Raw genomic sequence first — 57231 nt, forward strand, 5'->3', positions numbered from 1 at the left:
GCGGATGAGACCAGCGGCGGTACGCCCTACCCGACCGACGTCTTCGCCCGGCTGCTGGCGCTGCTCGGCGAGTCGCCGCTGCGCGCCAGCCAGATCGCCGCCGCCCTCGGCGACTGGACGGACAGCGACGGCCAGCCGCGGCTGAACGGCGCGGAAGACGAGGTCTATATGGCGCAAACCCCGGGCTATCTCGCCGCCAACCAGCCGATGCAGGATGTCAGCGAGCTGCGCCTGCTGGCCGGAATGGACGCCGCGCTCTATCAGCGCCTGCTCCCCTTCGTCTGCGTCCAGCCGGATGATGCGCTGCAGGTCAATGTCAACACCCTGCGCCCCTCCCAGGCCGCCCTGCTGGCGGCCCTCTTTCCCGGCGATCTGACGCTGCAGGAGGCGCAACAGCTGCTGCACAACCGCCCGCGAACCGGGTGGAGCAGCGTCGCCGCCTTTCTCGCGCAGCCGACGCTGCAGAAAACCGATACCACGCTCGCCCGTCCCTGGCTGACGGTGCACAGCACACGCTTTATCGCCGCCTTCACCGTGGTGACCGGCAACCTTCGCTTTCAGCTGCACAGCGTCCTGCAACAGGAGGGGCGCGCCTTTACCGTCGTCCAGCGGCGATACGGACTTTCTATGGTGGTTGATGAATAAGTTTAACGCTTCCCCCCAGGCCATGCTGATCGTGCGCTTCGCCCCCGGGCAGGCGCCGCTGCACTGGCAGCTCTTCGCCCCCGGCGAGCCGCATCACGAAGCCAGCGGCCGGTGGCCGGCTGACGACGCCAGCCCTTTCCCGACGCTGGCGGCGCATTACCCGGCCTGGGTGCTGATCCCGGCCAGCGACTGCGCGTTTCACACCCTCACCCTGCCGGCGGGCCTGCGTAAACCGCCGCTGCAGGTGGCCCCCTTCCTGCTGGAAGAGCAGCTGGCCGACGAGGTGGAAGCCACCCATTTTGCCCTGCTCCACCGCCAGCAGGCCCAGTGCGAGATCGTCGCCGTGCAGCGGCAAAAAATGCGCGACTGGCTGGCGCGCTGCGAGTCGCTCTCGCTACGGCCCCTGGCGTTGACGCCCGATGTGCTGGCCCTGCCCTGGCAACCGCCGGCGTGGAGCGCGGTGCAGGCGGACGACCAGTGGCTGATCCGCCACCAGCCATGGGCCGGCATGGCGGCGGAACGCCCCTGGCTGGCGGAGCTGCTGCAGGGCGAGGCGGAAGAGCACGTCATCGACAGCTATTCGCCGCCGCCCGCGGCGCCGGGAGAGTGGCGCGCGCAGCCTGCGCAGACGTTGCTCTCCCTCGCCGCAAGTCATCCGGCGGCGCAGAAGCTCAGTCTGCTGCAGGGGGAGTTCGCCGTCCGCCGTCGGCGGCCTGATCAGACGAGCTGGCGTCCGGCGCGGTATGCCGCGCTGGCCCTGGCGCTGCTGGCGGCGGTGAACAGCGTGCTGGATCATCGCGATCTGGCGCGTCAGGCCGAGGCCGCCCGGCAGGCCAGCCGGGCCTACTATCATCGCTGGTTTCCAACGGAGAAAAAGGTGATTAACCCGCGACTGCAGATGCAGCAGCATCTGCAAACCCTTGCCCGTCAGGCGCAGCATGCCCCCCTCGTCGACCGCCTCAGCGCGTTGCAAAACATCATCAGCGAAACGCCGGGGATCCGCCTGCGGGCGCTGAGCTGGGATGCCGCAGGCAACCGTCTGCAGCTGGATATCGCCGCGGCCTCTTCCCGGGCGCTGGAGCAGTTTACCCAGCGAGCGCAGCCGCGGTTTCGCGTCCGGCCAGGCGACATGACCACCAGGCCGGATGGCATTGAAGGACAGCTGACGCTGGAGGAAAACGATGGCTAATCTGCTCATCTGGTGGCGACAGCGCACGCTGTCGGAGCAGCGCCTGCTGCTCGGCCTGGCGGGATTGCTGACAGCCTGCGCCCTCTGGTACGGGCTGTGGCAGCCCTGGCGGGCCCGCGAGGCGCAGTGGCGGCAAACCCTGGTGAAAGAGCAGGCCAGCCTGCGCTGGATGACGCAGCAGGGTCCGCGCCTGCAGCAGCTCAGCCAGCAGCCCGCGCCGGCGGCAAAAGAGGCGCTCACCGCGCTGGTGATGCGCGAGGCGGCGAGCCACGGGCTGGAAGTCGTTCGTCTGCAGCCGCAGGGGAAACGTCTGCAGGTCACCCTTCAGCCCTGCGCCTTCCAGGCGCTAATGGACTGGCTGGACGCCCCGGCGATGCGCGGCGTCAACGCGGTCTCGCTGTCCGTAACCGGGCAGCCGTCGCGGCCGGGCTGGGTCACGGTCAACCATCTGCTGCTGGAGCGCGACGATGAAAGCTAACGGGCTCACGGGTGGGCTACTGCTGGCGCTCTATCTGCTGTGGTTGACCGCCACCGCCCCGGCGCGTCTGTTAGTCCCGATGCTGCCGCCCGAGGTACAGGTGGCCAACCTCAGCGGCAGCATCTGGCGCGGCGCGGCGCAGTCGGTCTCCTGGCGCGGCGTGCGGCTTGAGCGGCTGACGTGGTCGCTCACCCTGGCCGGCTGGCAGATCGCGCTCAGCGATCCCCGCGGCGTGGAGGGTCAGGCCCGGCTGTGGGGCATCCGCGATCTGCGTCTGCAGGAGGGGCGGCTCACCGCCCCCGCCAGCCTGCTTGGTCGCTGGCTAACGCCGACTATGCCCGTCAGCGCCGAGGGAGAGGTCACGTTCAGCCTGGCCGAAGCGCACTTCAGCGAGGGGCGCTGCCGGCAAATCACCGCCGGACGCGCGCAGTGGCGTCAGGCCCGGCTGCACTCTCCGGTCGGTAGCCTGGAGCTGGCCCAGGTCAGTGGCGCCTTAAGCTGTACGGCGAACGGCGCCGTGGCGCTGGCCATCCGCCAGGATTCTCATCAGTTGAGCCTCAGCGGCCAGGGAACCCTGTCGCCCGATGGCCGCTATCTGTTTCGCGGTACGCTACAGCCCCGTCAGGGGATGCCGCCCCTGCTGGCGCTGCTGGTCGCCCGCCCGATGGCGAAAAACGCCCCGGGCCCGACGCCGTGGCAGCTGCAGGGAAAATGGTGATTAAAGGAGCAAAAATGACGACATTAGCCGCATTATCGCTGCATTTTCCCCTTGTCTGGTATGGTTTCCTGCTGCTGTTCGGCCTGGCGCTGGGCAGCTTTTACAACGTGGTGATCTACCGTCTGCCGCGCATGCTGACCCAAACCGCGGACGACGAGCCGATAACCCTCAGCACGCCGGGCTCATCCTGCCCGCAGTGTCGCCAGCCGATAGCCTGGCGGGACAATATCCCGCTGCTCAGCTTCCTCTGGCTAGGCCGTCGCGCCCGCTGCTGTCAGGCGCGCATCTCGTGGAGCTATCCGCTGACCGAGCTGGCCACCGGCCTGCTGTTTATCCTCTCCGGGGCGCTGCTCGCGCCGGGCCTGGCGCTGGCGGGCGGCCTGGTGCTGCTCTCCTTCCTGCTGATACTGGCGCGGATTGACGCCCGGACCCAGCTGCTGCCCGATCGCCTGACCCTGCCCCTGCTGTGGGCCGGACTGCTGTTTAATCTTAACGAGGTGTACATTGCGCTGCCGGACGCGGTCGCCGGGGCGATGGCCGGTTATCTGGCGCTGTGGTCGGTCTACTGGCTGTTCCGCCTGCTGACCGGCAAAGAGGCCCTGGGCTATGGCGATTTTAAGCTGCTGGCGGCGCTGGGCGCCTGGTGCGGCTGGCAGGCTCTGCCGCAGGTGCTGTTGCTCGCCTCGGCCAGCGGGCTGGCGTGGACCCTGCTGCAACGCCTGTGGACCCGGCAGTCGCTGCAGCAGCCGCTGGCCTTCGGCCCCTGGCTGGCGCTGGCGGGAGGGGGCGTTTTTCTCTGGCAGCAGATGGTCTAGCGTGAGTGGTTCGCCTGGCCGGGCAGAATGCCGCCCGGCGCCTGGGGCTACGAATATTTTTTGCTGCGCCGGGTCGGGGCGGCGTTGGCCGGATCGTCCGGCCAGACGTGTTTCGGATAACGTCCCTTCATCTCTTTTTGCACCTCGCGGTAGCTTCCCTGCCAGAAGGCGCTGAGATCGCGAGTGATCTGCAGAGGACGCTGGGCGGGCGACAGCAGCTCCAGCACCAGCGGCACCCGCCCCTCGGCGATAACCGGCGTCGTGGCCTCGCCGAACATCTCCTGCATACGCACCGCCAGCGCCGGCGGGTTCTCCGCATGGTATCGAATCGCCAGACGGCTGCCGGTCGGCACGGTATAGTGCGTCGGCAGCTCGCGATCCAGCTTCTGGCGCAGCGGCCACGGCAGCCAGTCCTGTAGCGCCTGACGCAGATCCAACGCCTTCAGCGCCCGCAGCGAGTGAACGCCGTTCATCTGCGGCAGCAGCCATGCCTCCAGCGAGGCCAGCAGCGAAGCGTCATCCACCGCGGGCCATGCCTCTTCCGGCAGCCACTGCGCCGCACACTGCAGCCGCAGTCGCAGCTGCTCGGCCTCTGGCGTCCAGTTGAGCACCGCAAGGCCTTTCTCACGAATACCGTTGAGCATCGCCTGATGCAGCTCCGCCTCAGATGGCTTCGCCAGCGGCTGGGTCTTGATCACCAATTGGCCCGTCACGGTCCGCCGCCAGGCTTTCAGCGTCCCCTGCGCTTCATCCCACTCCACCGTGTCGGAACGCTGCGCCAGCTCGGGACGGGCGGCGATCAGCTCGCCGATATCCACCGGCAGAGCCAGCAGCATGCGGGCATCCGGCGAGGCGCTGCCCTGCAGCAGCAGCGGGGCGATCAGCCACTCATGACGGCCCAGCGCGTCGTCGGCGTCAAGCATCGCGCCCATGCCGTTCGCCAGCTGATAGCGCCCCTCCTGACCGCGGCGACGGGCGATGCGGTCGGCGAAGGCCGACGCCAGTAGCGCGGCCATTCGTCCGGCGTCGGGCTGGCCGCTGCGGCAGGCCAGACGCTTCATCAGCTGCTGCGCCCGCTGTTGCCAGTTGGCCTGCTGACGGGAAAAGACGGCGGCCAAATCCACCAGCCCGCCGCGCGGCGGCTCCTCGAGGATCGCCGCCAGCCTGGCCGCCGTCGCCACCTCGTCATCGGTCTGCGCAGCGGCCAGCATCGCCGCCAGCCGGGGCTCGTTGCCGAGGGTCGCCATTTTGCGGCCAAACGCCGACAGCCGCTCGCCGTCCAGCGCCGAGAGCGCCTCCAGCAGGCGGCGCGCGGCGGCCAGGTTCACCGCCGGCGGCTGATCCAGCCAGGCCAGCGCGGCCGGATCGTGGCACCCCCACTGCAGCAGCTCCAGCAACAGCGCCGACAGATCGCTGTGCAGGATCTCTGGTTCGCTCTGCGCCGCCGCTCGTTCGGCCTGTTCTTTGCCAAGCAAATGCAGGCAGATCCCCGGGGAGAGACGACCGGCGCGTCCGGCGCGCTGCGTCATCGATGCCTGGCTGATGCGCTGCGTCACCAGCCGGGTCAGGCCGGTGCGCGGGTCAAAGCGGGCAACCCGCTCCTGGGCGCTGTCGACCACCAGGCGGATGCCCTCGATGGTCAAACTGGTCTCGGCAATGTTGGTGGCCAGCACCACTTTGCGCTTCCCGGCCGGCGCCGGGAGGATCGCTTTGCGCTGCTCGCTCAGGGGCAGCGCGCCATACAGCGGACAGAGGATGACATCCTCCGCCACGCGCTCCGTCAGCTGGTCGAGAACGCGCTGGATCTCGCCGACGCCGGGCAGAAACAGCAGCATCGACCCCTGTTCATGCCGCAGGAGCTCCGCCGCCGCTACCGCCACCGCCTCATCAAAACGCTGGTGCGCGGAGAGCGGGCTGAAGCGACGCTCCACCGGATAAGCGCGCCCCTCCGAGACCACCACCGGCGCCTCCGGCAGCAGACGCTGCAGGCGCTCGTTATCGAGGGTCGCCGACATAATCAGCAGTTTGAGATCGTCACGTAACCCCTGCTGGACATCAAGCAGCAGGGCCAGCGCCAGATCCGCCTGCAGGCTGCGCTCGTGAAACTCATCGAGGATCACCAGCCCCACGCCCGTCAGCTCGGGATCGCGCTGGATCATGCGCGTCAAGATCCCCTCCGTGACCACCTCCAGGCGGGTCTGCGGTCCGACGCAGGTTTCGGCGCGCATGCGGTAACCCACGGTCTCCCCCGGCTTTTCGCCGAGCAGTTCAGCCAGCCGCTGCGCGACATTGCGCGCCGCCAGACGCCTCGGCTCCAGCAGGATAATTCGTCCCGTGATGTTGCCCTCGGCAAGGATCTGCAGCGGCAGCCAGGTCGACTTCCCGGCGCCGGTCGGCGCGTTGAGCAAAACCTGCGGCGCATGCTGCAGGGCGGATAACAATTCTGGGAGGACGGCGGCAACCGGCAATGAGGACACAAAAGGCTCCGGGGGTTAACATTCAGGGGCTCGCATTGTAGCATCCCCCTAATTCATTACCGAGTCTCTATCATGTCTGAGCCGAAAAGGCTGTTTTTTGCGATTGAACTGCCGCCTGCCATCCGCAAACAGATTGTCCAGTGGCGGGCAACGCACTTCCCGGAGGATGCCGGCAGGCCCGTCGCGGCGGATAACCTTCACCTCACGCTGGCGTTTCTCGGCGAGGTGAGCGCGGAAAAACAGCGGGCGCTGACCGCCCTCGCCGGCCGCCTCCAGCCGCCGGGCTTTACCCTGACGCTGGACGATGCCGGACAGTGGCTGCGCTCGCGGGTGGTCTGGCTCGGGACCCGTCAGCCGCCGCGCGGCCTGCTGCAGCTCGCCAGCATGCTGCGCGCTCAGGCGGCGCGCAGCGGCTGCTATCAGAGTCCGCAGCCGTTTCATCCGCATATTACCCTGTGGCGCGACGCCCGCCAGGCGGTGCCGATCCCGCCGCCCGGCTTTCGCTGGACGTTTCCGGTGAACGAGTTCGTGCTCTATGAATCCAGCTTTAGCCGGGGGCGCACGCGCTACACGGCGCTGGAACATTATCCGTTTGATAAGGAAAGTTGATGCAGTTTGATCCGCCGTTGCAGCCCGCCATTTTGCTTAAACGTTACAAACGATTTCTTGCCGACGTGGTGACCCCCGATGGCCGCGAGCTGACGCTCCACTGCCCGAATACCGGGGCGATGACCGGCTGCGCCGCCCCGGGCGACACCGTCTGGTATTCCACCTCTGACAATGTGAAGCGCAAATATGCCCACACCTGGGAATTAACTGAAACGCAGCAGGGCGCCGTTATTTGCGTCAATACGCTGCGCGCGAATACGCTGGCGAAAGAGGCGATTTCCGCCGGAATAATCCCTGAACTTTCAGGCTATAACCAGCTGAAAAGCGAAGTGAAATACGGCGCAGAGAATAGCCGTATCGATATTATGTTACAGGCAGATGATCGCCAAAACTGCTATATTGAAGTGAAATCGGTTACGTTGGCGGAGAAAGAATACGGTTATTTTCCCGATGCGGTGACCACGCGCGGTCAGAAGCACCTGCGGGAGCTGATGGCCGTCGCGGCAAATGGCGACCGCGCGGTGATTTTATTTGCCGTCCTGCATTCGGCAATTGACCGTTTCTCTCCCGCGCATCATATTGATGCCAGATACGCACAGCTGTTAACAGAAGCCCGCGACAAGGGGGTGGAAATTCTCGCCTGGAAAGCGGAACTTTCTACGACGAGGATGACTCTGAATAAGCCGATCGCCGTGGTGTTAAACCCCGGTAAATAAGTGGCTAAATAGTGTTCGGGTCGCAAGCGCGAATACGCTTTTCTTCACAGGGTTGTCAAGTGTAACGTTTAGATAATTGCTATCCGGAAAAGCATCTGCTATTTATAGCGGCCTGATTTTCCCCCACATGGGGATCGATAGTGCGTGTTAAGGAGAAGCAACATGCAAGAAGGGCAAAACCGTAAAACATCGTCCCTGAGTATTCTCGCCATCGCTGGGGTGGAGCCGTACCAAGAGAAACCGGGCGAAGAGTATATGAACGAAGCCCAGCTGGCGCACTTCAAGCGTATTCTTGAAGCATGGCGTAATCAACTCAGGGATGAAGTGGATCGCACCGTATCGCACATGCAGGATGAAGCTGCTAACTTCCCGGACCCGGTAGACCGTGCCGCCCAGGAAGAAGAGTTCAGCCTGGAGCTGCGTAACCGCGACCGCGAACGTAAACTGATCAAAAAGATCGAGAAAACGCTGAAAAAAGTTGAAGACGAAGACTTCGGCTACTGCGAATCCTGCGGCGTGGAGATCGGCATTCGCCGTCTGGAAGCGCGTCCGACAGCGGATCTGTGCATTGACTGCAAAACCCTGGCGGAAATTCGCGAAAAACAGATGGCGGGCTAATCCCCTGCTGCCTCACTCTCTGGCGGGAGTCTCTCCCGCCTGGTTCTGTTGTCCGTATCATGACTGACTCACGCTATATAGGGCGCTTTGCTCCCTCCCCCTCCGGCGAACTCCACTTCGGCTCTCTGATCGCCGCGCTCGGCAGCTACCTGCAAGCCCGCGCGAACCAGGGTATCTGGCGCGTTCGTATTGAAGATATCGACCCGCCGCGCGAAGTCCCCGGGGCCGCCGACACCATCCTGCGCCAGCTCGACCACTACGGTCTGCACTGGGACGGCGAGGTGCTCTGGCAGTCGCAACGGCACGAAGCCTACCGCGAGGCGCTGTCCTGGCTGGGTGAGCAAGGGCTGAGCTATTACTGCACCTGCACCCGCGCGCGGATCCACGCCGTAGGCGGGATCTACGATGGTCACTGCCGCGACCTTGGCCTGGGGGCGGAAAACGCCGCGCTGCGTCTGCGCCAGACCCGTCCGGTTCTGCAGTTCACCGACCGCCTGCGCGGCACGCTGGTCGCCAACGAGCCGCTGGCGCGTGAAGATTTTATTATCCACCGTCGCGACGGGCTGTTTGCCTACAACCTGGCGGTGGTGGTGGATGATCACTTTCAGGGGATCACCGAGATCGTCCGCGGCGCCGATTTGATTGAGCCGACGGTGCGGCAGATTTCGCTGTATCAGCATTTTGGCTGGCAGGCGCCGGACTACCTCCATCTGCCGCTGGCCCTCAATGCCGACGGCAATAAGCTCTCTAAACAAAACCACGCGCCGGCGCTGCCGGAAGGCGATCCGCGCCCCGAAATCGTCCGCGCGCTCCGCTTTCTGAATCAGGAGATCGCCGGGGAGTGGCAGGCCCTGAGCGTCGATGATTTACTCGCCCAGGCCGTCGCCAACTGGCAGCCCGCGAAAATCGAGCATTCTCAAATGGCTCCCGCTGAGCTATGATTAGCCGCTATTTTTACACTGTACAGTTGATCTGAAGTCCGTCTGACACTACGAGGTGCACCATTTTTACCCGAGTCGCTAATTTTTGCCGTAAGGTGCTAAGCCGTGAGGAGCGCGAGGCAGAAGCCGCCGTCGAACCAACGCCTATGACGGTGATCCCGCGTGAGCAGCATGCTATTTCCCGCAAAGATATCAGTGAAAACGCCCTCAAGGTCATGTACCGCCTCAACAAGGCGGGCTACGAGTCCTGGCTGGTCGGCGGCGGCGTCCGCGACCTGCTGCTTGGCAAAAAGCCAAAAGATTTTGACGTCACGACCAACGCCACGCCGGATCAGGTGCGTAAGCTGTTCCGCAACTGCCGTCTGGTCGGGCGCCGTTTCCGCCTCGCGCACGTGATGTTCGGGCCGGAAATCATTGAGGTCGCTACCTTCCGTGGCCATCACGAAGGACACACTACCGATCGCGTCACCTCCCAGCGGGGCCAGAACGGCATGCTGCTGCGCGATAACATCTTCGGCTCGATCGAAGAGGACGCCCAGCGTCGCGACTTCACCATTAACAGCCTCTATTACAGCGTGGCGGACTTTACCGTGCGCGACTACGTCGGCGGCATGAAGGATCTGCAGGACGGCGTGATCCGCCTGATCGGCAATCCGGAAACCCGCTATCGCGAGGATCCGGTACGCATGCTGCGCGCGGTGCGCTTCGCCGCCAAGCTGGATATGACCATCAGCCCGGAAACGGCCGAACCGCTGCCGCGGCTGGCCGCCCTGCTCCACGACGTGCCGCCGGCGCGCCTGTTCGAAGAAGTGCTCAAGCTGCTGCAGGCCGGGCATGGCTATCAGACCTACCTGCTGCTGCGGGAATACAACCTGTTCCAGCCGCTGTTCCCGACCATCACCCGCTACTTTACCGAGCGCGGCGATAGCCCGATGGAGCGGATCATCAACCAGGTGCTGAAGAACACCGACACCCGCATTCATAACGACATGCGCGTCAATCCGGCCTTCCTCTTCTCGGTGATGTTCTGGTATCCGCTGCTGGAAACGGCGCAAAAAATCGCTCAGGAGAGCGGTCTGGCGTACTATGACGCCTTCGCGCTGGCGATGAACGACGTACTGGACGAAGCCTGCCGTACGCTGGCGATCCCTAAGCGCATCACCACCCTGATCCGCGATATCTGGCAGCTGCAGCTGCGCATGTCCCGTCGCCAGGGCAAACGCGCCTGGAAGCTGATGGAGCATCCGAAATTCCGCGCCGCCTACGATCTGCTGGAGCTACGCGCCGGCGCTGAAAACAACGGCGAACTGCAGCGTCTGACCAAATGGTGGGGCGAATTCCAGGTCGCCGCGCCGCCGGCGCAAAAAGATATGCTCAACGACCTCGGGGACGATCCGGCGCCGCGCCGTCGCCACCGCCGTCCGCGCAAGCGCGCGCCGCGCCAGGGTAACGCATGACCCTGGTCTATATCGCCCTCGGCAGTAACCTCGCTTCGCCACTGGCGCAGGTGCAGGCGGCCATCCGCGCCCTGGGCGAAATACCTTACAGCCGCGTGGTGAACGTCTCTTCGTTCTACCGCACGCCGCCGCTGGGCCCGCAGGATCAGCCGGACTATCTCAACGCCGCCGTCGCGCTGGAAACCACGCTGGCCCCCGAGGCGCTGCTCGATCACACCCAGCGCATTGAGCTGCAGCAGGGTCGGGTGCGCAAAGCCGAACGCTGGGGGCCGCGCACCCTCGATCTCGATATTATGCTGTTTGGCGATGCGGTCATTAACAGCGAGCGTCTGACCGTTCCGCACTACGATATGAAAAATCGCGGCTTTATGCTCTGGCCGCTGTTCGAGATCGCCCCGGACCTCCGCTTTCCTGACGGCCCTGCGCTGCGTACCGTACTGGATGATCTCGGCGCGGCAAAGCCCGCTATCTGGTAATTCCCTCTCCTTTTTTAGCATTTACGGCGATCGTCGTAATCGGTTGCCCAAAATCATTGCCCCTCTAAATGCTGCTGTTAGAATGCCGGTTAATATGACTTTCATCATCAGGAAATGTTATGAAACCGACCACCATTGCCCTGCTGCAAAAATGCAAACAGGAAAAGAAGCGCTTTGCCACCATTACCGCCTACGACCATAGCTTCGCGAAGCTGTTCGCCGATGAAGGCATTAATGTGCTGCTGGTGGGCGACTCGCTGGGAATGACGGTGCAGGGTCACGACTCCACCCTGCCGGTCACCGTGGAAGATATCGCCTATCACACCCGCGCCGTCCGCCGCGGCGCGCCGAACAGCCTGCTGCTCGCCGACCTGCCGTTTATGGCCTACGCCACGCCGGAGCAGACCTTCGAAAATGCCGCCATCGTGATGCGCGCCGGCGCCAATATGGTCAAACTCGAAGGCGGCGCCTGGCTGGCCGAGACCGTGAGGATGCTGGCGGAACGCGCGGTACCGGTTTGCGGCCACCTCGGCCTGACGCCGCAGTCGGTGAACGTATTCGGGGGCTATAAAGTGCAGGGCCGCGGCGATGCGGCGCAGACCCTGTTTGAAGACGCGTTAGCGCTGGAAGCGGCAGGCGCGCAGCTGCTGGTGCTGGAGTGCGTCCCGGTCGCCCTGGCGAAACGCATCACCGAAGCCCTGACCATTCCGGTGATCGGCATCGGCGCGGGCAACGTCACCGATGGGCAGATCCTGGTGATGCATGACGCTTTCGGCATTACCGGCGGCCACATTCCGAAATTTGCCAAGAATTTCCTTGCCGAGGCGGGCGACATCCGCGCCGCGGTGCGGCAGTATATTGCCGAAGTCGAATCCGGGGTCTATCCGGGCGAAGAACACAGTTTCCATTAAGGAGTCTTGTTGTGCTGATTATAGAATCCGTGCTGCTGCTGCGTCAGCATATCCGCCGTCTGCGTCAGGAAGGCAAGCGTATCGCGCTGGTCCCGACGATGGGCAACCTGCATGATGGTCATATGAAGCTGGTTGATGAAGCCAAAGCCAGCGCGGACGTGGTGGTGGTCAGTATTTTCGTCAATCCGATGCAGTTTGACCGCGCCGATGACCTGGCGCGCTACCCGCGCACCCTGCAGGATGATTGCGAAAAGCTGAACAAGCGTCATGTCGACTTTGTCTTCGCGCCGACGCCGGCGGAAGTCTACCCGCAGGGCACCGAAGGCCAGACCTACGTCGACGTCCCCGGCCTGTCCACTATGCTGGAAGGCGCCAGCCGTCCGGGCCATTTTCGCGGCGTGTCGACCATCGTCAGTAAGCTGTTCAACCTGGTTCAGCCAGACGTCGCCTGCTTTGGCGAGAAAGACTTCCAGCAGCTGGCGCTGATCCGCAAGATGGTTGCCGACATGGGCTACGATATCGATATTATCGGCGTGCCGATCGTCCGCGCGAAGGATGGCCTGGCGTTGAGCTCGCGTAACGGCTATCTGACCGCCGACCAGCGCAAAATCGCCCCCGGTCTGTATAAAGTGCTGAGCGCGGTGGCGGAAAAACTGGCCGCCGGCGACCGTCAGCTCGACGAGATCATCGCTATCGCCGAGCAGGAGCTGAACGAGAAAGGTTTCCGTGCCGACGACATTCAGATCCGCGATGCCGACACCCTGCTTGAGCTGACCGAAGCCAGCCAGCGCGCGGTGATCCTGATGGCCGCCTGGCTCGGTCAGGCCCGCCTGATCGACAACCAGATCGTCACGCTCGGTCAGTAGACAGCGGGTAAAAATCGGGCAATACTTGCCCGGGCTTTTCTCAGGGCGGACGTCGTGTCCGCTCTGCTACATTAAGGTTGAAGGGTAGAAGTTATGATGCGTAATATGCTGCAGGGCAAGCTCCACCGCGTAAAAGTGACGCAGGCTGACCTGCACTATGAAGGTTCCTGCGCCATTGACCAGGATTTCCTGGATGCGGCCGGTATTCTGGAGAATGAAACCATTCACCTCTGGAACGTCACCAACGGTAACCGTTTCTCCACCTACGCCATTGCCGCCGAGCGGGGTTCCAGAATCATCTCCGTTAACGGCGCCGCCGCGCACTGCGCCAGCGTCGGCGATATCCTGATCATCGCCAGCTTCGTCACCATGTCTGACGAAGAGGCGCGCCGCTGGCAGCCCAACATCGCCTACTTCGAAGGCGACAACGAAATGAAGCGCCAGGCGAAAGCGATTCCGGTGCAGGTCGCCTGATGACCACGACGCTGCGCTCAGGCGCAGCGCCGAAGTTTACCCCTGCGGCTGGTTACTGATCAGCCGCGACATCGTCTCCAGCGAATCCGTGCGTAAGATATATAACCGCTTTAGCAGAAACGGATTGTCCCCCGGCTTCACCTTCCCACGCACTGTCGTCACCGCCATATGAAACCCGGCGTCATTCGCCGCCTGCACCGCCGTGGCGTTATAGCCGCCGAAGGGATAGGAAAGGTAGAGCACATGTGGATTAAACTGGCTCAGCGCCCGACGCGAACGGGCAAAATCAAACAGAATATTATGGTAATTGCGGCTGAATAAGATCGGCCGCCGGCCGGCGTCCACCCGGTGCAGGAAGTGGGTATGCGACTGAATGTCAAAGACGTCCTGGATCTGCCGGAGCTCAGAAATGCTCATGAACTGCAGCGATTTCGGATCCCATTGCTGCGGATGACGCTTGATGCGCGAAGAGATAATAAAAGCGGTGGCGTGGAAGCCATACTGTTTCAACACCGGATAGGCGTAGCGGTTTACCGATTTCAAACCGTCATCGAAGGTAATGGCGACTGCCCGCGCCGGAAGGTTAATTTTATTGCGCACGTAGCCTTCCAGCTGATACAGGGTCAGCGTGGTATACCCCTGATCCCGCAGCCAGGTCATCTGGTTATTGAAGGCGCGTACCGAGGTGGTGGTCGAGGTATGGCGGAAACGGGTGTTCTCTTCGTCACGCAGAATATGGTGATAGGTCAGCACGGGGATCCCGTTATCCTCCTGCGCATCCAGACTGCTGACCCACGCCAGCCGATCGCCAATGCGGATCTGAAACCAGGTCTGATTGAGGCGGTCTTTCAGCTTGCTGAGGATCGGATAGCGCAGATTATTGGCCAGCGTGCCGAACGGCGCGCTGCTCACTGAGGGAGCGTCATAGAGCGGTGTATCTTTCCAGGTGAGTAAATTCTGGTTACTCAGCGGCTTATTGAGATCCCCCAGACGGTCCTCCACCCGCTGCTTACCCTGCACTGGCTCCAGATGGCCCTTGTCAATAAACCCGGTGCCGAAGCCGAAGCGAAACTCATAGTAATCAGCCGCCGTCGGGACAACCGCGAGGATCTGCCCGGCACGCACATTGCCCACGCTGACCACATGGTTCCCTACCTGCGCCCAGATCACCGCGTCTTCGGTGGTTTGCATATAGCGCACAGGTTTGCCCTGCTGACTAAGCAGACTGGCGGAGGCGCTGAGTGAGGTCAGTAAAAGAAGCAGAGTAAAAAATCGGACAAGCATGCGCATCGAACCGGTAAACCATCAACGGCGGTTATTGTAACAAAAGCGGCATCTGTCCCGCTGCTTAATTTCCAAAGGTATCATGACGCAACCGGAACGGGGGATTCTTCTGCTGCTGATGCCACAGGCTGCTCACCATCGGTCCGCCCGCGCTGACGATAGCCTGGCGAAACGCCTCGCTGCTTAACGTGTCCCGCAGCAGATACATTCGCTCAAGTAATGAATAGCTGACGCCGGAGATCACTTCGCAGTGGGTATGTTTGTGACTCATCAGCGCCGCGGCCCGATAAGGCGCCGCGCCGGTTCTGTCGGTTAGGAAAATGACCCCGTCCCCGGAGTCGGTGGCATGCAGCGCATCGCACATCATCCGGCTCAACATATTGCTGCTGAGATTGCGCCAGTAATTGACCGCCCGGCACTGGGCCAGCGGACCAAATTTTTGTTCAAGACGATCCAGCATCTCCTGCGCCAGCTCATCGTGGCAGGTAATGACCCAACCAAGCATGCTTCCCTCCTTAGCCAGCCAACAATGTAGCAAGGGGAAGATGGCGTATCGGTGATGGGGGTCAAAGATAAGCGGTTAGCGCTTCGCGTATTGGCGTCCGGAAGCGCTAACCGTGATGAGTATCAGCTACGCAGGCCGCGACCGCGCTGGATTAACGACCAGCAGAGGAGATAGAAGGCGACGATGAAGACCACCAGCACCGCAAAGGTGGTCACCAGCGGCACATCGTTGATACCGAGGAAGCCGAAGCGGAAGCCGCTGATCATGTAGACGATGGGGTTCAGATGCGACAGCCCCTGCCAGAACGGCGGCAGCAGGGTCAGCGAGTAGAACACCCCGCCGAGATAGGTCAGCGGCGTCAACACAAAGGTCGGGATCAGGCTGATGTCATCGAAGGTCTTGGCAAACACCGCGTTCAGCAGTCCGGCCAGCGAGAACAGCACCGCGGTGAGGAGCAGCGTCAGGGCGACAAACAGCCAGGAGTGAACCTGGAACGGCACAAAGAACAGCGACACCGCGGTCACCAGGATACCCACGCACAGCCCGCGCGCCACCCCGCCGCCCACGTAGCCGGCGATAATCACGTGCGTCGGCACCGGCGCCACCAGCAGCTCCTCAATGTTGCGCTGAAACTTGGCGCTGAAGAACGACGAGGCGACGTTGGCGTAAGCGTTGGTGATCACCGCCATCATGATCAGGCCCGGCACGATAAACTGCATGTAGGTAAAGCCATGCATCTCGCCGATGCGCGACCCGATCAGGTTGCCGAAAATCACGAAGTACAGGGTCATGGTGATCACCGGCGGCACCAGCGTCTGCACCCAGATGCGCATAAAACGGTGGATCTCTTTGGTCCAGATGCTTTTCAGCGCGACCCAATAAAGCTGCATCATGCTGACTCTCCTTTTCGCTCATGCACCAGGGTGACAAACAGCTCTTCCAGACGGTTGGCTTTGTTACGCATACTCAGTACTTGCACCCCCTGGGCGCTCAGCTGCGCGAAAACGCTGTTAATCCCCTGCTCGCGCAGGACCTCCACTTCCAGCGTCGAGGTATCGACCAGCTGATACTGGTAGCCCTCGAGCTTCGGCACCGGGCTTTTTGGCGCGAGGTCGAGAATAAAGGTCTCTGATTTCAGCTTCGACAGCAGCGCTTTCATCGAGGTGTTTTCCACCAGCGTACCGTGCTGGATGATGCCGATGTTGCGGCACAGCATTTCGGCCTCTTCCAGATAGTGGGTGGTCAGAATAATGGTGGTTCCACGATCGTTGAGATCCTTGAGGAAACCCCACATCGAGCGGCGTAGTTCGATATCGACGCCGGCGGTCGGCTCGTCGAGGATCAGCAGCTTCGGCTCATGCATCAACGCGCGAGCGATCATCAGGCGGCGCTTCATCCCCCCGGAGAGCATCCGCGCGCGTTCGCTGCGTTTTTCCCACAGATCGAGCTGTTTTAAGTACTTTTCGCTGCGGGCGATGGCTTCTTTACGCTCAACGCCGTAGTAGCCCGCCTGGTTAACGACGATCTGCTGCACGGTCTCGAACGGGTTAAAGTTAAACTCCTGCGGCACCAGGCCAAGCTGGCGCTTGGCGTTGACGACGTCTTTCTCCAGATCGTAGCCAAAGACATTGACCTGACCGGAGGTTTTGTTCACCAGCGAGCTGATGATGCCGATCGTCGTGGATTTTCCCGCCCCGTTCGGGCCCAGCAGGGCATAGAAATCCCCCGCTTCAACCTGCAGGTCAATTCCCCGCAGCGCCTGAACCCCGCCGGGGTAGGTTTTTTTGAGCTGTTTTATTTCCAGAGCAATGGTCATTAAATATCTCTTCTCGTGTCATGACACGTCATTAACCCGCCTGACTGACGTTTGCGCTGTAGTGGCGCGGCCAGCGCATCTGCAGCCGGAAGTATCACGGGTTAAGATGGTTTTAAAAAAGGTGAGCTTACCCTATATTAGCGCAACGCACTTACTTGGTTACAGGCCGATAATGTCCATGAATGATATAGATACACTCATCAGCAATAATGCACTATGGTCAAAAATGCTGGTGGAAGAGGACCCCGGCTTTTTTGAGAAACTGTCGCAAACGCAGAAACCGCGCTTCCTGTGGATTGGCTGTTCTGACAGCCGCGTACCCGCTGAGCGACTCACCGGCCTGGAGCCAGGCGAACTGTTTGTGCATCGTAACGTGGCGAATCTGGTGATCCACACCGACCTCAACTGCCTGTCGGTGGTGCAGTATGCCGTCGATGTTCTCGAAGTCGAGCACATTATTATCTGCGGCCATTACGGCTGCGGCGGCGTACAGGCGGCGGTGGAGAACCCGGAGCTGGGGCTCATCGACAACTGGCTGCTGCATATCCGCGATATCTGGTTTAAACACAGCTCGCTGCTGGGGGAAATGCCGGAGGAGCGCCGTCTGGATACCCTTTGTGAACTGAACGTAATGGAGCAGGTGTACAATCTGGGACATTCGACGATTATGCAATCGGCGTGGAAGCGCGGACAGAAGGTGACCATCCACGGCTGGGCATATGGCATTCACGACGGACTGCTGCGCGATCTGGATGTGACCGCCGTGAGCCGGGAAACCCTTGAACAGCGCTATCGCCACGGGATCTCCAACCTCAAGATCAAGCACATCAACCACAAATAGCCTTCAGACTTAGCCACTCTGGCGCGCGCGCCAGAGTGGGATATCCCCTTACTCGTCCAGCAGGGTGACTTTGCCGATATACGGCAGATGGCGGTAGCGCTGAGCGTAGTCGATACCGTAGCCCACCACGAACTCGTCCGGAATGGCGAAACCGACGAACTCAACCGGGACATTCACTTCACGGCGGCTTGGTTTATCCAGCAGCGTACAAATGGCCAGCGACTTAGGCTCGCGCAAGCTGAGGATCTCACGCACTTTAGACAGGGTATTGCCGGAGTCGATGATATCTTCCACGATCAGAACGTCTTTACCACGGATGTCTTCGTCCAGATCTTTGAGGATTTTCACATCACGGGTAGTGGACATGCCGCTGCCGTAGCTCGAGGCGGTCATAAAATCGACTTCATGCGGCACCTGCACTTCACGGCACAGGTCGGCCATGAACATAAACGAGCCGCGCAGCAGCCCCACCAGCACCATTTCGCTGCCGCTGTCCTGATAATGTTCGTTGATTTGACGACCCAGTTCCGCGATGCGCGCTTTGATCTCGGATTCCGGGATCATCACTTCTACAGTATGTTTCATAAGACTAACCATTTGATTCTAAATATAAATCATCAAAGCCGCTGCTTTCGCCCCGACGATGACCGGCAAGCCATCCAGTATACCAGCAAAAAGAAATCTGCGGTGCAGGGATTAATAAAGCCATATTTGTGATTCCGATCACACTTGTTAAATCCTATAATTAATTGCAGTTAAAAAATTAACAAACACATGAGTAACTTTCTATGGCTGAAACAAAGTCTCAACAATCAAGGCTCCTGGTGACGCTGACTGCGCTATTTGCAGCGTTCTGCGGCCTCTATCTTTTAATCGGCGGAGCATGGCTGGTCGTGCTTGGCGGCTCCTGGTACTACCCCGTCGCCGGTCTGGTGATGCTGGGCGTGACCGTGATGCTGTTCCGCGGCAAGCGCGCTGCGCTGTGGCTGTACGCCGCGCTGCTGCTGGCGACCATGATCTGGGGCGTCTGGGAAGTCGGCTTCGACTTCTGGGCGCTGACGCCGCGTAGCGATATCCTCGTCTTCTTTGGTATCTGGCTGATCCTGCCCTTTGTCTGGCGTCGTCTGCCGGTGCCTTCCGCTGGCGCCGTAGGCGCGCTGGTCGTCGCCTTGCTGATCAGCGGCGGCATGCTGACCTGGGCCGGTTTTAACGACCCGCAGGAGATCAACGGCACTCTGAGCGCCGACGCCACCCCGGCGGCGCCGATCTCCAACGTTGCCGACGGCGACTGGCCGGCCTATGGCCGCAACCAGGAAGGCCAGCGCTTCTCCCCGCTGAAGCAGATTAACGCCGACAACGTGAAGAACCTGAAGGAAGCCTGGGTGTTCCGCACCGGCGACCTGAAACAGCCGAACGATCCGGGTGAAATCACTAACGAAGTGACGCCGATTAAAGTCGGCGACACGCTCTTCCTGTGTACCGCCCACCAGCGTCTGTTCGCGCTTGACGCCGCCTCCGGTAAAGAGAAGTGGCATTTTGACCCGCAGCTGAACGCCGACCCGTCGTTCCAGCACGTCACCTGCCGCGGTGTCTCGTATCACGAAGCGAAAGCGGATAACGCCCCTGCCGACGTCGTCGCCGACTGTCCGCGCCGCATTATCCTGCCGGTGAACGATGGTCGCCTGTTCGCAGTGAACGCCGACAACGGTAAGCTGTGCGAAACCTTTGCCAACAAAGGTATTCTCAACCTGCAGACCAACATGCCGGTGACCACGCCGGGCATGTATGAACCCACTTCCCCGCCGATTATCACCGATAAGACCATCGTGATTGCCGGCGCAGTTACCGATAACTTCTCTACCCGCGAGCCGTCAGGCGTGATCCGCGGCTTTGATGTGAATACTGGTAAACTGCTGTGGGCCTTCGATCCGGGCGCGAAAGATCCGAACGCCATCCCAAGCGATGAGCATCACTTCACGCTCAACTCACCCAACTCCTGGGCGCCTGCCGCCTACGACGCCAAACTGGATCTGGTCTATCTGCCGATGGGCGTGACCACTCCGGATATCTGGGGCGGTAACCGCACGCCGGAGCAAGAGCGCTATGCCAGCTCGATTGTCGCGCTGAACGCCACCACCGGTAAGCTGGCCTGGAGCTACCAGACCGTCCACCACGATCTGTGGGATATGGACATGCCTTCCCAGCCGACGCTGGCTGACATTGAAGTCAACGGCAAAACCGTGCCGGTCGTCTATGCTCCGGCGAAAACCGGCAACATCTTCGTGCTGGATCGCCGTAACGGCGAGCTGGTGGTCCCGGCCCCGGAAAAACCGGTTCCGCAGGGCGCCGCCAAAGGCGATTACGTCGCCAAAACCCAGCCGTTCTCCGATCTGAGCTTCCGTCCGAAGAAAGATCTGACCGGGGCGGACATGTGGGGCGCCACCATGTTCGACCAGCTGGTGTGCCGCGTGATTTTCCATCAGATGCGCTATGAGGGTATCTTCACCCCGCCATCTGAGCAGGGCACCCTCGTCTTCCCGGGTAACCTGGGGATGTTTGAATGGGGCGGTATCTCCGTCGATCCGAACCGTCAGGTGGCTATCGCCAACCCGATGGCGCTGCCGTTCGTCTCTAAACTGATCCCACGCGGCCCGGGCAACCCAATGGAGCCGCCGAAAGATGCGAAAGGCTCAGGCACCGAGTCCGGCGTGCAGCCGCAGTACGGCGTCCCGTACGGCGTCACCCTGAACCCGTTCCTGTCGCCGTTCGGTCTGCCGTGCAAACAGCCGGCCTGGGGCTATATCTCCGCGCTGGATCTGAAAACTAACGAAGTGGTATGGAAAAAACGTATCGGTACCCCGCAGGACAGCCTGCCGTTCCCGATGCCAGTTAAACTCCCATTCACCATGGGTATGCCGATGCTGGGCGGTCCGATCTCCACGGCGGGCAACGTTCTGTTCATCGGCGCGACCGCGGATAACTACCTGCGCGCGTACAATATGAGCAACGGCGAGAAGCTGTGGGAAGCCCGTCTGCCAGCCGGCGGTCAGGCCACCCCGATGACCTACGAAGTGAATGGCAAACAGTATGTTGTCATCTCTGCCGGCGGTCACGGCTCGTTCGGTACCAAAATGGGCGATTATATCGTCGCCTATGCGCTCCCGGATGAGGCGAAATAAAACGCAAAACGGCAACGAAAGTTGCCGTTTTTTTTGTCTTTATCCCCTCTCCCACGCGCCTGGGCTATACCGCCCTAAACCGTGAACCCCAACATCATCCCGGTGTCTTCATGTTCCAGCAGGTGGCAGTGGGCCATATAGGCAAACTCCTTCGGCGCCGGATGATCAAACTTCACTAATACTTCACTCACGTCCCCTTCCACACGCACGGTGTCTTTCCAGCCGCGACGATGCGCCGCTGGCGGCTTGCCGTTTTCGCTCAGGATGCGGAACTGGGTGCCGTGGATATGGAACGGATGCAGCATCATGTCGCCCTTACCCGAAATCACCCAGCGCTCATACTGGCCTCTGGCGGCGGCGAACATCGGCACATTCATGTCGAAGGCTTTGCCGTTGATGCGGTTGGCGTTATGGAAATCAAATCCCTTGCCCGACGACATGCCATGATCCATGCCGGACCCGTGGTTCATGTTGCTCATGTCGCCGTGGTGCATATTCCCCATGTCGCCCATCCCGCCGTGCCCCATCATGCCGTGATCCATTCCTGCCATCGCCTGATCGCCATATTTCTCCATCAGCGCCTGCATGCCCATCCTGTCGAGCATCGGATCCATCGACAGCTGGAGCTGACGCTGCGTCAGCCCCGTCAGAGAAGGTAGCGCCGGCATAGCGGCCAGGGTATCCAGCAGCTTGCCGGAGGCAGGAATGACCAGCGGCTGGACGCGCAGTACCGGCTGTGGTTTATCAAAAGGCGCAATGGCCATGCCCATCTGACCCACCGGCAGGGTCACCAGATCAAAAGGTTTGCCGTCGCTGGTGTCCACCAGCACCTCAAAACGCTCCCCCATCAAGACCGGCAACTCATTGACCTTCACCGGCTCTGCCAGCAGACCGCCGTCGCTGGCCACCACGTACAGCGGGCGCTTATCGCTGGTCGCAAAATTGAGGGAACGGGCATTACAGCCGTTCAGCAAGCGCAGACGTAGCCAGCCGCGCGGGGCGGCATGTTCAGGATAGAGAGCGCCATTGGTCAGCAGCGTATCGCCAAACCAGCCGACGGCAGCGCTCATCACATCCAGCTGATAATCAATTTCGCCAGCGGCGGTAAACTTCTTGTCCTGCACAATCACCGGTACATCATCGATTCCCCACTGCTTCGGCAACAGCAGGCGTCCGCTCTCTTCATCCTCGATCAGCACCAGCCCCGCCAGCCCCATCGCCACCTGCCGACCGGTGGTCCCGTGCTGATGCGGGTGAAACCAGCAGGTGGCCGCCCGCTGCGTTGGGGTGAAGCTCACCGTCCGAGTGGCGCCCGGGGCGATGACCCCCTGTGGTCCTCCGTCGACCTCGCCCGGTACCTCCAGACCATGCCAGTGCAGCGTCGTCTCCTCTGCCAGCTGGTTGGTAATGTCCACCGTGATAGCCTTCCCCTGCGTCAGCTGCAGCGCGGGACCCAGTAGCGAGCCGTTATACCCCCAGGTGGTGGCGTTCAAAGCGCCAAACTGCGTTTTGCCCGCCTGGATGGTCAGCGCGATACGGTTGCGCGCATCAGCCGTCAACAGCGGCGGTACCGGCAGGGCCGGGCGACTGGCCGCAAAGACCGCACGGCTCCAAAGCGGTAACGCGCTGGCCATGCTGACCGCGGCGGTCAGTTTGAGGAAGTCTCGACGTTGCATATTCACATCCTTTTATTCTGCGGGCGAATATTTGAGCTTAAACCCTACCGTAACGGGAAGGTCAAGCAGAAGAGTAAGAATAAAGATCGGCGCTGTGTAAAGAAGTATGCTAATTTGAAGCGTCGGTGATCTAACGGTAGAAAAAATGAAGACGCTTTTCAGAACAATGGTACTCGGCAGCCTGCTTACTCTCTCCGCCAACAGCTACGCGCTCAGCGAATCAGAAGCGGAAGACATGGCTGATTTAACCGCGGTTTTTGTGTTTCTGAAAAACGACTGTGGCTACCAGAACCTGCCCAACACGCAGATCCGTCGCGCCCTGGTGTTCTTTGCCCAGCAGAACCAATGGGACCTGAGCAACTACGACAGCTACAACATGAAAGCGCTTGGCGAAGACAGCTATCGCGATCTCAGCGGCATTAACCTTCCGACGGCGAAAAAATGTAAAGCGCTGGCCCGCGATTCACTTAGCCTGCTGGCTTACGTCAAATAATTTCCCGCGCGGGCGGCAACGCGCCGCGCTTTTCCCCGACTCACCCGCCTTTAATATTTACCATTATTATTTTATACAAAATAAACTTTATCTACCTCGCAATACATCAAGCCAATAAATAAATTAAACCCGTACTAACAGCCCTGGCAGATAAAAACAATAAAATATCCCTAACGATATATTGCAAAATAAAAAGCAGCCTTTTAGAATCCGTTGAAAATATATCTACTTCATGGACTGAAATTGTGAATATCTCGCTGACTCTTCGTATTATTCCACTTGCCGCTATGTTATTAGCCGGCTGTAGCAATACCGCCCCTCGCCAGCAGGTAAAACCGCTCACCACCCCGCTAACGTCGCAGCAGCAGGCAGAGCAGGAGCGAGCGGCCAGCGAACAAGCGCGCATTGAATCCTGCCGACAGGCGCTGGACTCGCTAAAAGAGGTTAACCCACAGCAGGCAACCAAACTCAGCAATGACTTCAATGCCTTAGTGCGTGCGGCGTCACAATACAACAGCGTGCGCGAGAAAGTGGCGGATCCCACCCGGCTTGGCATTGACTCCATGTATCAGTTTAAATCCATCAAATTGTGCGCCGATATTCAGAAAACGCTAATCGATAGCCTGGTACAGCGGGGTGAAAGCAAGCAGCCATGAACAGAGCCGCCACGCTGACCCTCAACGCGCCCCTGCTGATGCTCGTCGCGGCGCTGGCGCTTTCAACACCTTTCTTCGCCGGCGCCGCGCCGGCGTTTCTTGACTACGCCCAGCAGCAAACCCAGGCGCATGTAAAAAGCGATGCTGCAACCGCAAAGCAAACGTCAGGCGATCGTCAACCTGCGGATAATAAAAAAAAGACACCCAATACCGCACAATTGCAAAAAAGAATCGTCAGCCAGCAGGCGACGATTGAGCAAAAAAATAAAACTATTCAGCAATTAAAAAAACAGCTTGCTAACACTCCGGCCACAGAAACCTCCATCGCGAATGAGCAAGCGGCCTTAAATAACAAAATAAAAGAATTACAGATCGCCTTAACCGCCGCCACCGCGAAAAATGAGGCGTTAATTAAAAAAGAAGGCGCAGTCCAGAATACGACTCTGCAGCAAAGTCAGGCCGCCGCGCTGAAGCAGATCCAACAATTAACGTCACAGCTTCAGCAAGCCGCAGCTGAAAATAAACGGCTCAGCGCCAGCCTCACCGCTCTGAAGACAGATAAGCAGACGCTGGCTAACCGGCTCGCCGCGGCAGAGAAGGCGCAGCAGACCACCCTCGACCAGGTCAAAACCCTTAACGCCGACAAACAGCCGCTGGTCAACCGGCTGGCGGCGACGGAAAAAGAGAAGCAGACCGCCCTCGACCAGGTCAAAACCCTTAACGCCGATAAGCAGTCTCTGGCTAACCGGCTGGCGGCGACGGAAAAAGAGAAACAGACCGCCCTCGACCAGATCAAAGCCCTTAACGCCGACAAACAGCCGTTGGTCAACCGGCTGGCGGCGGCGGAAAAAGAGAAGCAGACCGCCCTCGACCAGATCAAAGCCCTTAACACCGACAAACAGCCGTTGGTCAACCGGCTGGCGGCGGCGGAAAAAGAGAAGCAGACCGCCCTCGACCAGATCAAAGCCCTTAACGCCGATAAGCAGTCGCTGGCTAACCGGCTCGCAGCGGCGGAGAAAGCGCCATCGAGCCGTGCCGATGCCGCCGTGGCGGCAAAAGATGAGCCCCCCGAGATGGCGGCCATAGTGGCGGCCTATCGCCTGCAGGCGGACAAAGATAACGCCCAGCTGCGGATGAAAGAGGATGAAATCCAGCTGCTGCGGACGCAGCTGACGGTCCCGCCGAGAAATACCACCGGCAAAACCGCCGCCAAACTCAGCGCGCCAGGTGAACAGCAGGCTTACGCCATCGGCGCCTCGATGGGTACAGAGGCGCTTAATGTCCTCACGACTCGTCGCACTCAGGGAGTTAACGTCGACGCTGGCCTGGTGCTGCAGGGCATCGAAGATGCTTTCAGCGGCCAGCTTCGCCTCGGCGAACAGGAGCGTAACAAAGCGCTGTTTGACATTTCACAGCAGGTTTTCCAGAACCTGAATAAAATCGAGCAGAAAAACATCAGCGCCGGTCAGAAATACCAGCAGGCGTTTGCGCGCAAAAAAGGTGTGGTCTTCAAAGAGGGCGTCTACAGCCGTATCGATTACCCGGGTAAAGGAAAAATTAGCGGCAACGATCTGGTGACCGTGGTGATCAAAGAGATGCTGACGGACGGAACGGTGATCAATGATATGGAGACGAAAGATCAGGCGCTTACCCAGAAACTGGATGCCTATCCCCCGGTATTTCGCGGGCCGCTGAAGCGCCTGCAGAACCACGGCTCCGTGACGCTGGTCGTCCCGCCCGACAAAGCCTATGGCAGTAAAGGGTTGCCACCGAAGATCCCCCCAGGCGCCACCATGGTCTATTCCGTGCGGATAGTGGATAGCCAACCCGCGCCGGTAAAATAGCCCTGTCTCCCCACCGCCCTCTCCGGGCGGTGCTGTTATTCCTACCGCATTGCTGCAATAACCGCCGTGCATCCTCATCTATAGTTGTCTATGATGTTGCACTCGTTTTACGGGTGTAACAGATGTTAACGAAGGAGGAGCCTCACCGTGGCCGATAATCCACTGTGGCATGAAACGCTGCATGACCATTTTGGTCAGTACTTTAGCGTTGATAACGTGCTGTACCACGAAAAAACCGATCATCAGGATCTGATCATCTTTGACAACCGCGCCTTTGGCCGGGTGATGGCGCTGGATGGCGTCGTGCAAACCACCGAACGCGATGAGTTTATCTATCACGAAATGATGACCCACGTGCCGCTGCTGGCTCACGGCAACGCCAAGCATGTCCTGATCATCGGCGGCGGCGATGGCGCGATGCTGCGCGAAGTCTCTCGTCATCGCAGCATCGAAAGCATCACCATGGTGGAAATCGACGCCGGGGTGGTCTCATTCTGCCGCCAGTACCTGCCCAACCATAGCGCCGGCGCCTATGACGATCCGCGCTTTACGCTGGTGATTGATGATGGCGTCAATTTTGTTAACCAGACGACGCAAACGTTTGATGTGATCATTTCGGACTGTACCGACCCTATTGGCCCGGGGGAAAGCCTCTTCACCTCGGCTTTTTATGAAGGCTGCAAACGCTGCCTGAATCCGGGAGGGATTTTCGTTGCGCAGAACGGCGTCTGCTTCCTGCAGCAGGATGAAGCGGTCGGTAGCCATCGCAAACTGAGCCACTATTTTCGCGACGTCAGCTTCTACCAGGCGGCGATTCCGACCTATTACGGCGGGATAATGACCTTTGCCTGGGCGAGCGACAACGAGGCGCTGCGCCATCTTTCCAGCGAAATCATTCAGGCGCGCTTTCACAAAGCCAACCTGACCTGCCGTTACTACAATCCGGCAATCCATACGGCGGCCTTCGCCTTACCACAATATCTGCATGATGCTCTGTCCGCACCGTGAAGCGAAATAAGGGGGTGAACTAAATTGAAAAAATTGAAGCTGCACGGCTTTAACAACCTGACCAAAAGCCTGAGTTTTTGTATCTACGATATCTGTTACGCCAAAACGGCAGAAGAGCGCGACGGCTACATCGCCTATATCGACGAACTTTATAATGCCAATCGCCTGACAGAGATCCTGAGCGAAACCTGCTCTATTATTGGCGCTAATATCCTGAATATCGCCCGCCAGGATTATGAACCCCAGGGCGCCAGCGTGACCATTCTGGTAAGCGAAGAGCCCGTCGACCCGCGGCTTATCGACCAGACCGAACACCCCGGCCCGCTGCCTGAAACCGTGGTCGCCCATCTCGATAAAAGCCATATCTGCGTGCATACCTATCCGGAGAGTCACCCGGAAGGCGGCCTGTGCACCTTCCGCGCCGATATCGAAGTCTCTACCTGCGGGGTTATTTCACCGCTCAAAGCGCTGAACTATCTGATTCACCAGCTGGAATCGGACATTGTGACCATTGACTACCGCGTGCGTGGCTTTACCCGCGACATCAATGGGATGAAGCATTTTATCGATCATGAAATCAACTCAATTCAGAACTTTATGTCTGACGATATGAAGTCGCTGTATGACATGGTCGACGTCAACGTTTATCAGGAAAATATCTTCCATACCAAAATGTTGCTTAAGGAGTTCGACCTTAAGCATTACATGTTCCATACCCGACCGGAAGAGTTGACCGCTGAAGAGCGCAAGGTCATTACCGACCTGCTGTGGAAAGAGATGCGCGAGATTTACTACGGCCGCAATATTCCTGCCGTGTAATGCCTCAAATGCCCGGCGGCGATTTTGCGCGCCGGGCCTGGGTTCTGCGCCGGCGGGAAGCGGGGAAAGGTACTCGTCGCGACCGGAGATGTGCCCTGCGCACGCGACGCTTAGCCGGGCTACGGTTTTCCTCAGCCCGGCGCACAACGAGTCATCAACGCTGCTGCATAAACTCACGATAGGCGGCAACCACCTGCAGGAAATCCTCAACACCACACAGAGAGAGGCTTTCTTCGTCGTAGTAGCTCATCCCCTCCTCGATTTCGTCGCCGGAAAATTCCAGCTGATTGGCGCGGATCATCACCTCTTCGCCATCCAGCCACAGCGTATATTCATGTCCGGCACGCTGCCAGGAACGTTCACTGCCTTTCACGGTGCGCGCAGCCTGCTCCACTTCGTCAAGCAGAGCAAGATTGTCTTTCACCTCCTCGTTGAACCAGTGGCCAATCGCCTCGTGATCCATCGACATTCGCACCTTTACCACTCCGGTAATATCGCGCAGAAATTCGTAGTCCATCGTCTTTTCCTCTGCAAGGGCAATGCGTCACCGCTGCACTGTACCCATGGAGTAATTATCGCAGCAGACCGAAAGAAAAAAAGCGTAACAGGCAGGAGGTTTGGAAATAAAAATGCCCGGTGATGCAATGTTCACCGGGCATTGGGGAGTTTGTAGCCAAACGGTCAGCCAGGCTGACCGGATGGTTTTACACCGCGGTCTGGAAGATCACGCCGTCAGCTTTTTCAGTGTACTGATCCAGCTGGTTGAAGTTCAGATAGCGATAGGTATCTTCCGCTGTCTTATCCACCTGCGCCACGAAGGTCTGGTACTCTTCCGGCGTCGGCAGTTTACCGAGCAGAGAAGCCACCGCTGCCAGCTCGGCAGAGGCCAGATAGACGTTAGCGCCGGTACCTAAACGGTTCGGGAAGTTACGGGTAGAGGTGGAAACCACCGTCGCACCGTCGGCGACGCGCGCCTGGTTACCCATACACAGGGAACAGCCAGGGATTTCGATACGCGCCCCGCTCTTACCAAATACGCTGTAGTAACCTTCTTCGGTCAGCTGCGCGGCGTCCATACGGGTTGGCGGCGCCACCCACAGGCGAGTCGGCAACTGGCCTTTGTGGCTGTCCAGCAGCTTACCGGCGGCACGGAAGTGGCCGATGTTGGTCATGCAGGAGCCGATGAACACTTCGTCGATTTTCTCGCCCTGTACGTCAGACAGCAGGCGGGCATCGTCCGGATCGTTCGGCGCGCACAGAATCGGCTCTTTGATATCCGCCAGATCGATGTCGATCACTGCCGCGTATTCCGCGTCAGCATCGGCTTCCAGCAGCTGCGGATCCGCCAGCCATTTCTCCATGCCCTGGATACGACGCTCCAGGGTACGGCGGTCGCCGTAGCCTTCGGCGATCATCCACTTCAGCAGGACGATGTTGGAGTTCAGATACTCAACGATCGGCTCTTTGTTCAGCTTGATGGTGCAACCTGCAGCAGAACGTTCAGCGGAGGCATCGGTCAGCTCGAACGCCTGCTCCACTTTCAGATCCGGCAGACCTTCAATCTCAAGGATGCGGCCAGAGAAGATGTTTTTCTTACCTTTCTTCTCAACGGTCAGCAGGCCCTGCTTGATGGCGTACAGCGGGATCGCGTGGACCAGGTCGCGCAGCGTAATGCCCGGCTGCATTTTACCTTTGAAACGCACCAGCACCGATTCCGGCATATCCAGCGGCATCACGCCGGTCGCGGCGGCGAAGGCCACCAGACCAGAGCCCGCCGGGAAGGAGATACCGATGGGGAAACGGGTGTGGGAGTCGCCGCCGGTGCCCACGGTATCCGGCAGCAGCATGCGGTTTAGCCAGGAGTGGATCACGCCATCGCCCGGACGCAGCGAGACGCCGCCGCGGTTCATAATGAAGTCCGGCAGAGTATGATGCGTGGTGACGTCAACCGGCTTCGGATAGGCCGCTGTGTGGCAGAAGGACTGCATCACCAGGTCAGCGGAGAAGCCCAGGCACGCCAGGTCTTTCAGTTCATCACGGGTCATTGGACCGGTGGTGTCCTGAGAACCGACGGAGGTCATTTTCGGCTCGCAGTAGGCGCCCGGGCGGATACCGGCAACGCCGCAGGCGCGGCCAACCATTTTCTGCGCCAGAGAGAAGCCGCGGGTGCTTTCCGCCACGTCTTTCGCCTGACGGAAGACATCGCTGTGCGGCAGACCCAGCGCTTCACGTGCTTTGGTGGTCAGGCCGCGACCGATGATCAGCGGGATACGGCCGCCGGCACGGACTTCGTCGATCAGCACATCGGTTTTCAGCTCGAAGCTGGCCAGCAGTTCATTGGTCTCGTGATTACGCACTTCGCCTTTGAACGGGTAAACGTCGATGACGTCGCCCATGTTCAGGTTTGACACATCCACTTCGATAGGCAGCGCGCCCGCATCTTCCATGGTGTTGAAGAAGATTGGCGCGATTTTGCCGCCCAGGCACAGGCCGCCGCCGCGCTTGTTCGGCACGTTCGGGATATCGTCGCCCATAAACCACAGCACCGAGTTGGTGGCCGATTTACGTGAAGAGCCGGTCCCGACCACATCGCCGACGTAGGCCAGCGGGTAGCCTTTCTGCTGCAGGGCTTCGATCTGTTTGATCGGGCCAACCACGCCCGGTTGATCCGGTTCAATGCCTTCGCGGGCGTTTTTCAGCATCGCCAGGGCGTGCAGCGGGATATCCGGACGCGACCAGGCATCCGGCGCCGGAGACAGGTCATCGGTGTTCGTTTCGCCAGTGACCTTGAAAACGGTAACGGTGATTTTCTCTGCCAGCTGCGGGCGGTTCAGGAACCACTCAGCCTCGGCCCAGGATTGCATAACCTGTTTAGCGTGCTCGTTACCCGCTTTCGCTTTCTCTTCCACGTCGTAGAAGTTATCGAACATCAGCAGAGTATGGGACAGCGCTTTCGCGGCAATCGGCGCTAGTTTCGCGTCGTCCAGGGCATCGATCAGCGGGTGGATATTGTAACCGCCCTGCATGGTGCCCAGCAGTTCAACGGCTTTTTCAGGGGTAACCAGGGGGGAGGTCGTTTCGCCTTTGGCGATCGCGGCAAGGAATCCAGCTTTAACATAGGCGGCTTCGTCGACGCCCGGCGGTACACGGTTAATCAGCAGGTCTAACAGGAATTCTTCTTCGCCCGCAGGCGGGTTTTTCAGCAGTTCTACCAGCGCGGCCATTTGGGTTGCATCTAAGGGTTTGGCAACAATCCCCATGGCGGCACGCTCAGCTACGTGCTTACGGTATTCTTCTAGCACGACGGTTCTCCTCGCTTCTCATTGTCATAATGCGGCCTACACCTCTTCAATCAATCTGCTTCGGTATTGGCAGTTTGCCGCCTTGACGCATCTTGAAGGATTTAGTGGCTGGGCGATTTTCTTCACGCTCCTGTGAGACAGCAGTTTGTAGGGTAAATGCCCGATACCGCGTCGGCAGCATAGCAGGATTTTTGAAAGGTGTTAATCTGTTTACAAAAAAGCAACATTAAAATTTAGCTGAATCGTTAAGGGCAGGATATTGCAGGCTTTCTGTTCAAATCCCGCGACAAAAATTCCTTTCCACGTACAACGCCATGGGCCGATCCCAACAATCATCAATAAAAATCCATACCGCTTACTTATACTCAGCAAACGCGCCGTTTTCGCAGATACTTTAGCGAGATGGGTTACTTTTTGGGTCAGGAGTTTCCATGTCACTGCCGTTCAAACCCCATATTATCGCCCTGCTCTGTAGCGCTGGCTTACTCGCGGCGGCAGGAACACTCTATGTGCAAAGCCGAACCCCAGCGACGATCGCTGAACCGCCTGCGCTGCAAGCGCCAGCGCCCGCAGCGTCGACGACACAGCCGGTGGCCGCCACTTACACCCAGGCGCAAATTGATCAGTGGGTCGCCCCTATCGCGCTCTACCCGGACAGTCTGCTGTCGCAGGTGTTGATGGCCTCCACTTATCCCGACAACGTCCTGCAGGCGGTCCAGTGGTCCCAGGATAACCCCGCGATGAAAGGGGATGCGGCCGTGCAGGCGGTTGCCAGCCAGCCATGGGATCCCAGCGTCAAATCGCTTGTCGCTTTCCCTGCCCTGCTGGCGATGATGGGCGAGAATCCGCCCTGGGTGGAAAATCTGGGTAATGCGTTTTTGGCCCAGCCGCATGATGTGATGGACGCGGTGCAGCGCCTGCGTGCCATCGCCCAGGAGACCGGGACGCTGAAATCCACGCCGCAGCAAAAAGTGATTGTCGCCGCAGCGGCGCCTGTGCCGGCCACCACTTCGAAAAGCAGCACCGTATCAACGTCAAGCACTACCGCGGCGGCGCCTGCGCCGACCCAGGTCATAAAAATAGAACCGACCGACCCGCAGGTGGTCTATGTTCCCAACTACAACCCCTCCACCGTCTATGGTACCTGGCCGAATAGCGCCTATCCTCCGGTCTATCTGCCGCCCCCTCCCGGGGAGCAGTTTACCGATAGCTTCGTGAAAGGATTCGGTTACAGCCTGGGCGTGGCGACCACCTGGGCGCTGTTCAGCAGCATCGACTGGGATGATGATGATGACTACCACCATCACGATGACGACTACCACCGCGGGGATTACTCGCATAATGGCGATAACATCAATATCAATGTGAATAATTTTAACCGCATTACCGGACAAAACCTGCCGGGCGATCACGTAAACTGGCAGCACAATCCCGCCTATCGCGGTCACGTGCCATACCCCGATAATACCGTCGCCCAGCGCTTTCATCAGACCAACGTATCCGGCGGACTGAGCGCGACCCAGCATGCGCCGGTCGATCGTGAGGCGCAGCGCCAGGCGGCAATGACCCAGCTTCAGCAGCGCAGCGCGTCGACCGCCACGGCAGGCAACCTGGCGGCAAACACCCCCTCGCGCGATGCCCAGCGTCAGGCGGCCTCGGCGCAGTTGAAACAAGCCACCCAGCGCAGCAACTACCGCGGTTACGACAGCGCGCCGACATCAACCCAGCAGCGTCGAGACGCGGCGAAAGCACAGTTGAAAAACCCGACGCCGCAGCAACAGCAGCGTAGGGAAACCATTAAGAACCACGAGCAGAATGCTACACCGCAGCGGCAACAGCGCCGGCAGCAGCTCCATTCCGCCACGCCCGCCCAGCGCCAGCAGACGGTCAATCATCTGCGCGCCAGCGCCCTTAGCGGCAACGAAAGCCGCGCCCCCTCCTGGCAAGCGCAGCAGGAACGGGGACGACAGAGTCGTCAGTTTTCCAGCGTAAACCGCGAGCAGCGCGACGGCGCCAAAGAGCGTCTTTCTGAACACCATGAACTACGCCGCCGCGGAGGATGAGCAGAATGAGAAACCCATTACCTATTGCCCTGTTCACGTTAATGCTGTCACCGCTTGCCGCCTTCGCCCAGCAGCAATATGCCACTCCCGAGCAGGCCGCAAGCGCGCTGGCCGAGGCGATCGGCCAGCAAAATGACGCGGCGCTGAGCGAGGTGCTTGGCGATAACTGGCAGCATTTTTTACCCCCCGACGGGATCGACCCCACGGCCGTCGACCGCTTCCAGCGCGACTGGCAGGTGAAACATGTGATTGTGCAGCAAGGTGATAACGCCTGGCTCGACGTTGGTAGCGAAGCATGGCGTCTGCCCGTCCCCATCGTTAAATCATCCCAGGGCTGGCGCTTTGATATGGCCGCTGGCGAAGAGGAGATCCTTACCCGCGCTATTGGCCGTAATGAACTGTCGGCGATAGCCGCCATGCACGCCTACGTTGACGCCCAGCAGGATTACTATCAACTGAACCACCGCTGGGCGCAGAAAATCATCAGTAGCGAAGGCAAAAAAGATGGTCTGTACTGGCCCACCTCGCCGGGCGAAGCGCCAAGCCCGCTAGGGCCCGCCTTTAGCCCGACGGTACCCGGCAGCGGCTACCATGGCTACCGCTTCCGCATTATCACCGGTAGAGATGAGCAGAGCGTCGCCTTGCTGGCATGGCCGGTGGCGTGGGGGGAAACCGGCGTGATGAGCTTTATGATCGATCAGCACGATACGGTTTATCAGGCCAATCTCGGTGAAGAGAGCGCGGCAAAGGCCCAGGCGATAACGCGCTTTGCCCCCGACGCTGACGCCGGCTGGCAGGTGGTCAAGCCATAAAAAAACGCCCGGTTACGTATACGCAACCGGGCGTTTTCATTCACTTAGCCCTGGTGGGGCATCAGAGACGGATCGCCGGCAAAGGCTGGTTTCGTACTGGACAATGCCGCTTCGTCAGCGCTGATGCTGCCGGAATTCGCCGCCCATACCCCTTCACTGGTCTTCGTCACCTGCTGATGCTGGGCATTCAGATCCTGGCCCATCGCCGCGATATGGGTCGTTTCCGTGCCGCCGCTGTTATCCGCCCACGGAATCGTGGCGTCAGCCGCGCAGGCTACACCGGATAAGCACGTTGCTGCGACCAGCGCACTGGTTAAAAAGCGTTTCATCACACACCTCATCGATATCGTTAACTACCTATAAGTTTACTGAGTGACTATTTACAAAGTATGTATGAGGTGTAGCGGTTTATGAATAGCGACATAGTTCTAAACATCAGGCATAAAAAAAGCGGCTCCGGGAGCCGCTTATGCTTTTTGCCTGAAAGAAAAAGTTACTTTTTCTTCGCTTTGGCGTTCGGCAGGTCGGTGATGCTGCCTTCGAAGACTTCTGCCGCCAGGCCAACAGACTCGTGCAGAGTCGGGTGAGCGTGGATAGTCAGCGCGATGTCTTCAGCGTCGCAGCCCATTTCGATAGCCAGGCCGATCTCACCCAGCAGCTCGCCGCCGTTGGTGCCGACAATCGCGCCGCCGATAACCCGGTGGGTCTCTTTGTCGAAGATCAGTTTGGTCATACCGTCTGCGCAGTCGGAAGCGATAGCGCGGCCGGAAGCCGCCCACGGGAAGGTGGCGGTTTCGTAGCTGATGCCTTTCTCTTTCGCTTCTTTCTCAGTCAGGCCGACCCATGCCACTTCTGGCTCGGTGTAGGCGATGGACGGGATCACTTTCGGATCGAAGTAGTGTTTCAGGCCGGAGATAACTTCAGCGGCAACGTGACCTTCGTGGACGCCTTTGTGCGCCAGCATCGGCTGACCGACGATATCGCCGATAGCAAAGATGTGCGGCACGTTGGTGCGCATTTGTTTGTCAACGCGGATGAAGCCACGATCGTCCACTTCCACGCCCGCTTTGCCTGCGTCGAGGTTTTTGCCGTTCGGTACGCGGCCGATAGCCACCAGTACGGCGTCGTAACGCTGTGCTTCCGCTGGCGCTTTTTTGCCTTCCATGGAAACGTAAATACCGTCTTCTTTCGCTTCAACGGCAGTCACTTTGGTTTCCAGCATCAGGTTGAATTTCTTGCTGATGCGTTTAGTGAAGACTTTCACCACGTCTTTATCGGCCGCCGGGATAACCTGGTCGAACATTTCAACCACGTCAATCTCTGAACCCAGCGCATGGTATACGGTACCCATTTCCAGACCGATGATACCGCCGCCCATGACCAGCATGCGTTTCGGTACGGATTTCAGCTCCAGGGCGTCGGTGGAGTCCCATACGCGCGGATCTTCATGCGGGATAAATGGCAGTTGAATCGGACGGGAACCCGCCGCGATGATGGCGTTGTCGAAGTTGATCACGGTTTTGCCGTTTTCACCTTCCACTTCCAGGGTGTTAGCGCCGGTGAATTTACCCAGACCGTTAACCACCTTCACTTTACGCCCTTTGGCCATGCCAGCCAGACCACCGGTCAGCTGAGTGATGACTTTTTCTTTCCAGGTGCGGATCTTGTCAATATCAGTTTTCGGTTCGCCGAAAACGATGCCGTGTTCGGCCAGCGCTTTCGCTTCTTCGATAACTTTTGCCACGTGCAGCAGCGCTTTAGAAGGGATACAACCCACGTTCAGGCACACCCCACCGAGGGTGCTGTAACGTTCTACGATGACGGTTTCCAGACCTAAATCAGCGCAACGGAAAGCTGCAGAGTAGCCTGCAGGACCTGCCCCAAGTACCACGACCTGAGTTTTGATTTCAGTACTCATCATGACCTCTGTAATTTATATCCGGCGGGTCTGACGCTATTATTCTTACGCCCAAGTCCACCGGGACGTTCTATCCGCGTGTATTTTACAAAATTGTTAACAATTTTTAAACAACAAACGGCAAACGATTTTGTCCTTTGTTGCTGATAATCCCAAACAGCCTGAGGTTATCAGAAAAAAGCCGGCCGTCAGGCCGGCTTTTTCGATTACATCACCAGGCGGCGAATGTCGCTCAGGGTGTTGTTGATGATGGTAATGAAGCGGGCACCATCAGCACCGTCGATCACGCGGTGGTCGAAGGACAGAGAGATCGGCAGCATCAGACGCGGCACGAACTCTTTACCATTCCATACCGGCTCCATCGCGGACTTAGACACGCCGAGGATGGCCACTTCCGGCGCGTTAACAATCGGCGCGAAGTGGGTCGTACCCAGGCCGCCGATGCTGGAGATGGTGAAGCAACCGCCCTGCATTTCTCCCGCCGTCAGTTTGCCATCGCGCGCTTTCTTCGAGATGGTGGTCAGTTCGCGAGACAGCTCGGTGATGCTCTTCTTGTTCACGTCTTTAAAGACCGGAACCACCAGACCGTTCGGGGTATCAACCGCCACACCGATGTTGATGTATTTCTTCAGCGTCAGGCGCTGACCATCTTCGGAGAGCGAGCTGTTGAAGCGCGGCATCTGCTCAAGCGCAGCGGCCACGGCTTTCATGATGAAGACAACCGGGGTGAATTTCACGTCCAGTTTACGCTTCTCAGCTTCGGCGTTCTGCTGCTTACGGAACGCTTCCAGATCGGTGATATCGGTTTTATCGAAGTGGGTAACGTGCGGGATCATGACCCAGTTACGGCTCAGGTTAGCACCAGAGATTTTCTGGATACGGCCCAGCTCCACTTCTTCGATTTCGCCGAACTTGCTGAAGTCAACCTTCGGCCATGGCAGCATGCCCGGGATACCGCCGCCAGCGGCAGCCGCCGGTGCGGATTCAGCGCGTTTAACGGCTTCTTTCACGTAGGCCTGAACGTCTTCGCGCAGGATACGACCTTTACGGCCGGTGCCTTTCACTTTCGCCAGGTTAACGCCGAACTCGCGCGCCAGGCGGCGAATCAGCGGAGTCGCGTGAACGTAAGCATCGTTTTCAGCGAATTCGGTTTTGCCTTCTGCTTTCGCAGCCGGCGCCGCGGCAGGCTTAGCGGCCTGAGCCGGTGCAGCAGCCTGAGCCGGAGCGGCGGCAGGCGCAGCGCCTTCCACTTCGAAGACCATGATCAGGGAGCCGGTTTTGACTTTATCGTCGGTGCTGATTTTGATCTCTTTGACGGTGCCCGCGAACGGCGCCGGCACTTCCATAGACGCTTTGTCGCCTTCGACGGTGATCAGGGACTGCTCAGCAGCCACTTTATCGCCGACTTTCACCATCACTTCGGTGACTTCAACTTCGTCGCCGCCGATGTCCGGGACGTTAACGTCTTTCGCGCCGGCAGCAGCAGCCGGTGCCGCGGCAGCCGGAGCGGCAGCCTGTGCCGGAGCGGCCGCAGGCGCAGCGCCCGCGACTTCGAAGATCATGATCAGGGAGCCGGTGGATACTTTATCGCCGGTGTTGATTTTGATCTCTTTCACGGTACCCGCGAACGGCGCCGGTACTTCCATAGAGGCCTTATCGCCTTCTACGGTGATCAGGGATTGCTCAGCGGCGATGGTGTCGCCCACTTTAACCATGATCTCGGTAACTTCAACTTCATCGCCGCCGATATCCGGGACGTGCACTTCTTTCGCTGCCGCGGCGGCGGCTGGCGCAGCAGCGGCCGGAGCGGCTTCTTTCTTCTCTTCCTGCGCAGGTGCAGCGGCTGCTGCACCCTCGGCGGAATCGAAAATCATAATCAGTTTGCCAGTCTCGGTTTTGTCGCCGACGGAGACTTTAATCTCTTTCACGACGCCAGCCTGCGGAGACGGGACTTCCATAGAGGCTTTATCGCCTTCTACGGTGATCAGCGACTGTTCAGCTTCTACTTTGTCGCCAGGTTTGACCAGGATCTCGGTGATTTCAACTTCATCAGCCCCGATGTCCGGTACTTTGATTTCGATAGCCATTATTCTTTTACCTCTTACGCCAGACGCGGGTTAACTTTTTCTGCATCGATGTCGAATTTCGCGATAGCATCAGCGACCACTTTCTTATCGATTTCACCACGTTTAGCCAGTTCGCCCAGCGCTGCAACGACCACATAGGAAGCATCAACTTCGAAGTGGTGACGCAGGTTTTCACGGCTGTCGGAACGACCGAAGCCATCGGTACCCAGTACGCGGTAATCGTCAGCCGGTACGTAAGTACGAACCTGCTCGGCGAACAGTTTCATATAGTCAGTGGATGCCACAGCCGGAGCGTCGTTCATCACCTGAGCGATGTACGGCACGCGCGGGGTTTCCAGCGGGTGCAGCATGTTCCAGCGTTCGCAATCCTGGCCATCACGCGCCAGTTCGGTGAAGGAGGTGACGCTGTACACGTCAGAGCCCACGCCGTAGTCTTTCGCCAGGATCTGCGCTGCTTCACGGACGTGACGCAGGATAGAACCGGAGCCCAGCAGCTGAACTTTACCTTTGCTACCTTCGATGGTTTCGAGTTTGTAGATACCTTTACGGATACCTTCCTCGGCGCCTTCCGGCATCGCCGGCATGTGGTAGTTTTCGTTCAGGGTCGTGATGTAGTAGTAAACGTTCTCTTGTTTCTCACCGTACATACGCTCCAGGCCGTCATGCATGATGACCGCCACTTCGTAGGCGTAGGACGGATCGTAAGAGATACAGTTCGGGATAGTCAGAGACTGAATATGGCTGTGGCCATCTTCATGCTGCAGACCTTCGCCGTTCAGCGTCGTACGACCGGAAGTACCACCGATCAGGAAGCCGCGAGCCTGCTGGTCGCCTGCCTGCCAGCACAGGTCGCCGATACGCTGGAACCCGAACATCGAGTAGTAGATGTAGAACGGGATCATCGGCAGGTTGTTGGTGCTGTAAGAGGTCGCCGCAGCCAGCCAGGATGCGCCTGCGCCCAGCTCGTTGATCCCTTCCTGCAGGATCTGGCCTTTTTCGTCTTCTTTGTAGTAAGCAACCTGCTCACGGTCCTGCGGGGTGTACTGCTGACCGTTCGGGCTGTAGATACCGATCTGACGGAACAGACCTTCCATACCGAAAGTACGCGCTTCGTCGGCGATGATCGGCACGAGGCGGTCTTTGATGGATTTGTTCTTCAGCATCACGTTCAGGGCACGAACGAACGCGATAGTGGTAGAGATCTCTTTATTCTGCTCTTCCAGCAGCGGGCGGAAATCTTCCAGCGTCGGCAGCTCCAGCTTCTCAGTGAAGTTCGGCTGACGGCTCGGCAGATAGCCGTGCAGTTTCTGACGCTGAGCGTGCAGATAGGTGTGCTCTTCGGAACCTTCCGGGAAGGTTACGTACGGCAGTTTTTCCAGATCGGCATCGGCAACCGGCACGTTGAAACGATCGCGGACGTAGCGAACGCCGTCCATGTTCATTTTCTTAACCTGGTGAGCGATGTTCTTACCTTCAGCAGTATCACCCATGCCGTAACCTTTGATGGTATGGGCGAGGATGACGGTCGCTTTGCCTTTGGTTTCCTGCGCTTTCTTCAGTGCAGCGTAAACTTTCTTCGGATCGTGGCCGCCGCGGTTCAGTGCCCAAATCTGCTCGTCAGTCCAGTCGGCAACCAGCGCGGCGGTCTCCGGATATTTACCGAAGAAGTGCTCGCGCACATAAGCGCCGTCTTTGGATTTGAAGGTCTGGTAGTCACCGTCAACGGTTTCTTCCATCAGCTGAATCAGCTTACCGCTGGTGTCTTTACGCAGCAGCTCATCCCAACGACCGCCCCAGATAACCTTGATAACGTTCCAGCCAGCGCCCGCGAAGATGCCTTCCAGTTCGTTAATGATTTTGCCGTTACCGGTGACCGGGCCATCAAGACGCTGCAGGTTACAGTTGATAACGAAGACCAGGTTGTCCAGCTTCTCACGGGTCGCGATGGTGATCGCGCCTTTAGATTCCGGCTCGTCCATCTCACCGTCGCCCAGGAACGCGTAAACGGTTTGTTTGGAGGTGTCTTTCAGACCACGGTGTTCCAGATATTTCAGGAATTTAGCCTGATAAATCGCCCCGATTGGGCCCAGGCCCATAGAAACGGTCGGGAACTGCCAGAATTCCGGCATCAGTTTCGGGTGCGGATAAGAGGACAGACCTTTACCGTGAACTTCCTGACGGAAGTTGTTCATCTGCTCTTCAGTCAGACGACCTTCCAGGAAAGCACGCGCATAAACGCCCGGAGAGATGTGACCCTGGAAGTACACCAGGTCGCCGCCATCCTGCTCATTGCGTGCGCGGAAGAAGTGGTTGAAGCACACTTCGTAGAAGGTTGCGGAAGACTGGAAAGAAGCCATGTGGCCGCCCAGTTCGAGATCTTTTTTCGATGCGCGCAGAACGGTCATGATGGCGTTCCAGCGGATCGCAGAACGGATACGACGTTCCAGATCCAGATTACCCGGGTACTCCGGCTCATCTTCAACGGCAATAGTGTTCACGTAACCGCCGGTCGATGCGCCAGCAGCCACTTTCACCCCGCCTTTGCGGGCTTCAGAAAGGAGTTGGTCAATAAGATACTGAGCGCGCTCAACACCTTCTTCACGGATGACCGATTCGATCGCCTGTAGCCAGTCGCGAGTTTCGATCGGATCCACGTCATTTGGTAAACGTTCTGACATGGGGGGTATTCCTTATCTATCTAATCGTTGATTAATCTGGAACCTGTCCCATTGAACTCTTCGTTCTTCACCTTTGAACAACCAAAAATTCAATAAGACAGGTTCTGCGTTTAGTTGCCGCGCTCTAAAAATGGCGCTTAAGAACCGGAGTTCTCGTCCTTTCGTTGCTGTAAACGACGCAGCGAGCGTTCTCTACGACTCTGCTCACGGCTACGGTCCAGCAAAATTTCCTCAATGAACGCCAGGTGACGGTGCGACGCCTCACGCGCCTGCTCCGGCTCCCCGGCCATTATCGCCTCGAAAATGCGAGTGCGATGGTTGCTGACCAACGGGAGCATTTCCCGGCGGGCATACAGCAATTCAAAGTTCTGACGCACGTTTTGCGCCAGCATCGGCTCCATACACCTTAGCAGATGGAGCAAAACCACATTGTGTGCCGCCTCGGTGACGGCGATTTGGTACTGGACGACGGCGCCGGACTCGGCGTCCAGATCGCCCGACTGCTGAGCCCGCTCAATAGCCTGATGCAGCTCGCGGATACGGTCGCGATCTTCATCATTGCTGCGCAGCGCCGCGTAATAGGCCGCAATGCCTTCCAGCGCGTGACGGGTCTCAAGCAGATCGAATTGGGATTCAGGGTGATCGGACAGCAGCTCGACCAGCGGATCGCTGAAGCTCTGCCACAGGCGGCTCTGTACAAACGTTCCACCTCCCTGACGACGAAGCAACAGGCCCTTGGCTTCGAGGCGTTGAATCGCCTCACGCAGCGAGGGGCGGGAAACGTCGAACTGTTTAGCCAGTTCGCGTTCAGGCGGGAGTTTTTCACCGGGGCGCAAGGTCCCCTCAAGGATCAGAAACTCCAGCTGCTGCTCTATCACATCGGATAATTTTGGTTGGCGGATTTTGCTGTAGGCCATATTCCCTGTCTCTGCCATTAGCCCGGAGTCAATTGGTCTTACCAATTTAAAGTTCGTAGCGCTAAAGTAACAAAGTATTCACCTTCTGTCCATACAGGTTTTGATTGAAATCAGTAAACCACGGACATTTTAACAACCTTACAGAAATAACATTTCAGAAATGTAACCTTGCACAAATGTTACGTTTACTCATAAAGAGGTAGCATTAACTTAATGGAAACGAAAAATTACGCTATCTGAACCGATTCAACGACCAGATAAGTGAATATAAAGGCAGTAAATACGAATAAATAACCAAATGAGAACAATGCGTCGGAATAATACTGAATGTGTCTATTGATGTCTTTTTAAACACATGGTCATCATCCCTTCATAAAGCAGGTGCATTCAAGCGCGCTTACCACTATTCTCCCTGAGACGAAAGGCCTTTTTCTGAATTACTGCACCGCCTTCCGTAAACAAAACAATACAGAAACGGAAGTCCAAAAATACACAAACACAACAATATGTGCGCGCCATCACTCAGGTAAAAAGTGGGCCACTTCGCCCAAATTTTCGCTGGCTATGCTTTCTGGCAGGGACAGCAGTGAAGCAGCAACCTGACGGATGACGTACACAAAAAATAACCACACACGAGGTTTCATATGGAAGGTCAACAGCACGGCGATCGGCTGAAGCGCGGCCTCAAAAACCGCCATATCCAGCTCATCGCGCTGGGCGGGGCTATCGGCACCGGCCTGTTTCTGGGGAGCGCGTCCGTCATTCAGTCCGCCGGCCCGGGTATCATTCTTGGTTATGCGATTGCCGGTTTTATCGCCTTTCTGATCATGCGTCAGCTGGGCGAAATGGTGGTGGAAGAGCCGGTAGCCGGTTCGTTTAGCCACTTTGCTTATAAATACTGGGGCGGCTTTGCCGGCTTCGCCTCCGGCTGGAACTACTGGGTGCTGTATGTCCTGGTGGCCATGGCGGAACTGACCGCCGTCGGCAAATATATCCAGTTCTGGTGGCCGGAAATCCCGACCTGGGCCTCAGCGGCGGTTTTCTTCATCGCCATCAACGCCATTAACCTGACCAACGTGAAAGTGTTCGGTGAAATGGAGTTCTGGTTTGCCATTATCAAAGTGGTCGCCGTCGTGGCGATGATTTTGTTCGGCGGCTGGCTGCTGTTCAGCGGCAACGGCGGCCCGCAGGCGACGGTACGTAACCTGTGGGATCAAGGCGGGTTCCTGCCGCACGGCTTTACCGGGCTGGTGATGATGATGGCGATCATTATGTTCTCCTTCGGCGGTCTCGAGCTGGTGGGTATCACCGCGGCGGAAGCGGATAACCCGGAGCAAAGCATTCCGAAAGCCACCAACCAGGTTATCTACCGTATCCTGATCTTCTATGTTGGCTCGCTGGCGGTCCTGCTCTCGCTGCTGCCGTGGACGCGCGTGACCGCGGACACCAGTCCGTTCGTCCTGATTTTCCATGAGCTTGGCGATACGCTGGTGGCAAACGCCCTCAACGTGGTGGTGCTGACGGCGGCCCTGTCGGTGTATAACAGCTGCGTCTACTGCAACAGCCGTATGCTGTTCGGCCTTGCCCAGCAGGGGAACGCGCCGAAAGCGCTGCTCAGCGTCGACAAACGCGGCGTGCCGGTCAATACCATTCTCGTCTCCGCCGTGGTCACCGCCCTGTGTGTGCTGATCAACTACCTGGCGCCGGAATCCGCATTTGGCCTGCTGATGGCACTGGTGGTATCCGCCCTGGTGATCAACTGGGCGATGATCAGCCTCGCGCATATCAAATTCCGTCGCGCCAAACAGCAGCAGGGCGTCACCACCCGCTTCCCCGCCCTCTTCTACCCGCTGGGTAACTGGGTGTGCCTGCTGTTTATGGCCGCGGTGCTGATCATTATGCTGATGACCCCGGGGATGGCGATTTCCGTTTGGCTGATCCCGGTATGGATCGCAGTGCTGGGCGTGGGTTATCTGTTTAAACAGAAAGCCGCCGCCACCGTAAAAGCACAATAATACATCTCATCAATAATTCTCTTTGCTCTGCGCCCTCCCTTAATAACGGGCGCAGAGCATTGTTATCTGCTTCACACTTTCCCTTCCATAGCTTATTTATCCATATCGTCAACGCGTTCCTGCAACGTAATTCTCTCGATAGCAGCCAATAATTCTCTCCATACTGCAACGGAGAGACCGCACATGGCAGACAATAGACTTTCAATAAAAGAAAAGATTGGTTATGGGATGGGGGATGCCGGATGCAATATCATCTTTGGCGCCATCATGCTGTTTGTTAACTATTTTTATACCGATATCTTCGGCCTGGCGCCGGCGCTGGTGGGCGTACTGCTGCTGTCGGTGCGCGTCATCGATGCGGTGACCGACCCGATCATGGGCGCCCTCGCCGACCGCACCCGCAGTAAATATGGCCGCTTTCGTCCATGGCTGCTGTGGATTGCCTTCCCCTACGCCCTGTTCAGCGTGCTGATGTTCACCACTCCTGAGTGGACCTATAACAGCAAAGTCATCTATGCGTTTGTCACCTACTTTCTGCTGTCGATTACCTATACCGCGATTAATATACCCTACTGCTCGCTGGGAACGGTGATGACCGCCGACCCGAAAGAACGTGTTGCCTGCCAGTCCTATCGTTTCGTGATGGTGGGTATCGCCACGCTGTTGCTGTCATTGACGCTGCTGCCCATGGCCGACTGGTTCGGCGGCGCCGATAAAGCGAAAGGCTATCAGATGGCGATGACCGTGCTGGCCTTTATCGGCATGTGTATGTTCCTGTTCTGCTTTGCCACCGTGCGCGAACGCATCCACCCGGCGGTGCAGACCAATGATGAACTGAAAAAAGATCTCAAAGACGTGTGGAAAAATGACCAGTGGGTACGCATCCTGCTGCTCACGCTATGCAACGTCTGTCCGGGCTTTATCCGCATGGCCGCCACCATGTACTACGTCACCTGGGTGATGGGGCAAAGCACCCATTTTGCCACGCTGTTTATCAGCCTCGGCGTGGTCGGGATGATGATTGGCAGCATGCTGGCAAAAGTCCTCACCGACCGCTGGTGCAAACTGCAGGTCTTCTTCTGGACCAACATCGTGCTGGCGATCTTCTCCTGCGCCTTCTATTTCTTTAATCCGCACGCCACCACGCTGATTATGGTGCTCTACTTCCTGCTCAATATCCTGCATCAGATCCCCTCCCCGCTGCACTGGTCGCTGATGTCCGATGTTGACGACTACGGCGAGTGGAAAACCGGCAAACGCATCACCGGTATTAGCTTCTCCGGCAATCTGTTTTTCCTTAAAGTCGGCCTGGCGGTCGCCGGGGCGATGGTCGGATTCCTGCTGTCATGGTACGGCTACGACGCCGGCGCCAAAGCGCAAAGCGCCTCGGCCCTCAACGGCATCGTGCTGCTGTTCTCGGTCATCCCCGGCGTCGGCTACCTGATCACCGCCGGCGTGGTGCGCCTGCTTAAAGTTGACCGCACCCTGATGCGCCAGATTCAGAGCGATTTAGAGAAGCGCCGCAGCAACTACAGCGAGCTGAATGAATACCAGGAACTGAAAACCAGTGAACACGTAAGGAAAGCCTGATGAACAACTGGCCAAACCCCTTTATTGAGCAACGCGCAGATCCCTTTATTCTGCGCCACCTGAATCATTACTACTTTATTGCCTCAGTGCCGGAATACGACCGGCTGGAGATCCGGCGCGCGGCAACCCTTGAGGGATTGCGCGATGCTGAGCCGGTAGTGGTGTGGCGCGCACCGCAAAGCGGGCCGATGAGCCAGCTGATTTGGGCGCCGGAGCTACATGAGATAGACGGTAAGTGGTATATCTATTTTGCCGCCACCTATACCCACGATCTGGATGCGCTGGGCATGTTCCAGCATCGCATGTTCGTTATCGAGTGCGCCGACAGCGATCCGCTGACCGGCCGCTGGCAGGAAAAAGGCCAGGTGGAGACGCCTTTCGATACCTTCGCCCTCGATGCCACCACCTTTATCCATCAGGGCAAACGCTGGTACCTGTGGGCGCAAAAATCTCCGCATATCGAGGGCAACTCAAACCTGTATCTCGCTGAAATGGCCAACCCGTGGACGCTAAAAGGCGAGCCGGTCATGCTGAGCAAGCCGGAGTTCGACTGGGAGTGCCGGGGATTTAAGGTCAATGAAGGACCCGCGGTGCTGGTGCATGGCGATAAGCTTTTCATCAGCTATTCCGCCAGCGCCACCGATGAAAACTACTGCATGGGATTGCTCTGGATCGACCGGGAGGCCGATCCGCTGCAGCCGGAAAACTGGCATAAAGCCCCGCAGCCAGTGTTCCGGACCAGCTATGAAAACCGCCAGTATGGCCCGGGCCATAACAGTTTTACCCAAACGCCGGCGGGGGAAGATGTGCTGGTATATCACGCGCGGAATTACACCGAGATTGAAGGCGACCCGCTGTATGATCCCAATCGTCATACGCGGCTAAAACTCGTCGCCTGGAGAGAGGACGGCATGCCCGACTTCGGCATCCCGCCGGCGGATACGCTGTAGCGGTTCGGTATGCTGCCCGCAGGCGCGGGTTCTCCAGGCCGGGTCAGGCGAAGCCGCCCCCCGGCAACATGACAAGCGCGGCGTCAGATATAGCGCCCGGCGGCGCTGTTGCTTGCCGGCCTGCGTGGTGTGAGCCCCAGGCCGGATAAGCGCAGCGCCATCCGGCAATCAAAGCCCCGCAGGTGGGGTATCCTGACAGATAGAGTACGGGCGCAGGCCGTTACACCAGGGTGCCGTAAATCGTCAGCAGCGCCATGATCACCACCACCACCAGCGAGGTTTTCTTGGCCATCGACACCGCGGCCTTTGGGGTCGCCACTTTATCCACGTGCGGTTCACGGGCCAGGGAATACTGCGCCAGGCGGGTCAATACCTGATACTGCGACGAATGGCGGTCGCCTAACGATGCAAACCACGCCGGAAGCGCTTTCTCTCCATGCCCCACCAGGGCATAGACAACCCCCACCAGACGCACCGGCAGCCAGTCGACAATATGCAGGATACCATCGATTCCAGACTGCAAACGATGATGCGGCGTCTGGTAGCGCGCCAGCCACGTCTGCCAGGCGCGCAGAACGCAATAAGCGATAAGCGTCAGCGGCCCCCACGCCCCCCCCACCACAAACCAAAAGAGTGGCGCCAGGTAGTAACGATAGTTAATCCATAACAGCGCATTTTGCAGTTCGCTAAGGTACTCGCGCTCATCACAGCCCGGCGGGACGCCATGGATCAACGTCAGCTCGCTGGCCATCGCATCGCAGGCGCGGCTGTCATTGCGCGACGCCGCTTTCAGATAGGCATGATAGTGCAGCCGAACCTTGCCGGCGCCGATGCACAGCAGACCCAGCAAGATCCAGAACACCAGCAGCGGTACGTTGAACAGCTGCCCCTGCAGCAAGCGCTGAATGAGGTAGACCACCGCGACGGCGACCAGGGTCATCAGCAGCGTTCCCGGCAACGAGAAATGTTTTATCCGGCGGAACACCACCTCCAGCCGATGATCAAGCTGCCAGTGTTCGCCCAGTTTAAACAGGCGTTCAGCGATAAGCACCAGCAGCGTAGTAAACAGCGTCATGAGGTCTCCTTTTCTGACGGCGCGCTGAGCAGCGCACGAAATTTTTTCCAGTCAAAGGCCGGTCCCGGGTCTGTCTTGCGCACGGGCGCGATATCGCTATGGCCCGTGATGTTTGTGGCGATGGCAGGATAAATCGTGATAAGCAGATCCGTCACCGCCGCCAGCTGCTGGTACTGCGCATCGGTATACGCCAGGGTATCCGTGCCTTCCAGCTCTATGCCGATGGAAAAGTCATTGCAGCGTTCGCGCCCCTGATAGCAGGAGACCCCCGCATGCCACGCACGCTTATCGAAAGGCACATACTGCACGATTTCACCATCACGCCGAATCAGACAATGCGCCGAAACGCGCAGATGAGCGATCTCGGCAAAGAAAGGATGCGCGTGCGGATCCAGGGTGCCGGTGAACAGCGCGTCAATCCATGGACCACCAAATTCACCTGGTGGCAGGCTAATGTTATGCACCACCAGTAAGGAAGGGGCTTCTTCATCCGGACGGCAGTCATGGTGCGGCGAGGGAACCCGACGCGCGCCGACCAGCCATCCCTCGTTCAACTGCATGCGGGATCTCCTTTCGCGAACTCATGCTTCCGGGCCACACGCCGGCCCAAAGGATGAAGTGTGTATGGTACTGAAACGTCGTTCAGGTTAGCATGTTTCCCACTTCTGAATCTTATCTATCTGGAGCTTTATCATGTCGCCTCGTCGTTACAACCCCGACCGCCGCCGTGACGTGCTGCTGGAACGAATTAATCTCGATATTACCGATGCTGTCGCACACTCCCTGCGGGAAGATTTGGGCGGCGAAGTCGACGCCAGCAACGATATTAGCGCACAATTATTGCCGCAGGATGCACGCTCCCATGCGGTGGTCATTACCCGCGAAGATGGCGTCTTCTGTGGTAAACGCTGGGTGGAAGAGGTCTTCATTCAGCTCGCCGGTGACGACGTGACGATCACCTGGCACGTCGCCGATGGCGACGCGGTCAAAGCCGATCAACCCCTGTTCGAGCTGGAAGGCCCATCGCGCATTCTGCTCACTGGCGAACGTACGGCGCTGAACTTTGTGCAAACCCTCTCCGGCGTCGCCAGCGTCGTCCGCCGCTATGTCGACCTGCTGGCCGGCACCAAAACCCAACTTCTGGATACGCGTAAAACGCTGCCAGGGCTGCGTACCGCGCTGAAATACGCGGTTCTCTGCGGCGGCGGCGCCAACCACCGTCTGGGGCTGTTCGACGCTTTCCTGATTAAAGAAAACCACATCATCGCCTCCGGCTCGATCCGTCAGGCGGTGGAGAAGGCGTTCTGGCTGCATCCTGATGTGCCGGTGGAAGTGGAAGTGGAAACGCTGGATGAGCTGGAGCAGGCGTTAAAAGCCGGGGCCGATATCATTATGCTCGATAACTTCACCACCGACCTGATGCGCGAGGCGGTGAAAATCACCGCTGGCCAGGCGGCGCTGGAGGTCTCCGGCAACGTCACCTTTGACACTATCCGCGAATTTGCCGAGACCGGGGTCGACTATATCTCCGTCGGGGCCCTGACCAAACATGTGCAGGCGCTCGACCTGTCGATGCGTTTCCGCTGAGGATTTGGCCTTCACGCTTCCGGGCGTGAAGGCCTGAATTTGCGACCCGACTCGCAGTCGCTCTTGCTCGCCATGCAATACCGGTAAAAACCCTGGAACCCGGTTTCCCGGATCGTTTTCGTCTCCTCGCCTGCCCCCCAGAATCCCGTCACAGTGCTCCTGTCACAACAAGGAGCGACTTATGGATAAACAACAAGGTTTTACCCTGATTGAACTGATGGTGGTCATCGGCATCATCGCCATTCTCAGCGCCATCGGCATCCCGGCCTACCAGAACTACCTGCGTAAAGCCGCCCTCACCGACCTGCTGCAGACCTTTGTCCCCTACCGGACGGCAATCGAACTTTGCGCGCTCGATCATGGCGGCCTGACGACATGCGACGGCGGCAGCAATGGCATCCCCTCGCCAACAACCACGCGCTACCTCTCCGCCATGAGCGTGGCCAAAGGCGTCGTTACCCTCACCGGCCAGGAAAGTCTCAACGGACTGGGCGTCACCCTGACCCCGACCTGGGATAACGCCGAAGGCGTCACCGGTTGGCAGCGGGTCTGCACTATCACCGACAACAGCGCACTTCAGCAGGCCTGCGAAGACGTCTTCCGGGTGAAGTGAGGGCGACAACATGAAAACAGAACAGCTGATCCCTCTCTGTCGTCGCCATCACGCCCTGCTGCTACACAGCGATGAGCAGACGATATCCATTGCGGTGGTCGATACCCCACCGACGGAGCTAATGGAGGCGCTGCGTTTCGCGACGCAAAAACGGATCGATATTGAATGCTGGAGCCAGGAGCAGATGGATAAGCGCCTGCAAGTCCAGGAAAAGCAGGCGCTGCTGGCGCAAAATGCAGGGCCGGAAAACATCGCCGAGCGGGTCAACCAGATCCTCGAGCAGGCCCTGCGTCAGCGGGCGTCCGATATTCATATCGAGCCCACGGAAGCGCACTTAAGGATCCGCCTGCGTGTCGATGGCGTGCTACACGCGCTGCCGCTGCTGGCGCCCGAGCTGGCCGCGCCGGTTATCGCACGACTCAAGGTGATGGCCAATCTCGATATCGCCGAGCATCGTTTGCCGCAGGATGGTCAGTTCGCGCTGAACCTCGCCGGACGGCCGCTCTCCTTTCGCATCGCCACCCTGCCCTGCCGCTATGGCGAGAAAATTGTCCTGCGCCTTCTGCATCAGGTTGACCAGGCGCTGGATCTGGAGGCTCTCGGCCTCTCATCCTCTCAGCTGGCGGCCTTTCGCCAGGCGCTGAATCAGCCGCAGGGGCTGCTGCTGGTCACTGGCCCAACCGGAAGCGGGAAAACGGTGACCCTCTACAGCGCCCTGCAGGCCCGAAACCGGGAGCAAGTGAACATCTGTAGCGTCGAGGATCCTCTGGAGATCCCTATCGCCGGGATGAACCAGACGCAAATCAATCCGCGCGCCGGGCTGACCTTTCACAGCGTGCTGCGCGCCCTGTTACGCCAGGACCCGGATATTGTGATGGTGGGTGAAATCCGCGATGCCGAAACCGCTGAAATCGCGCTGAAAGCCGCTCAAACGGGCCATCTGGTGCTCTCTACCCTGCACACCAATTCCACCAGCGAAACCCTCACTCGCCTGCAGCAAATGGGCATCGCCCGCTGGATGATCTCTTCTGCGCTCTCGCTGGTTATCGCCCAGCGTCTGGTCCGCAAGCTGTGCCCCCACTGCCGGCGCAATGCCGGCAGCGCCGCCGACCTGCCGCACAGTCTGTGGCCCCGCCCGCTGCCGCGCTGGCAGGCAGCAGGCTGCGAACACTGTTATCACGGGTATCATGGCCGTCTGGCGCTGTTTGAGGTCTTGCCTGTCACCCCGGGGCTACGTCAGGGGATAGTCCAGGGACTTAACGCCCTTGAGATCGAATCTCTGGCGCGAGCCGCGGGCATGATGACGCTTTTTGAAAGCGGATGTCAGGCTATCGAACAGGGGTTGACGAGCCTCGAAGAGGTGGTGCGGGTGCTGGGGATCCCCCATGGCGACTAAGCGTCTCTGGCGCTGGCGAGGCGTCGATGCACAAGGCGCTCCTTGTCAGGGGATGCTATGGCAAGCCAGTCGTCCGGAGGTGCTGCATCACCTCCAGCAGCAGCGCATCATGCCGCTGGCTATACACCGCTGTTCGGTGAAGCAAAGCCTGTGGCACCCGCGCTACAGCAGCGAAACCATCCGCCAGTTGGCAACCCTGCTGCAGGCCGGGCTACCGCTGGCGGAAGGGTTATCGCTGTTGGCGCAGCAGCAACCGCATGCGCAGTGGCAGGCACTGCTTGAGGCGCTGGGCCGCGAACTGGCCCAGGGCGTAGCCTTCTCTGCCGCACTGGCGCAGTGGCCGCAGGCTTTTCCGCCACTGTATCTGGCGATGATTAGCACCGGCGAACTGACGGGCAAGCTCGATATTTGCTGCCAGCAGCTGGCCAACCAGCAGCAGGAGCAGCAGCGGCTTGCCGGCAAGGTCAAAAAGGCGCTGCGCTACCCGCTAATCGTGCTCACTCTGGCGCTGCTGGTGGTGCTTGGAATGCTCTATTTTGTCCTTCCCGAATTCACCGCCATCTACCAGACGTTCAATACGCCGCTGCCGTTGTTGACGCGAATGGTTATTGCGGCAGGCGACATGCTGAGCCGCGGCTGGCCGTTGCTGTTGGCCTTTCTGCTGAGCCCGCTGCTGCTCAACCAGCTGGTCCGGCAGCGCGCCGACTGGCTGCTGCGTCGCCAGCAGTTGCTTAACGCGCTCCCTCTCGTCGGCCCCCTGATCGGCGGCCAACAGCTGAGCCTGATATTCACCGTTCTGGCGTTAACCCAAAGCGCCGGTATCAGCTTTCTGCAGGGGCTGCAAAGCGTTGAAGAGACCCTGTCGTGCCCGCTGTGGCGCCAGCGCCTGGCGCAGGCCCGCGCGCTGATCGTTCAGGGGGATCCGATCTGGCAGGCGTTAAGCCGCTGCGGCGGATTTACACCGCTGTGTCTGCAGCTCATCCGTACGGGGGAAAGCGCGGGGGCGCTGGATCAGATGCTGGAAAACCTGGCGCATCATCATCGTGAGCAGACCCATCAGCGAGCCGACAGTCTGGCTGCGCATCTGGAACCCCTGATGCTGGTAATAACCGGCTCGCTGGTTGGGATCCTGGTGGTGGCGATGTATTTGCCCGTTTTTCACCTGGGCGATGCCATTGGCGGGGCGGGAGGATGAGAAACGCTGGCACCGCGCAGGCGCCAGCGCAGCCGGTTACAGGCTGTTGAATACCCGGTTCTCTTGTTCCTGAACGCGGATAAAGGTGGTGCGTTTGGTCAGCTCTTTCAGTCGCGAGGCGCCAACGTAGGTGCAGGCTGAACGCAGGCCGCCGAGAATGTCGCGCGCGGTATTGTCCACCGGGCCACGCAGCGGCAGCTTCACGGTTTTCCCTTCCGCCGCGCGGTATTTCGCGACACCGCCCACATGGCGGGTCATCGCCGACTCAGAGCTCATACCGTAAAACAGCATGAATTTTTCACCGTTCTCTTCAACCACAGTACCGCCGCTCTCTTCGTGGCCCGCCAGCATACCGCCGAGCATCACGAAATCAGCGCCGCCGCCGAAGGCTTTCGCCACATCGCCCGGCATGGTGCAACCGCCATCGCTGATGATCTGGCCGCCAAGGCCGTGTGCGGCATCAGCACACTCGATCACGGCGGAGAGCTGCGGGTAGCCGACCCCGGTTTTGACACGGGTGGTGCAAACGGACCCCGGGCCAATGCCAACTTTGACGATATCGGCGCCGGAGAGGATCAGCTCTTCGCACATTTCACCGGTGACCACGTTCCCGGCGATAATGGTTTTTTGCGGCCAGGCTTCGCGCGCCTTCGCCACAAACTGAACGAAGTGTTCAGAGTAGCCATTGGCGACGTCAATGCACACAAAATTCAACTGTGGGTTCTCAGAGAGGATCTGTTGCGTTTTATCGAAATCCGCGTCGGAAGTACCGGTGGAAACCATCACATGCTTGAGAACGTCTGCGGATACGCTCTGGACAAACGCCTGCCATTCTTCTGCGGTGTAGTGCTTGTGTACTGCGGTAAGAATGCCAAAAGTGGCCAGCGCTTTCGCCATGCTGAAGGTGCCGACGGTATCCATGTTTGCCGCAATAATCGGCACGCCGGACCAGGTCAGGCCTGAATGTTTAAAGGTGAATTCACGTTCCAGCTCAACATCAGAACGGCTTTTGAGGGTAGAGCGTTTCGGGCGGATAAGAACGTCTTTGAAACCAAGCTTCAGATCTTCTTCAATACGCATGTGCGAATTCCTGGGGTTAATGGCATTAATGTAAGAGCACAACTCCAGTGACGTTATCATACGCACGAATCAGACCCGCGCAAGACTGCGATTTTCACTTTTTTTACGCTACAATCGTATAAATTTACCTGGTGAATGGAGAAAAAAACGCTTATGTCTCCACCCGCCAGCGTATTATTTTTAACCATTTGATTTGCTTGATTAAAATAAACAGAATAGCGGACGGCGCTCCCGGTTGGCACGGGGCCATCACGACAAGATCGCTGTCGCCTCTCCGGCATACTGCCCGTCCTCGCTGTCTGAATACCAAAAAATACGAGCAATCCGTTTCAGGGTCAGAAGATATGGGGTACACAGTCGCGTTAACAGGCGGGATTGGCAGCGGTAAAAGTACGGTTGCCGACGCCTTCGCGCAGCTCGGGATTAACGTTATCGATGCCGATGTTATCGCCCGCCAGGTGGTCGAACCCGGCACCCCGGCGCTCCAGGCCATTGCCGGCCACTTCGGGCCACAGATGATCGCGCCCGACGGCACGCTAAACCGCCGTCTGCTGCGGGAAAAAATTTTTGCTCAGGTGGAGGAAAAAGCCTGGCTCAACGCGCTGTTGCATCCGCTAATTCAGCAGGAAACGCGCCGCCAGATGCAGGCCGCCACCTCCCCTTATCTCCTCTGGGTCGTACCTTTGCTGGTCGAAAACCGCCTGTCCAGCCAGGCCGATCGCGTCCTGGTCGTCGATGTGCCAAAAGAGACGCAAATCGAACGCACCATGCTGCGCGATAAGGTCAGCCGCGAACATGCTGAACATATTCTTGCCGCCCAGGCCACGCGCGAGCAGCGCCTGGCCGTCGCGGACGATGTTATTGAAAACACTGGCACGCCGGATGCAGTGGCATCGGATGTTGCCCGCCTGCACGAAAAGTACTTAACGCTGGCATCGCAGGCCGCCTCACAGGAAAACTCGTAATGCATACCCCCGTTCTGTTTGAACATCCTCTTAATGAGAAAATGCGCACCTGGCTGCGCATCGAATTTCTGATCCAGCAGATGGCTTTCCATCCGATGATTGCCAGCCATGCCGATGCGCTCCATTTTTTCCGTAACGCCGGCGATCTGCTGGATGTCCTGGAGCGCGGCGAGGTGCGTACCGATCTGGTCAAAGAGCTGGAGCGCCAGCAGCGTAAGCTCCAGTCCTGGGCAGAAGTGCCGGGAGTCGATCAGGAGCGCATTAACGCGCTGCGCCAGCAGCTCAAGCAGTCTTCCAGCACCCTGATGGCCGCGCCGCGCATTGGTCAGTTTCTGCGTGAAGATCGCCTGATTGCGCTAGTGCGTCAGCGTCTGAGTATCCCAGGCGGCTGCTGCAGCTTCGATTTACCGACCCTGCATATCTGGCTCCATATGCCGCAGGCGCATCGTGACGAGCAGGTGGCCAGCTGGCTTGCCAGCCTCGATCCTTTGGTCCAGTCCCTGAGCCTGATCCTCGATCTGATCCGTAACTCCGGGCAGTTTCGCAAACAGACCAGCCTCAATGGCTTTTATCAGGATAATGGCGAAGATGCCGATCTGCTGCGCCTGCGTCTCGATCTGGCCCACCAGCTTTATCCACAGATCTCCGGCCATAAGAGCCGTTTCGCCATCCGCTTCCTGCCGCTGGACAGTGAGTATGGGATCGTGCCGGAGCGCTTTGATTTTGAACTGGCCTGCTGTTAAGGAGATAACATGTCAGAAGAGACTATCGTCAATTGTCCGACCTGCGGCAAAAATGTGGTATGGGGCGAACAAAGCCCCTATCGTCCGTTCTGCAGCAAGCGCTGCCAGCTGATCGATTTGGGAGAATGGGCAGCAGAGGAGAAGCGCATCCCCAGCGCGGGCGATCTCTCCGATAGCGACGACTGGAGCGAACAGCAGCCCTGATTTGACGGCACGCTAACCCAACGCCTGTTGGGTTAGTCTCCCGACCCGGGGCTCAGCCCTGGGCGATAAGTTTGCGGATAACCGGTTCATTCGCCGGGGGAAACGCCGCCGGATCCAGCGCCTGCCGCGCCATCCACTGTCCCGGCTGCCCCTCTTTGCCCCAGGGCTCGCCTTCCCAGCTTTCCACGAGGAAAAACCACAGCGTAATGTGGCGATCGGGGAACTGATACTCCAGCTTATCAAATAGTGAAAACGTGGTGACCGTAATCCCCACCTCTTCCTGTAGCTCGCGGATCAACGCCTGCTCTGGCGTTTCAGCAGATTCAATCTTCCCGCCCGGGAACTCCAGTTTATTCGCCATATGGGCATCGGCGGCGCGCTGGGTAATAAAGATGTCGCCTTCTGGATTGCGAATTATCCCTACGGCGATTTGCAGTTTTTTCATTGAATCAGCTCCATAAAAAAGGCGCAGAACTCTGCGCCTTTGTTTTTTTATCAGCCCTTAGCTCAGACGGCCATGGCACTGTTTGTATTTTTTACCGGAACCGCACGGGCAGGGATCGTTACGCCCCACTTTACGTTCGCCGGTTTGCGCCGCCAGATCCTGTGCAGCGGCTTCATCATCGCTCTGATGGCTGAGCTGCTGCATCTGCGCCAGGCGCTCGGCCTCTTCACGACGCTGCTGCTCCATCGCCTCGACTTCTTCCGGCATCCGCACCTGCACTTTGCTCAGGGTGCTGATCACTTCATACTTCAGTGACTCCAGCATCGCGGCAAACATAGAGAACGATTCGCGCTTGTACTCCTGCTTCGGATCTTTCTGCGCATAGCCGCGCAGGTGGATACCCTGGCGCAGGTAGTCCATCGCCGCCAGATGTTCTTTCCACAGCGAATCCAGGGTCTGCAGCATCACGCCTTTCTCGAAGTGGCGCATCATTTCGGCGCCGACCACTTCTTCTTTACGCTGGTAGGTTTCTACCGCGCTCTGCAGTATACGTTCGCGCAGGGTCTCTTCATGCAGCTCCGGCTCTTTATCCAGCCACTCTTTGATTGGCAGGTCGAGGTCGAAGTCGTTTTTCAGACGCTCCTGCAGGCCTTCGATATCCCACATTTCCTCCAGCGACTGCGGCGGAATATGGGCATCGATAGTCGCCTTAAACACGTCTTCGCGGATGCTGTTGATGGTTTCGCTGACGTCAGACACGTCCAGCAGTTCGTTACGCTGGGTGTAAATTGCCCGGCGCTGGTCGTTGGCCACATCATCATATTCCAGCAGCTGCTTACGAATATCGAAGTTACGGCTCTCGACTTTACGCTGTGCGTTGGCGATAGCCTTGGTGACCCACGGGTGCTCAATGGCTTCGCCGGGTTTCATCCCCAGTTTACGCATCATGCCGGATACGCGATCGGAGGCGAAGATACGCATCAGGGCATCTTCCATCGACAGGTAGAAGCGGGAAGAACCGGCATCCCCCTGACGACCGGCACGGCCGCGCAGCTGGTTATCGATACGGCGTGATTCATGACGCTCGGTACCGATGATGTGCAGGCCGCCTGCGGCCAGTACCGCATCGTGGCGCACCTGCCAGTCGGCTTTGATTTGTTCAATCTGCTCAGGCGTTGGGTTTTCCAGCGCCGCGACTTCCGCCTGCCAGCTACCGCCGAGCATAATATCGGTACCACGGCCCGCCATGTTGGTAGCGATGGTCACCGCGGAAGGATAGCCTGCCTGGGCGACGATGTCCGCTTCGCTGGCGTGGAACTTGGCGTTCAGAACGTTGTGCTTAATGCCGGCTTTGGTTAGCTCACGGGAAACCACTTCCGATTTCTCGATCGAGATTGTCCCCACCAACACCGGCTGACCGGCTGCGGTACGGGTTTTAATATCTTCGATAATCGCCTGAATTTTTTCCGCTTCGGTCATATAGACCAGATCCGCCATGTCTTTACGGATCATCGGACGGTTGGTCGGGACGACCACGGTATCCAGCTTGTAGATGGAGCTGAATTCAAAGGCTTCAGTATCGGCGGTACCGGTCATCCCCGCCAGTTTCTCATACAGACGGAAATAGTTCTGGAAGGTGATAGAGGCCAGGGTCTGGTTCTCGTTCTGGATCTCCACGCCCTCTTTGGCCTCAACGGCCTGGTGCAGGCCATCTGACCAGCGGCGGCCCTGCATCGTACGGCCAGTGTGCTCATCAACGATGATAACTTCGCCATCTTTAACGATGTAGTCAACGTCGCGGGTGAACAGCGCATGGGCGCGCAGCGCGGCGGTGACGTGGTGCATCAGCATAATGTTGGTCGGGGAGTACAGGGACTCACCTTCATCCATAATGCCTTCCTGTACCAGCAGCTCTTCAATCAGCACCAGACCGCGTTCGGTCAGGTTAACCTGACGCGCTTTTTCATCCACCGAGAAGTGGCCTTCGCCGGTGAAGGTGTCCGAATCCTCTTTTTCCTGACGGATCAGGTGTGGAATGATCTTGTTGACCTTGCGGTACATTTCAGAGCTGTCTTCTGCCGGGCC

The 57231-nt window shown here is 58.7% G+C and carries 53 protein-coding genes (2 of these 53 only partly in view); 33 read left to right on the forward strand and 20 right to left on the reverse strand.

What is annotated here, in order from left to right; all coding sequences use genetic code 11:
- The 5 genes in view from gspK to LGM20_RS21095 are tightly spaced (at most 14 nt apart) and all read left to right on the forward strand, a layout consistent with a single transcriptional unit that may run on beyond the window.
- A protein-coding gene (gene gspK, locus LGM20_RS21075; protein WP_077255359.1) for a type II secretion system minor pseudopilin GspK crosses the window boundary here: on the forward strand, positions 1-645 show its 3' portion. 336 nt of this gene lie to the left of the window's left edge; 645 of the gene's 981 nt are visible here — the last part of the coding sequence; its start codon lies off the left edge, out of view; its stop codon occupies positions 643-645.
- Complete coding sequence (gene gspL, locus LGM20_RS21080) at positions 638-1834, forward strand: type II secretion system protein GspL (RefSeq protein ID WP_044521060.1); 1197 nt, start codon at positions 638-640, stop codon at positions 1832-1834. The genes gspK and gspL overlap by 8 nt, the downstream gene beginning before the upstream one ends.
- Positions 1827-2312, forward strand: coding sequence for a type II secretion system protein M (locus tag LGM20_RS21085; protein ID WP_023292019.1), 486 nt, complete (start codon positions 1827-1829; stop codon positions 2310-2312). Before gspL ends, LGM20_RS21085 begins: the two co-directional genes overlap by 8 nt.
- On the forward strand, positions 2302-3030 hold the full coding sequence (locus LGM20_RS21090; protein WP_044521059.1) for a type II secretion system protein N: 729 nt from the start codon (positions 2302-2304) through the stop codon (positions 3028-3030). Before LGM20_RS21085 ends, LGM20_RS21090 begins: the two co-directional genes overlap by 11 nt.
- Before the next feature lie 14 nt (positions 3031-3044).
- On the forward strand, positions 3045-3845 hold the full coding sequence (locus tag LGM20_RS21095) for a prepilin peptidase (protein ID WP_044521058.1): 801 nt from the start codon (positions 3045-3047) through the stop codon (positions 3843-3845).
- Between the two features lie 47 nt (positions 3846-3892).
- On the opposite strand, the gene hrpB is transcribed toward LGM20_RS21095, so the two are convergent.
- The gene (hrpB, locus tag LGM20_RS21100) at positions 3893-6322 is read right to left on the reverse strand and encodes an ATP-dependent helicase HrpB (protein WP_044521056.1); all 2430 of its coding nucleotides are present in this window, start codon (positions 6320-6322) and stop codon (positions 3893-3895) included.
- Positions 6323-6394: 72 nt separating this feature from the next.
- Between hrpB and thpR the strand changes: the two genes are divergently transcribed.
- From thpR to panD, 9 genes are all read left to right on the forward strand, one after another.
- On the forward strand, positions 6395-6931 hold the full coding sequence (thpR, locus tag LGM20_RS21105) for an RNA 2',3'-cyclic phosphodiesterase (RefSeq protein ID WP_023292015.1): 537 nt from the start codon (positions 6395-6397) through the stop codon (positions 6929-6931).
- Complete coding sequence (sfsA, locus tag LGM20_RS21110; protein WP_023292014.1) at positions 6931-7647, forward strand: DNA/RNA nuclease SfsA; 717 nt, start codon at positions 6931-6933, stop codon at positions 7645-7647. Before thpR ends, sfsA begins: the two co-directional genes overlap by 1 nt.
- Positions 7648-7809: 162 nt before the next feature.
- Positions 7810-8265 carry an RNA polymerase-binding protein DksA gene (dksA, locus tag LGM20_RS21115; RefSeq protein ID WP_002888845.1) on the forward strand — a complete coding sequence of 152 codons (456 nt, stop codon included), beginning with the start codon at positions 7810-7812 and terminating at the stop codon, positions 8263-8265.
- 59 nt (positions 8266-8324) lie between these two features.
- Entirely contained in the window at positions 8325-9206 is an 882-nt protein-coding gene (gene gluQRS, locus LGM20_RS21120; protein ID WP_044521054.1) for a tRNA glutamyl-Q(34) synthetase GluQRS, read from the forward strand.
- Positions 9207-9268: 62 nt separating this feature from the next.
- The gene (pcnB, locus tag LGM20_RS21125; protein WP_071787251.1) at positions 9269-10663 is read left to right on the forward strand and encodes a polynucleotide adenylyltransferase PcnB; all 1395 of its coding nucleotides are present in this window, start codon (positions 9269-9271) and stop codon (positions 10661-10663) included.
- A complete protein-coding gene (folK, locus tag LGM20_RS21130; RefSeq protein WP_023292011.1) occupies positions 10660-11139 on the forward strand; it encodes a 2-amino-4-hydroxy-6-hydroxymethyldihydropteridine diphosphokinase in 480 nt (159 codons plus the stop codon). Before pcnB ends, folK begins: the two co-directional genes overlap by 4 nt.
- Before the next feature lie 119 nt (positions 11140-11258).
- Positions 11259-12050 (forward strand): 3-methyl-2-oxobutanoate hydroxymethyltransferase, encoded by a 792-nt coding sequence (panB, locus tag LGM20_RS21135; protein WP_023292010.1) that lies wholly within the window; start codon positions 11259-11261, stop codon positions 12048-12050.
- 11 nt (positions 12051-12061) lie between these two features.
- The gene (gene panC / locus LGM20_RS21140; RefSeq protein ID WP_023292009.1) at positions 12062-12916 is read left to right on the forward strand and encodes a pantoate--beta-alanine ligase; all 855 of its coding nucleotides are present in this window, start codon (positions 12062-12064) and stop codon (positions 12914-12916) included.
- Between the two features lie 93 nt (positions 12917-13009).
- A complete protein-coding gene (gene panD / locus LGM20_RS21145) occupies positions 13010-13390 on the forward strand; it encodes an aspartate 1-decarboxylase (protein ID WP_004204397.1) in 381 nt (126 codons plus the stop codon).
- A gap of 36 nt (positions 13391-13426) precedes the next feature.
- Here panD and LGM20_RS21150 read toward each other — a convergent pair whose 3' ends face one another.
- The 4 genes from LGM20_RS21150 to LGM20_RS21165 form a co-directional block, all read right to left on the reverse strand.
- Complete coding sequence (locus LGM20_RS21150) at positions 13427-14680, reverse strand: polysaccharide deacetylase family protein (protein WP_023292008.1); 1254 nt, start codon at positions 14678-14680, stop codon at positions 13427-13429.
- 58 nt (positions 14681-14738) lie between these two features.
- Positions 14739-15179: a PTS sugar transporter subunit IIA gene (locus LGM20_RS21155; protein WP_023292007.1), complete on the reverse strand. Its 441-nt coding sequence runs from the start codon at positions 15177-15179 to the stop codon at positions 14739-14741.
- Between the two features lie 122 nt (positions 15180-15301).
- Positions 15302-16072 carry an ABC transporter permease gene (locus LGM20_RS21160; protein ID WP_004204389.1) on the reverse strand — a complete coding sequence of 257 codons (771 nt, stop codon included), beginning with the start codon at positions 16070-16072 and terminating at the stop codon, positions 15302-15304.
- Complete coding sequence (locus tag LGM20_RS21165) at positions 16069-16995, reverse strand: ABC transporter ATP-binding protein (protein ID WP_044521051.1); 927 nt, start codon at positions 16993-16995, stop codon at positions 16069-16071. Before LGM20_RS21165 ends, LGM20_RS21160 begins: the two co-directional genes overlap by 4 nt.
- 178 nt (positions 16996-17173) lie before the next feature.
- Here LGM20_RS21165 and can point away from each other — a divergent pair, with 178 nt between their 5' ends.
- Positions 17174-17836, forward strand: coding sequence for a carbonate dehydratase (gene can, locus LGM20_RS21170; protein WP_004204385.1), 663 nt, complete (start codon positions 17174-17176; stop codon positions 17834-17836).
- A 48-nt stretch (positions 17837-17884) separates the two neighbouring features.
- Here the strand turns inward: can and hpt are convergent, their stop codons facing one another.
- Together hpt and LGM20_RS21180 are read right to left on the reverse strand one after the other, a co-directional pair.
- Positions 17885-18421, reverse strand: a complete 537-nt coding sequence (gene hpt, locus LGM20_RS21175; RefSeq protein WP_004204384.1) for a hypoxanthine phosphoribosyltransferase — start codon at positions 18419-18421, stop codon at positions 17885-17887.
- Between the two features lie 4 nt (positions 18422-18425).
- Positions 18426-18545, reverse strand: a complete 120-nt coding sequence (locus tag LGM20_RS21180) for a hypothetical protein (protein ID WP_032426021.1) — start codon at positions 18543-18545, stop codon at positions 18426-18428.
- Positions 18546-18624: 79 nt separating this feature from the next.
- Between LGM20_RS21180 and LGM20_RS21185 the strand changes: the two genes are divergently transcribed.
- Positions 18625-21015, forward strand: a complete 2391-nt coding sequence (locus tag LGM20_RS21185; RefSeq protein WP_032455031.1) for a glucose/quinate/shikimate family membrane-bound PQQ-dependent dehydrogenase — start codon at positions 18625-18627, stop codon at positions 21013-21015.
- A gap of 74 nt (positions 21016-21089) precedes the next feature.
- Here LGM20_RS21185 and cueO read toward each other — a convergent pair whose 3' ends face one another.
- Positions 21090-22691, reverse strand: coding sequence for a multicopper oxidase CueO (gene cueO / locus LGM20_RS21190; RefSeq protein WP_023292004.1), 1602 nt, complete (start codon positions 22689-22691; stop codon positions 21090-21092).
- Positions 22692-22836: 145 nt separating this feature from the next.
- Between cueO and LGM20_RS21195 the strand changes: the two genes are divergently transcribed.
- The 5 genes from LGM20_RS21195 (at position 22837) to speD (ending at position 27511) form a co-directional block, all read left to right on the forward strand.
- A complete protein-coding gene (locus LGM20_RS21195) occupies positions 22837-23184 on the forward strand; it encodes a YacC family pilotin-like protein (protein ID WP_004204381.1) in 348 nt (115 codons plus the stop codon).
- A gap of 245 nt (positions 23185-23429) precedes the next feature.
- A complete protein-coding gene (locus tag LGM20_RS21200; protein ID WP_023292003.1) occupies positions 23430-23840 on the forward strand; it encodes a hypothetical protein in 411 nt (136 codons plus the stop codon).
- Positions 23841-24493: 653 nt separating this feature from the next.
- Complete coding sequence (locus tag LGM20_RS21205; protein ID WP_162824048.1) at positions 24494-25684, forward strand: FKBP-type peptidyl-prolyl cis-trans isomerase N-terminal domain-containing protein; 1191 nt, start codon at positions 24494-24496, stop codon at positions 25682-25684.
- 147 nt (positions 25685-25831) lie between these two features.
- The gene (gene speE / locus LGM20_RS21210; protein ID WP_004204376.1) at positions 25832-26692 is read left to right on the forward strand and encodes a polyamine aminopropyltransferase; all 861 of its coding nucleotides are present in this window, start codon (positions 25832-25834) and stop codon (positions 26690-26692) included.
- A 24-nt stretch (positions 26693-26716) separates the two neighbouring features.
- Positions 26717-27511, forward strand: coding sequence for an adenosylmethionine decarboxylase (speD, locus tag LGM20_RS21215; RefSeq protein WP_004204375.1), 795 nt, complete (start codon positions 26717-26719; stop codon positions 27509-27511).
- Positions 27512-27665: 154 nt separating this feature from the next.
- Here speD and yacL read toward each other — a convergent pair whose 3' ends face one another.
- Together yacL and acnB are read right to left on the reverse strand one after the other, a co-directional pair.
- The gene (gene yacL / locus LGM20_RS21220) at positions 27666-28028 is read right to left on the reverse strand and encodes a protein YacL (RefSeq protein ID WP_004204373.1); all 363 of its coding nucleotides are present in this window, start codon (positions 28026-28028) and stop codon (positions 27666-27668) included.
- Between the two features lie 187 nt (positions 28029-28215).
- The gene (acnB, locus tag LGM20_RS21225; RefSeq protein WP_044521035.1) at positions 28216-30813 is read right to left on the reverse strand and encodes a bifunctional aconitate hydratase 2/2-methylisocitrate dehydratase; all 2598 of its coding nucleotides are present in this window, start codon (positions 30811-30813) and stop codon (positions 28216-28218) included.
- A 431-nt stretch (positions 30814-31244) separates the two neighbouring features.
- Here acnB and LGM20_RS21230 point away from each other — a divergent pair, with 431 nt between their 5' ends.
- Together LGM20_RS21230 and LGM20_RS21235 are read left to right on the forward strand one after the other, a co-directional pair.
- Positions 31245-32876 carry a DUF3300 domain-containing protein gene (locus LGM20_RS21230; RefSeq protein ID WP_044521034.1) on the forward strand — a complete coding sequence of 544 codons (1632 nt, stop codon included), beginning with the start codon at positions 31245-31247 and terminating at the stop codon, positions 32874-32876.
- 5 nt (positions 32877-32881) lie between these two features.
- A complete protein-coding gene (locus LGM20_RS21235; protein ID WP_044521033.1) occupies positions 32882-33688 on the forward strand; it encodes a DUF2950 family protein in 807 nt (268 codons plus the stop codon).
- 44 nt (positions 33689-33732) lie between these two features.
- On the opposite strand, the gene LGM20_RS21240 is transcribed toward LGM20_RS21235, so the two are convergent.
- From LGM20_RS21240 to pdhR, 5 genes are all read right to left on the reverse strand, one after another.
- The gene (locus LGM20_RS21240; protein ID WP_044521032.1) at positions 33733-34017 is read right to left on the reverse strand and encodes a hypothetical protein; all 285 of its coding nucleotides are present in this window, start codon (positions 34015-34017) and stop codon (positions 33733-33735) included.
- 164 nt (positions 34018-34181) lie between these two features.
- On the reverse strand, positions 34182-35606 hold the full coding sequence (gene lpdA, locus LGM20_RS21245) for a dihydrolipoyl dehydrogenase (protein ID WP_002888731.1): 1425 nt from the start codon (positions 35604-35606) through the stop codon (positions 34182-34184).
- A gap of 206 nt (positions 35607-35812) precedes the next feature.
- On the reverse strand, positions 35813-37693 hold the full coding sequence (aceF, locus tag LGM20_RS21250; protein ID WP_044521031.1) for a pyruvate dehydrogenase complex dihydrolipoyllysine-residue acetyltransferase: 1881 nt from the start codon (positions 37691-37693) through the stop codon (positions 35813-35815).
- Between the two features lie 14 nt (positions 37694-37707).
- Positions 37708-40371: a pyruvate dehydrogenase (acetyl-transferring), homodimeric type gene (gene aceE / locus LGM20_RS21255; protein ID WP_023291996.1), complete on the reverse strand. Its 2664-nt coding sequence runs from the start codon at positions 40369-40371 to the stop codon at positions 37708-37710.
- A 137-nt stretch (positions 40372-40508) separates the two neighbouring features.
- Entirely contained in the window at positions 40509-41288 is a 780-nt protein-coding gene (pdhR, locus tag LGM20_RS21260; RefSeq protein ID WP_002888699.1) for a pyruvate dehydrogenase complex transcriptional repressor PdhR, read from the reverse strand.
- 644 nt (positions 41289-41932) lie between these two features.
- Between pdhR and aroP the strand changes: the two genes are divergently transcribed.
- From aroP to LGM20_RS21275, 3 genes are all read left to right on the forward strand, one after another.
- A complete protein-coding gene (gene aroP / locus LGM20_RS21265; protein ID WP_023291995.1) occupies positions 41933-43303 on the forward strand; it encodes an aromatic amino acid transporter AroP in 1371 nt (456 codons plus the stop codon).
- Between the two features lie 183 nt (positions 43304-43486).
- A complete protein-coding gene (locus LGM20_RS21270; protein WP_017901173.1) occupies positions 43487-44893 on the forward strand; it encodes a glycoside-pentoside-hexuronide (GPH):cation symporter in 1407 nt (468 codons plus the stop codon).
- A complete protein-coding gene (locus tag LGM20_RS21275) occupies positions 44893-45843 on the forward strand; it encodes a glycoside hydrolase family 43 protein (protein ID WP_044521030.1) in 951 nt (316 codons plus the stop codon). Before LGM20_RS21270 ends, LGM20_RS21275 begins: the two co-directional genes overlap by 1 nt.
- 220 nt (positions 45844-46063) lie before the next feature.
- Here the strand turns inward: LGM20_RS21275 and ampE are convergent, their stop codons facing one another.
- Positions 46064-46918 carry a beta-lactamase regulator AmpE gene (ampE, locus tag LGM20_RS21280; protein ID WP_032453846.1) on the reverse strand — a complete coding sequence of 285 codons (855 nt, stop codon included), beginning with the start codon at positions 46916-46918 and terminating at the stop codon, positions 46064-46066.
- Positions 46915-47478 (reverse strand): 1,6-anhydro-N-acetylmuramyl-L-alanine amidase AmpD, encoded by a 564-nt coding sequence (ampD, locus tag LGM20_RS21285; RefSeq protein ID WP_023291992.1) that lies wholly within the window; start codon positions 47476-47478, stop codon positions 46915-46917. The genes ampE and ampD overlap by 4 nt, the downstream gene beginning before the upstream one ends.
- 133 nt (positions 47479-47611) lie before the next feature.
- On the opposite strand from ampD, the gene nadC reads away from it, so the two are divergent.
- The 4 genes from nadC to hofC all read left to right on the forward strand — a co-directional run bounded on the left by nadC (position 47612) and on the right by hofC (position 51709).
- A complete protein-coding gene (nadC, locus tag LGM20_RS21290; RefSeq protein WP_023291991.1) occupies positions 47612-48505 on the forward strand; it encodes a carboxylating nicotinate-nucleotide diphosphorylase in 894 nt (297 codons plus the stop codon).
- Positions 48506-48686: 181 nt separating this feature from the next.
- Complete coding sequence (gene ppdD / locus LGM20_RS21295; protein WP_044521029.1) at positions 48687-49118, forward strand: prepilin peptidase-dependent pilin; 432 nt, start codon at positions 48687-48689, stop codon at positions 49116-49118.
- 10 nt (positions 49119-49128) lie between these two features.
- Entirely contained in the window at positions 49129-50514 is a 1386-nt protein-coding gene (gene gspE / locus LGM20_RS21300; protein WP_044521028.1) for a type II secretion system protein GspE, read from the forward strand.
- Complete coding sequence (hofC, locus tag LGM20_RS21305) at positions 50504-51709, forward strand: protein transport protein HofC (protein WP_044521027.1); 1206 nt, start codon at positions 50504-50506, stop codon at positions 51707-51709. The genes gspE and hofC overlap by 11 nt, the downstream gene beginning before the upstream one ends.
- 36 nt (positions 51710-51745) lie before the next feature.
- Here the strand turns inward: hofC and LGM20_RS21310 are convergent, their stop codons facing one another.
- Positions 51746-52789: a GMP reductase gene (locus LGM20_RS21310; protein ID WP_023291988.1), complete on the reverse strand. Its 1044-nt coding sequence runs from the start codon at positions 52787-52789 to the stop codon at positions 51746-51748.
- A 344-nt stretch (positions 52790-53133) separates the two neighbouring features.
- On the opposite strand from LGM20_RS21310, the gene coaE reads away from it, so the two are divergent.
- From coaE to yacG, 3 genes are read left to right on the forward strand one after another with little or no spacing between them, the layout of a single operon-like run.
- Positions 53134-53754, forward strand: a complete 621-nt coding sequence (gene coaE, locus LGM20_RS21315) for a dephospho-CoA kinase (RefSeq protein ID WP_032453842.1) — start codon at positions 53134-53136, stop codon at positions 53752-53754.
- Positions 53754-54497 (forward strand): cell division protein ZapD, encoded by a 744-nt coding sequence (zapD, locus tag LGM20_RS21320; RefSeq protein ID WP_017901182.1) that lies wholly within the window; start codon positions 53754-53756, stop codon positions 54495-54497. The genes coaE and zapD overlap by 1 nt, the downstream gene beginning before the upstream one ends.
- 9 nt (positions 54498-54506) lie before the next feature.
- The gene (gene yacG, locus LGM20_RS21325; protein ID WP_004204348.1) at positions 54507-54701 is read left to right on the forward strand and encodes a DNA gyrase inhibitor YacG; all 195 of its coding nucleotides are present in this window, start codon (positions 54507-54509) and stop codon (positions 54699-54701) included.
- Positions 54702-54753: 52 nt separating this feature from the next.
- Here yacG and mutT read toward each other — a convergent pair whose 3' ends face one another.
- Positions 54754-55146, reverse strand: a complete 393-nt coding sequence (gene mutT / locus LGM20_RS21330; RefSeq protein WP_004204347.1) for an 8-oxo-dGTP diphosphatase MutT — start codon at positions 55144-55146, stop codon at positions 54754-54756.
- Positions 55147-55203: 57 nt separating this feature from the next.
- A protein-coding gene (secA, locus tag LGM20_RS21335; protein WP_023291985.1) for a preprotein translocase subunit SecA crosses the window boundary here: on the reverse strand, positions 55204-57231 show its 3' portion. Its footprint extends 678 nt past the window's final position; 2028 of the gene's 2706 nt are visible here — the last part of the coding sequence; the start codon falls outside the window, past its right edge; the stop codon is at positions 55204-55206.

Source organism: Klebsiella quasipneumoniae subsp. quasipneumoniae, from assembly GCF_020525925.1.
In the GTDB taxonomy this organism is placed as follows: Bacteria; Pseudomonadota; Gammaproteobacteria; order Enterobacterales; family Enterobacteriaceae; genus Klebsiella; species Klebsiella quasipneumoniae.

What these genes read in the sequence shown, in the direction of transcription:
- gspL (WP_044521060.1), top strand. Translation starts at nt 638, where the DNA reads ATGAATAAGTTTAACGCTTCCCCCCAGGCCATGCTGATCGTGCGCTTC.
- LGM20_RS21085 (WP_023292019.1), top strand. Translation starts at nt 1,827, where the DNA reads ATGGCTAATCTGCTCATCTGGTGGCGACAGCGCACGCTGTCGGAGCAG.
- LGM20_RS21090 (WP_044521059.1), top strand. Translation starts at nt 2,302, where the DNA reads ATGAAAGCTAACGGGCTCACGGGTGGGCTACTGCTGGCGCTCTATCTG.
- LGM20_RS21095 (WP_044521058.1), top strand. Translation starts at nt 3,045, where the DNA reads ATGACGACATTAGCCGCATTATCGCTGCATTTTCCCCTTGTCTGGTAT.
- thpR (WP_023292015.1), top strand. Translation starts at nt 6,395, where the DNA reads ATGTCTGAGCCGAAAAGGCTGTTTTTTGCGATTGAACTGCCGCCTGCC.
- sfsA (WP_023292014.1), top strand. Translation starts at nt 6,931, where the DNA reads ATGCAGTTTGATCCGCCGTTGCAGCCCGCCATTTTGCTTAAACGTTAC.
- dksA (WP_002888845.1), top strand. Translation starts at nt 7,810, where the DNA reads ATGCAAGAAGGGCAAAACCGTAAAACATCGTCCCTGAGTATTCTCGCC.
- gluQRS (WP_044521054.1), top strand. Translation starts at nt 8,325, where the DNA reads ATGACTGACTCACGCTATATAGGGCGCTTTGCTCCCTCCCCCTCCGGC.
- folK (WP_023292011.1), top strand. Translation starts at nt 10,660, where the DNA reads ATGACCCTGGTCTATATCGCCCTCGGCAGTAACCTCGCTTCGCCACTG.
- panB (WP_023292010.1), top strand. Translation starts at nt 11,259, where the DNA reads ATGAAACCGACCACCATTGCCCTGCTGCAAAAATGCAAACAGGAAAAG.
- panD (WP_004204397.1), top strand. Translation starts at nt 13,010, where the DNA reads ATGATGCGTAATATGCTGCAGGGCAAGCTCCACCGCGTAAAAGTGACG.
- LGM20_RS21150 (WP_023292008.1), bottom strand. Translation starts at nt 14,680, where the DNA reads ATGCGCATGCTTGTCCGATTTTTTACTCTGCTTCTTTTACTGACCTCA.
- LGM20_RS21155 (WP_023292007.1), bottom strand. Translation starts at nt 15,179, where the DNA reads ATGCTTGGTTGGGTCATTACCTGCCACGATGAGCTGGCGCAGGAGATG.
- LGM20_RS21160 (WP_004204389.1), bottom strand. Translation starts at nt 16,072, where the DNA reads ATGATGCAGCTTTATTGGGTCGCGCTGAAAAGCATCTGGACCAAAGAG.
- LGM20_RS21165 (WP_044521051.1), bottom strand. Translation starts at nt 16,995, where the DNA reads ATGACCATTGCTCTGGAAATAAAACAGCTCAAAAAAACCTACCCCGGC.
- can (WP_004204385.1), top strand. Translation starts at nt 17,174, where the DNA reads ATGAATGATATAGATACACTCATCAGCAATAATGCACTATGGTCAAAA.
- hpt (WP_004204384.1), bottom strand. Translation starts at nt 18,421, where the DNA reads ATGAAACATACTGTAGAAGTGATGATCCCGGAATCCGAGATCAAAGCG.
- LGM20_RS21180 (WP_032426021.1), bottom strand. Translation starts at nt 18,545, where the DNA reads ATGGCTTTATTAATCCCTGCACCGCAGATTTCTTTTTGCTGGTATACT.
- LGM20_RS21185 (WP_032455031.1), top strand. Translation starts at nt 18,625, where the DNA reads ATGGCTGAAACAAAGTCTCAACAATCAAGGCTCCTGGTGACGCTGACT.
- cueO (WP_023292004.1), bottom strand. Translation starts at nt 22,691, where the DNA reads ATGCAACGTCGAGACTTCCTCAAACTGACCGCCGCGGTCAGCATGGCC.
- LGM20_RS21195 (WP_004204381.1), top strand. Translation starts at nt 22,837, where the DNA reads ATGAAGACGCTTTTCAGAACAATGGTACTCGGCAGCCTGCTTACTCTC.
- yacL (WP_004204373.1), bottom strand. Translation starts at nt 28,028, where the DNA reads ATGGACTACGAATTTCTGCGCGATATTACCGGAGTGGTAAAGGTGCGA.
- LGM20_RS21230 (WP_044521034.1), top strand. Translation starts at nt 31,245, where the DNA reads ATGTCACTGCCGTTCAAACCCCATATTATCGCCCTGCTCTGTAGCGCT.
- LGM20_RS21235 (WP_044521033.1), top strand. Translation starts at nt 32,882, where the DNA reads ATGAGAAACCCATTACCTATTGCCCTGTTCACGTTAATGCTGTCACCG.
- LGM20_RS21240 (WP_044521032.1), bottom strand. Translation starts at nt 34,017, where the DNA reads ATGAAACGCTTTTTAACCAGTGCGCTGGTCGCAGCAACGTGCTTATCC.
- lpdA (WP_002888731.1), bottom strand. Translation starts at nt 35,606, where the DNA reads ATGAGTACTGAAATCAAAACTCAGGTCGTGGTACTTGGGGCAGGTCCT.
- aceF (WP_044521031.1), bottom strand. Translation starts at nt 37,693, where the DNA reads ATGGCTATCGAAATCAAAGTACCGGACATCGGGGCTGATGAAGTTGAA.
- aceE (WP_023291996.1), bottom strand. Translation starts at nt 40,371, where the DNA reads ATGTCAGAACGTTTACCAAATGACGTGGATCCGATCGAAACTCGCGAC.
- pdhR (WP_002888699.1), bottom strand. Translation starts at nt 41,288, where the DNA reads ATGGCCTACAGCAAAATCCGCCAACCAAAATTATCCGATGTGATAGAG.
- aroP (WP_023291995.1), top strand. Translation starts at nt 41,933, where the DNA reads ATGGAAGGTCAACAGCACGGCGATCGGCTGAAGCGCGGCCTCAAAAAC.
- LGM20_RS21270 (WP_017901173.1), top strand. Translation starts at nt 43,487, where the DNA reads ATGGCAGACAATAGACTTTCAATAAAAGAAAAGATTGGTTATGGGATG.
- LGM20_RS21275 (WP_044521030.1), top strand. Translation starts at nt 44,893, where the DNA reads ATGAACAACTGGCCAAACCCCTTTATTGAGCAACGCGCAGATCCCTTT.
- ampE (WP_032453846.1), bottom strand. Translation starts at nt 46,918, where the DNA reads ATGACGCTGTTTACTACGCTGCTGGTGCTTATCGCTGAACGCCTGTTT.
- ampD (WP_023291992.1), bottom strand. Translation starts at nt 47,478, where the DNA reads ATGCAGTTGAACGAGGGATGGCTGGTCGGCGCGCGTCGGGTTCCCTCG.
- nadC (WP_023291991.1), top strand. Translation starts at nt 47,612, where the DNA reads ATGTCGCCTCGTCGTTACAACCCCGACCGCCGCCGTGACGTGCTGCTG.
- ppdD (WP_044521029.1), top strand. Translation starts at nt 48,687, where the DNA reads ATGGATAAACAACAAGGTTTTACCCTGATTGAACTGATGGTGGTCATC.
- gspE (WP_044521028.1), top strand. Translation starts at nt 49,129, where the DNA reads ATGAAAACAGAACAGCTGATCCCTCTCTGTCGTCGCCATCACGCCCTG.
- hofC (WP_044521027.1), top strand. Translation starts at nt 50,504, where the DNA reads ATGGCGACTAAGCGTCTCTGGCGCTGGCGAGGCGTCGATGCACAAGGC.
- LGM20_RS21310 (WP_023291988.1), bottom strand. Translation starts at nt 52,789, where the DNA reads ATGCGTATTGAAGAAGATCTGAAGCTTGGTTTCAAAGACGTTCTTATC.
- coaE (WP_032453842.1), top strand. Translation starts at nt 53,134, where the DNA reads ATGGGGTACACAGTCGCGTTAACAGGCGGGATTGGCAGCGGTAAAAGT.
- zapD (WP_017901182.1), top strand. Translation starts at nt 53,754, where the DNA reads ATGCATACCCCCGTTCTGTTTGAACATCCTCTTAATGAGAAAATGCGC.
- yacG (WP_004204348.1), top strand. Translation starts at nt 54,507, where the DNA reads ATGTCAGAAGAGACTATCGTCAATTGTCCGACCTGCGGCAAAAATGTG.
- mutT (WP_004204347.1), bottom strand. Translation starts at nt 55,146, where the DNA reads ATGAAAAAACTGCAAATCGCCGTAGGGATAATTCGCAATCCAGAAGGC.